The 57,671-nt window shown below is 41.1% G+C and carries 49 protein-coding genes (1 of these 49 only partly in view); 17 read left to right on the plus strand and 32 right to left on the minus strand.

The window, feature by feature from the left end:
• Nucleotides 1-449: 449 nt before the first annotated feature.
• Nucleotides 450-1,373, plus strand: a complete 924-nt coding sequence (locus BMY70_RS22880; protein ID WP_229209739.1) for a Nif3-like dinuclear metal center hexameric protein — start codon at nucleotides 450-452, stop codon at nucleotides 1,371-1,373.
• Between the two features lie 54 nt (nucleotides 1,374-1,427).
• Here BMY70_RS22880 and BMY70_RS22885 read toward each other — a convergent pair whose 3' ends face one another.
• Together BMY70_RS22885 and BMY70_RS22890 are read right to left on the minus strand one after the other, a co-directional pair.
• The gene (locus BMY70_RS22885; RefSeq protein WP_090338631.1) at nucleotides 1,428-1,772 is read right to left on the minus strand and encodes a hypothetical protein; all 345 of its coding nucleotides are present in this window, start codon (nucleotides 1,770-1,772) and stop codon (nucleotides 1,428-1,430) included.
• Between the two features lie 82 nt (nucleotides 1,773-1,854).
• A complete protein-coding gene (locus tag BMY70_RS22890) occupies nucleotides 1,855-2,052 on the minus strand; it encodes a KTSC domain-containing protein (RefSeq protein WP_090338855.1) in 198 nt (65 codons plus the stop codon).
• A 459-nt stretch (nucleotides 2,053-2,511) separates the two neighbouring features.
• On the opposite strand from BMY70_RS22890, the gene BMY70_RS22895 reads away from it, so the two are divergent.
• From BMY70_RS22895 to BMY70_RS22920, 6 genes are all read left to right on the plus strand, one after another.
• Nucleotides 2,512-2,922, plus strand: a complete 411-nt coding sequence (locus BMY70_RS22895; RefSeq protein WP_090338633.1) for a response regulator — start codon at nucleotides 2,512-2,514, stop codon at nucleotides 2,920-2,922.
• A 181-nt stretch (nucleotides 2,923-3,103) separates the two neighbouring features.
• Complete coding sequence (locus BMY70_RS22900) at nucleotides 3,104-6,343, plus strand: PAS domain-containing sensor histidine kinase (protein ID WP_090338635.1); 3,240 nt, start codon at nucleotides 3,104-3,106, stop codon at nucleotides 6,341-6,343.
• Nucleotides 6,344-6,427: 84 nt separating this feature from the next.
• The gene (locus tag BMY70_RS22905) at nucleotides 6,428-6,970 is read left to right on the plus strand and encodes an SRPBCC family protein (RefSeq protein ID WP_090338637.1); all 543 of its coding nucleotides are present in this window, start codon (nucleotides 6,428-6,430) and stop codon (nucleotides 6,968-6,970) included.
• A 69-nt stretch (nucleotides 6,971-7,039) separates the two neighbouring features.
• Entirely contained in the window at nucleotides 7,040-8,011 is a 972-nt protein-coding gene (locus BMY70_RS22910; protein ID WP_090338639.1) for a 3-keto-disaccharide hydrolase, read from the plus strand.
• A 135-nt stretch (nucleotides 8,012-8,146) separates the two neighbouring features.
• A complete protein-coding gene (locus BMY70_RS22915; protein ID WP_090338641.1) occupies nucleotides 8,147-8,437 on the plus strand; it encodes a Dabb family protein in 291 nt (96 codons plus the stop codon).
• A gap of 2 nt (nucleotides 8,438-8,439) precedes the next feature.
• On the plus strand, nucleotides 8,440-8,667 hold the full coding sequence (locus BMY70_RS22920; protein WP_090338643.1) for a DUF2905 domain-containing protein: 228 nt from the start codon (nucleotides 8,440-8,442) through the stop codon (nucleotides 8,665-8,667).
• 114 nt (nucleotides 8,668-8,781) lie between these two features.
• Here BMY70_RS22920 and BMY70_RS22925 read toward each other — a convergent pair whose 3' ends face one another.
• The 3 genes from BMY70_RS22925 to BMY70_RS22935 form a co-directional block, all read right to left on the minus strand.
• Nucleotides 8,782-9,444: a hypothetical protein gene (locus BMY70_RS22925; RefSeq protein WP_090338645.1), complete on the minus strand. Its 663-nt coding sequence runs from the start codon at nucleotides 9,442-9,444 to the stop codon at nucleotides 8,782-8,784.
• 206 nt (nucleotides 9,445-9,650) lie between these two features.
• Nucleotides 9,651-10,574 (minus strand): helix-turn-helix domain-containing protein, encoded by a 924-nt coding sequence (locus BMY70_RS22930; protein WP_090338647.1) that lies wholly within the window; start codon nucleotides 10,572-10,574, stop codon nucleotides 9,651-9,653.
• Between the two features lie 67 nt (nucleotides 10,575-10,641).
• Complete coding sequence (locus BMY70_RS22935) at nucleotides 10,642-11,652, minus strand: aldo/keto reductase (RefSeq protein ID WP_090338649.1); 1,011 nt, start codon at nucleotides 11,650-11,652, stop codon at nucleotides 10,642-10,644.
• A 505-nt stretch (nucleotides 11,653-12,157) separates the two neighbouring features.
• Between BMY70_RS22935 and BMY70_RS22940 the strand changes: the two genes are divergently transcribed.
• Nucleotides 12,158-12,577 carry a hypothetical protein gene (locus BMY70_RS22940; protein WP_143072151.1) on the plus strand — a complete coding sequence of 140 codons (420 nt, stop codon included), beginning with the start codon at nucleotides 12,158-12,160 and terminating at the stop codon, nucleotides 12,575-12,577.
• A 102-nt stretch (nucleotides 12,578-12,679) separates the two neighbouring features.
• On the opposite strand, the gene BMY70_RS22945 is transcribed toward BMY70_RS22940, so the two are convergent.
• Nucleotides 12,680-13,456, minus strand: coding sequence for a retropepsin-like aspartic protease (locus BMY70_RS22945; protein ID WP_177197119.1), 777 nt, complete (start codon nucleotides 13,454-13,456; stop codon nucleotides 12,680-12,682).
• Nucleotides 13,457-13,854: 398 nt separating this feature from the next.
• On the opposite strand from BMY70_RS22945, the gene BMY70_RS22950 reads away from it, so the two are divergent.
• Complete coding sequence (locus BMY70_RS22950; protein WP_229209740.1) at nucleotides 13,855-15,300, plus strand: S41 family peptidase; 1,446 nt, start codon at nucleotides 13,855-13,857, stop codon at nucleotides 15,298-15,300.
• Between the two features lie 82 nt (nucleotides 15,301-15,382).
• Here the strand turns inward: BMY70_RS22950 and BMY70_RS22955 are convergent, their stop codons facing one another.
• Nucleotides 15,383-15,805, minus strand: coding sequence for a hypothetical protein (locus BMY70_RS22955; RefSeq protein ID WP_090338655.1), 423 nt, complete (start codon nucleotides 15,803-15,805; stop codon nucleotides 15,383-15,385).
• 104 nt (nucleotides 15,806-15,909) lie between these two features.
• Nucleotides 15,910-17,619 (minus strand): helix-hairpin-helix domain-containing protein, encoded by a 1,710-nt coding sequence (locus BMY70_RS22960; RefSeq protein WP_090338657.1) that lies wholly within the window; start codon nucleotides 17,617-17,619, stop codon nucleotides 15,910-15,912.
• Between the two features lie 415 nt (nucleotides 17,620-18,034).
• Between BMY70_RS22960 and BMY70_RS22965 the strand changes: the two genes are divergently transcribed.
• From BMY70_RS22965 to BMY70_RS22975, 3 genes are all read left to right on the plus strand, one after another.
• Nucleotides 18,035-19,306: a beta-1,2-mannosidase gene (locus BMY70_RS22965; RefSeq protein WP_090338659.1), complete on the plus strand. Its 1,272-nt coding sequence runs from the start codon at nucleotides 18,035-18,037 to the stop codon at nucleotides 19,304-19,306.
• 325 nt (nucleotides 19,307-19,631) lie between these two features.
• Nucleotides 19,632-19,829, plus strand: coding sequence for a CsbD family protein (locus BMY70_RS22970; RefSeq protein WP_090338661.1), 198 nt, complete (start codon nucleotides 19,632-19,634; stop codon nucleotides 19,827-19,829).
• A gap of 183 nt (nucleotides 19,830-20,012) precedes the next feature.
• Nucleotides 20,013-21,011 carry a 3-hydroxyacyl-CoA dehydrogenase family protein gene (locus BMY70_RS22975; RefSeq protein WP_090338663.1) on the plus strand — a complete coding sequence of 333 codons (999 nt, stop codon included), beginning with the start codon at nucleotides 20,013-20,015 and terminating at the stop codon, nucleotides 21,009-21,011.
• Nucleotides 21,012-21,037: 26 nt separating this feature from the next.
• Here the strand turns inward: BMY70_RS22975 and BMY70_RS22980 are convergent, their stop codons facing one another.
• Nucleotides 21,038-22,459 (minus strand): right-handed parallel beta-helix repeat-containing protein, encoded by a 1,422-nt coding sequence (locus BMY70_RS22980; RefSeq protein ID WP_090338665.1) that lies wholly within the window; start codon nucleotides 22,457-22,459, stop codon nucleotides 21,038-21,040.
• Between the two features lie 299 nt (nucleotides 22,460-22,758).
• On the opposite strand from BMY70_RS22980, the gene BMY70_RS22985 reads away from it, so the two are divergent.
• Both BMY70_RS22985 and BMY70_RS22990 read left to right on the plus strand, forming a co-directional pair.
• A complete protein-coding gene (locus tag BMY70_RS22985) occupies nucleotides 22,759-24,084 on the plus strand; it encodes a cytochrome ubiquinol oxidase subunit I (RefSeq protein WP_090338667.1) in 1,326 nt (441 codons plus the stop codon).
• Between the two features lie 54 nt (nucleotides 24,085-24,138).
• Nucleotides 24,139-25,158, plus strand: a complete 1,020-nt coding sequence (locus tag BMY70_RS22990) for a cytochrome d ubiquinol oxidase subunit II (RefSeq protein ID WP_090338669.1) — start codon at nucleotides 24,139-24,141, stop codon at nucleotides 25,156-25,158.
• Nucleotides 25,159-25,250: 92 nt separating this feature from the next.
• Here BMY70_RS22990 and BMY70_RS22995 read toward each other — a convergent pair whose 3' ends face one another.
• From BMY70_RS22995 to BMY70_RS23010, 4 genes are all read right to left on the minus strand, one after another.
• Nucleotides 25,251-25,820 (minus strand): NADPH-dependent FMN reductase, encoded by a 570-nt coding sequence (locus BMY70_RS22995; RefSeq protein ID WP_090338671.1) that lies wholly within the window; start codon nucleotides 25,818-25,820, stop codon nucleotides 25,251-25,253.
• Between the two features lie 25 nt (nucleotides 25,821-25,845).
• On the minus strand, nucleotides 25,846-26,412 hold the full coding sequence (locus BMY70_RS23000) for a YceI family protein (RefSeq protein ID WP_090338673.1): 567 nt from the start codon (nucleotides 26,410-26,412) through the stop codon (nucleotides 25,846-25,848).
• A 649-nt stretch (nucleotides 26,413-27,061) separates the two neighbouring features.
• Complete coding sequence (locus BMY70_RS23005; RefSeq protein ID WP_090338675.1) at nucleotides 27,062-27,457, minus strand: OsmC family protein; 396 nt, start codon at nucleotides 27,455-27,457, stop codon at nucleotides 27,062-27,064.
• Nucleotides 27,457-28,350 (minus strand): pirin family protein, encoded by an 894-nt coding sequence (locus BMY70_RS23010; RefSeq protein ID WP_090338677.1) that lies wholly within the window; start codon nucleotides 28,348-28,350, stop codon nucleotides 27,457-27,459. Before BMY70_RS23010 ends, BMY70_RS23005 begins: the two co-directional genes overlap by 1 nt.
• A gap of 157 nt (nucleotides 28,351-28,507) precedes the next feature.
• Here BMY70_RS23010 and BMY70_RS23015 point away from each other — a divergent pair, with 157 nt between their 5' ends.
• The gene (locus tag BMY70_RS23015; protein WP_090338679.1) at nucleotides 28,508-29,383 is read left to right on the plus strand and encodes a helix-turn-helix domain-containing protein; all 876 of its coding nucleotides are present in this window, start codon (nucleotides 28,508-28,510) and stop codon (nucleotides 29,381-29,383) included.
• Nucleotides 29,384-29,392: 9 nt separating this feature from the next.
• Here the strand turns inward: BMY70_RS23015 and BMY70_RS23020 are convergent, their stop codons facing one another.
• The 3 genes from BMY70_RS23020 to BMY70_RS23030 are packed head-to-tail and all read right to left on the minus strand — an operon-like array spanning nucleotide 29,393 to nucleotide 33,399.
• Nucleotides 29,393-30,985 carry an MFS transporter gene (locus BMY70_RS23020; protein ID WP_090338681.1) on the minus strand — a complete coding sequence of 531 codons (1,593 nt, stop codon included), beginning with the start codon at nucleotides 30,983-30,985 and terminating at the stop codon, nucleotides 29,393-29,395.
• On the minus strand, nucleotides 30,978-32,054 hold the full coding sequence (locus BMY70_RS23025; RefSeq protein ID WP_090338683.1) for an HlyD family secretion protein: 1,077 nt from the start codon (nucleotides 32,052-32,054) through the stop codon (nucleotides 30,978-30,980). The genes BMY70_RS23020 and BMY70_RS23025 overlap by 8 nt, the downstream gene beginning before the upstream one ends.
• Before the next feature lie 4 nt (nucleotides 32,055-32,058).
• Nucleotides 32,059-33,399 (minus strand): TolC family protein, encoded by a 1,341-nt coding sequence (locus BMY70_RS23030; RefSeq protein ID WP_143072152.1) that lies wholly within the window; start codon nucleotides 33,397-33,399, stop codon nucleotides 32,059-32,061.
• An 87-nt stretch (nucleotides 33,400-33,486) separates the two neighbouring features.
• Here BMY70_RS23030 and BMY70_RS23035 point away from each other — a divergent pair, with 87 nt between their 5' ends.
• The gene (locus BMY70_RS23035; protein WP_090338687.1) at nucleotides 33,487-34,269 is read left to right on the plus strand and encodes an AraC family transcriptional regulator; all 783 of its coding nucleotides are present in this window, start codon (nucleotides 33,487-33,489) and stop codon (nucleotides 34,267-34,269) included.
• 75 nt (nucleotides 34,270-34,344) lie between these two features.
• Here BMY70_RS23035 and BMY70_RS23040 read toward each other — a convergent pair whose 3' ends face one another.
• The 8 genes from BMY70_RS23040 to BMY70_RS23075 all read right to left on the minus strand — a co-directional run bounded on the left by BMY70_RS23040 (nucleotide 34,345) and on the right by BMY70_RS23075 (nucleotide 47,353).
• Nucleotides 34,345-34,743 (minus strand): DUF983 domain-containing protein, encoded by a 399-nt coding sequence (locus BMY70_RS23040; RefSeq protein WP_090338689.1) that lies wholly within the window; start codon nucleotides 34,741-34,743, stop codon nucleotides 34,345-34,347.
• 357 nt (nucleotides 34,744-35,100) lie between these two features.
• Complete coding sequence (locus BMY70_RS23045; RefSeq protein WP_090338691.1) at nucleotides 35,101-36,750, minus strand: serine hydrolase domain-containing protein; 1,650 nt, start codon at nucleotides 36,748-36,750, stop codon at nucleotides 35,101-35,103.
• Between the two features lie 308 nt (nucleotides 36,751-37,058).
• Complete coding sequence (locus BMY70_RS23050; protein WP_090338693.1) at nucleotides 37,059-37,526, minus strand: hypothetical protein; 468 nt, start codon at nucleotides 37,524-37,526, stop codon at nucleotides 37,059-37,061.
• Between the two features lie 10 nt (nucleotides 37,527-37,536).
• Entirely contained in the window at nucleotides 37,537-41,328 is a 3,792-nt protein-coding gene (locus BMY70_RS23055; RefSeq protein ID WP_090338859.1) for a metallophosphoesterase, read from the minus strand.
• A 29-nt stretch (nucleotides 41,329-41,357) separates the two neighbouring features.
• Nucleotides 41,358-42,218, minus strand: coding sequence for an SdiA-regulated domain-containing protein (locus BMY70_RS23060; RefSeq protein WP_090338695.1), 861 nt, complete (start codon nucleotides 42,216-42,218; stop codon nucleotides 41,358-41,360).
• Between the two features lie 66 nt (nucleotides 42,219-42,284).
• The gene (locus BMY70_RS23065) at nucleotides 42,285-43,517 is read right to left on the minus strand and encodes a Pycsar system effector family protein (RefSeq protein WP_090338697.1); all 1,233 of its coding nucleotides are present in this window, start codon (nucleotides 43,515-43,517) and stop codon (nucleotides 42,285-42,287) included.
• Between the two features lie 35 nt (nucleotides 43,518-43,552).
• Nucleotides 43,553-45,919: a GAF domain-containing protein gene (locus BMY70_RS23070; RefSeq protein WP_229209741.1), complete on the minus strand. Its 2,367-nt coding sequence runs from the start codon at nucleotides 45,917-45,919 to the stop codon at nucleotides 43,553-43,555.
• A 147-nt stretch (nucleotides 45,920-46,066) separates the two neighbouring features.
• Nucleotides 46,067-47,353: an NAD(P)/FAD-dependent oxidoreductase gene (locus BMY70_RS23075; RefSeq protein ID WP_090338699.1), complete on the minus strand. Its 1,287-nt coding sequence runs from the start codon at nucleotides 47,351-47,353 to the stop codon at nucleotides 46,067-46,069.
• A gap of 76 nt (nucleotides 47,354-47,429) precedes the next feature.
• Between BMY70_RS23075 and BMY70_RS31015 the strand changes: the two genes are divergently transcribed.
• Entirely contained in the window at nucleotides 47,430-47,600 is a 171-nt protein-coding gene (locus BMY70_RS31015; RefSeq protein ID WP_177197120.1) for a hypothetical protein, read from the plus strand.
• Between the two features lie 68 nt (nucleotides 47,601-47,668).
• On the opposite strand, the gene BMY70_RS31140 is transcribed toward BMY70_RS31015, so the two are convergent.
• The 8 genes from BMY70_RS31140 to BMY70_RS23100 all read right to left on the minus strand — a co-directional run.
• The gene (locus tag BMY70_RS31140) at nucleotides 47,669-48,610 is read right to left on the minus strand and encodes a DUF7674 family protein (RefSeq protein WP_218148671.1); all 942 of its coding nucleotides are present in this window, start codon (nucleotides 48,608-48,610) and stop codon (nucleotides 47,669-47,671) included.
• Between the two features lie 210 nt (nucleotides 48,611-48,820).
• Nucleotides 48,821-48,982, minus strand: coding sequence for a hypothetical protein (locus tag BMY70_RS31585; protein WP_310590654.1), 162 nt, complete (start codon nucleotides 48,980-48,982; stop codon nucleotides 48,821-48,823).
• Nucleotides 48,966-49,790 (minus strand): ABC transporter permease, encoded by an 825-nt coding sequence (locus BMY70_RS31590; RefSeq protein WP_310590655.1) that lies wholly within the window; start codon nucleotides 49,788-49,790, stop codon nucleotides 48,966-48,968. The genes BMY70_RS31585 and BMY70_RS31590 overlap by 17 nt, the downstream gene beginning before the upstream one ends.
• 50 nt (nucleotides 49,791-49,840) lie before the next feature.
• Nucleotides 49,841-50,164: an ABC transporter permease gene (locus BMY70_RS31595; RefSeq protein WP_310590656.1), complete on the minus strand. Its 324-nt coding sequence runs from the start codon at nucleotides 50,162-50,164 to the stop codon at nucleotides 49,841-49,843.
• A 318-nt stretch (nucleotides 50,165-50,482) separates the two neighbouring features.
• Complete coding sequence (locus BMY70_RS31600; RefSeq protein WP_310590657.1) at nucleotides 50,483-50,797, minus strand: hypothetical protein; 315 nt, start codon at nucleotides 50,795-50,797, stop codon at nucleotides 50,483-50,485.
• A 155-nt stretch (nucleotides 50,798-50,952) separates the two neighbouring features.
• Nucleotides 50,953-53,388 (minus strand): ABC transporter permease, encoded by a 2,436-nt coding sequence (locus BMY70_RS23090; protein WP_090338701.1) that lies wholly within the window; start codon nucleotides 53,386-53,388, stop codon nucleotides 50,953-50,955.
• 15 nt (nucleotides 53,389-53,403) lie between these two features.
• Nucleotides 53,404-55,770: an ABC transporter permease gene (locus BMY70_RS23095; protein ID WP_090338702.1), complete on the minus strand. Its 2,367-nt coding sequence runs from the start codon at nucleotides 55,768-55,770 to the stop codon at nucleotides 53,404-53,406.
• A gap of 64 nt (nucleotides 55,771-55,834) precedes the next feature.
• Nucleotides 55,835-57,671 carry the 3' portion of an ABC transporter permease gene (locus BMY70_RS23100; RefSeq protein WP_090338704.1) on the minus strand. 515 nt of this gene lie beyond the right edge of the window, so the window shows 1,837 of its 2,352 coding nt (coding positions 516-2,352); its start codon lies off the right edge, out of view — the gene reads right to left on this strand; the stop codon is at nucleotides 55,835-55,837.

Here is a 57,671-nt window from a genome sequence, read left to right on the forward strand (position 1 = left end):
TTTCCTACATAGTCATAGGTCTTAAAGCGATGATGCTTTGTTAAAATATCCGTCCATACTGGTTTAACACACAGCTTTGCTTTTTTTCCTGAAAAGGAGTACCAACTCTGCATCCGGTAATTCCACATACTTGTGCATAATTACCATTATGGTAAAATCTTCTTAGCAGGGTTGCTATTTTCAACTAAGGTAACTGGTCAGACATCTTCAATCAAAGCGCTAAAAAACTGAACAGTTACATAACTTTGGATACTTCATACAGCCAAATATTTCCTACTTAAAACCCTATTTTACAAGCAGATACTCTCATCAATGTAAAATAAGCTACTGTTACTTCGAATTTAAGCTCTCGTTTTCCTGATTTTGGATAAAAACGGCGGTATAGACAAAAAAATTTAGGTAAATAGCACATGAATTTACGACTTTAGAATAAACTCAAAACTATTGCGATGAACAAATCCTCTTTCCCGGAAAGCCCGGATATCAACCGTAGAAAATTTATTGGCAACAGTATCAGGTCTGCCGGGGCGCTGACAATGCTGGGTTTATCTTCATACACTTCTGCCGAGCGAGCCTCTGTGAATAGATCCTATACTGTTCAGGATATCATGAATCTGATTCTAAACGAAGGGAATTTGTCTCCTTTGAAAGAAACCGTTGATACACTGAAATTTGGAAATCCGGATCAGGTAGTTACAGGCATTATCACAACGATGTTTCCCACCGTTCCAATAATCGAAGAGGCAGCAAGACTTAAAGCAAATTTTATTATAGCTCACGAGCCTTCATTTTATAATCATAACGACCATGCAGATTGGGTAAAAAATAACTCGGTTTTAAAAGAAAAACATGCCTTGCTTGCAAAGCACAAGATCGCAATCTGGCGGTTTCATGATTACTGTCATTCATTGAAACCTGATGCCATAAGTTACGGAGTCGCGAAAAAAGCAAACTGGCTGTCCTATTACAAAACAGGTCAGGTGACACTTACCATCCCGACGATTTCCTTCTCCGATTTAACAAGCCATTTGCAAAAAAAATTGAAAATTTCCCATCTTCGTACCATTGGGAACCCGGATCAGTCCTGTCAAAAAATCGCTTTACTGCCTGGCGCTTGGGGGGGCCAGAGACAAGTCGGCACCGCAGAAACTGAGAGACCTGATGTACTGATCGTTGGTGAATCTCCGGAGTGGGAAACGGTCGAATATATTCGGGATGCCAGAGCATTCGGAAGAAAAATATCACTGATCGTGCTCGGCCATGCAGTAAGTGAAGAGCCGGGAATGGAGTGGTTCACAGAATGGTTTCAGCCTAAACTTCCTGAAATAAAAATTACGCATATCGCGTCAAAAGATCCTTTCACCTGGGTTTAAATAAAAAAATCCTGCTCGTTTCCGGGCAGGATTTAATTTTTTTCAGGGCCAGACCTATAAATCGTCTGCTTTTTCTCCAACTTTTTTACCCGCCTTTTTCACACCTTTTTTAGTGGCGTCATATCCTTTCTTAACTCCTTTCTTACTTGCATCGTAGCCATCTTCTGCCACGTCACCTACTTTCTCAGCACCCTTTTTCACTCCTTTTTTTGTAGCGTCATATCCGTCTTCGGCTACATCGCCCACCTTGTTTGCTCCTTTTTTAACACCTTTACCAACAGCCTTTGCATCTTTCTTTACTTCTGAGCCCGCTTTCTGAGCCAGATTTTTAGTTGTGTCCTGTGCATAAGTCCACGTTGAAAGGGCAGCGAATGCTATAACTAAGATTATCTTTTTCATAACTAAATTGATTAATATAAAACATCAGAATCGATGTACATTGTTTTATAAAGAATCATACCAGACCTAAAACCTTTCCCGCCTACTCTATTCTTTCAAACTCAAAATTGTCTTTAATATTTTCGTTCAAAAATGCTCCCTTTGAAAACGCAGCCTCCATTTCCAGGTAAATCACTTCCGGGACTTTTTTATAGTCGTAAACCGCGCCGGAAACAAATGTTACTCGTAATGTCCTTGACTCAGGAATATACACATAATTGGAAACCACAGTGGACGGCATAACTGACACTTTTAAGATACCGAAAGCACTATTTAAAAAAATAATCATGCCTAAAAAAGCTCTAGATTTGATTAGAGGTTGATACTTCAAAAGCAAACCCCTACTTTACTGATCATCACGCAGGTCGAAAAAATGATCTTAACACAGGCGTCAAGTCAGTATTGAGTTCCTGTATGATGAGCAGGCAGCATGAAACAAATCATTAAGGAAAATTCAATGACTATCAAAATTTAATTTTGATAGTCCCAAGGCAAAAAAGCGAAATTATTCTACAAATGAAAAATTCCTATATTCCTCAAAAACAATAAATTCCGTCTTGTGACATATTTCCTATGACAAAAGTCAGCCTTCTTTAAAATTTCTTCAACTAAATTTTTCTTACCTTTAAAAAAACCGACCCACCGCTTGCCAAATCTCTGGAAAAAACTTATGCTCCAAAGATGTAAATGACGAATTAGAATGAAGCAAAAAATTATTTATGTGGCTGATGATGATGAAGACGATCGTCTTTTTCTATCTGATGCTATTCGCAAAGTAAGCCCGGAAATAAAAATTGTTGAAGCTGCCGATGGAGACGATTTGCTGGAACTGATTAAGAAGGAAAACACAAAAGATGCAAACATTCTGATCTTACTTGATATGAATATGCCACGGGTTACCGGACTGGAAGCATTACAGGTGATTCGGACGAATGAAAAGATAAAACATATTCCTGCAGTCATGATATCTACCTCTTCGGATAAAAAGCTGATGCAGGATGCATATGCGACAGGCATTAATGCATTTATCAAAAAACCCAATAACTATGGCGGTTATCTAAAAATCGCAGAAGCTTTACAGACCTGTTTCCTGGACTTCGAACGAGCATAGTATTCTCTTTTGTATGCCTTTTGATATCTTCACAACCAAGGCGAAGCACCTGCTGATCTTGCTGCAAATTTCTTTGTATCCCATTTGTCGCCAATGCGCTACAAAAATTACTATTTTTGAGCATTACTTACTTTTCTGAACATCGGAAAGAGCGCAAACCTCGAAAAAAGTATTTTAATTCATGAACGGCAATATCAGGCCATTTAGTGCAAATGACGCAAATGAAGCGTCTCGTTTACAACTGGCTCTCGAAGCGGCCGGGATCGGAACCTGGCAGTATGACATTTCAACGGAAACGATTTTGTGGTGTGACCGGTGCAAAGCGTTGTACCATTTCCCGAAAGATTCAGAAAACATAGTATCGTTTGAAAAAGTACTGGATCTTGTATATACAGAGGATCGTCAACGTTTTTCGGAATCATTTCATGCCCCATTTACAATTGAGGGCGATAATGCCTATGAGATCGAGTTTCGGGTTACCGGCACCATCGAGGGACAGACACGCTGGTTATTAGCAAAGGGACAAATTTATTTCGACGAGACAGGAATTGCTGAAAAAATAATTGGTACTGTTCAGAACATCACCCGTGAGATACTGGATCGTAAACGCCCGAGTAATACAAAAGAAGCAAACCCGACTATTTCTGACACTTTTTACCAGCCCTTCGTCGATCAGGCACCTCTGGCTATCGGATTGCTCCGTGGAAAAGATTTGGTTGTCGAAGTCGGAAATGACCGAATCTTTGAAGTCTGGGGAAAAGACCGGTCAATCATCGGAAAACCGCTCATTGAAGCACTACCTGAAATAAATGATCAGGAATTTCCTCAACTTCTTGCTCATGTCTTCAATACCGGTCAAAGTTACTATGGGAACGGTGCGCGGGCTAAACTTGTACGAAATGGAAAATTGGAAGAACTCTATTTCGATTTTGTATATTCTCCCCTACGTGATAAGGCTGGCAAAATTGATGGAATCCTGGTCCTTGCAACCGAGGTTACAGCTCAATTTGTAGCCATGCTTGCCTTAGAAGTCAGTGAAGAACGGTTTCGCTCTTTGGTTGAGGAAGCACCAGTGGCAACCTGTCTTTTTGTTGGCAAGAATCATACCGTAGAGGTTGCTAACAACAAAATGATTGGCTACTGGGGGAAAAATAAATCGATTTTCGGCAAACCTGTATTGCAGGCAATTCCTGAATTGGAAGGTCAGCCGTTTATTGATTTGCTGGATCGTGTGTATAACACCGGAATTACTTATGAAGCCAAAAGCGCTCCTGCTGACCTTGTTGTTGACGGAAAATTAGGTACCTATTATTTCGACTATACCTACAAGCCTTTACGCAATTCAAACGGTGAGGTTTACGGTATTATGAATATGGCTCATGATGTGACAAGCGAAGTGCATGCAAGGCGCTCTCTGGAGACCAGCGAGGCAAAACTGCGTTCCGTTTTTGCAAATGCCTCCGCTGCTATGGCACTTTTTGTAGGACGTGACCTAGTCATAGAAATGGCAAATCAAGCTTTCATTGATAGTATTGGCAAGGGAACAGACATTATAAACAGAACCTTGGGCGAAGTCATTCCCGAGTTGCGTGATCAGGAATCAATTCGGATCCTTGGTGAAGTTTTTGATACGGGTAAATCCCGCCAAAGATTCGAATCGCAGGTTAATTTGCTACGCAACGGGGTGATGACAAACAATTATTATAACATAACTTACACTCCTCTTTTTGACAGCGAGGGAAAAGTTTACGCCATTCTGGATATCGGTATTGATGTTACCGAAGCGGTTTTAGCAAGACAAAAGCTTGAAGAAAGTGAACTTTTTGCGAGAAATATTATCGAAAACTCGCCGGTTGCCAAACTGGTGTTTATCGGAGAGGATATGGAAATACGCACGGTAAATGAAAATATGTTGGCTATGCTTGGTAAGGATGAGTCAATCACTGGCAAAAAATTCATGCAAGCCGTTCCCGAACTTTTAGGTACTCCGCTTATGGAAAGGCTTCGTGAGGTGCTTCACACCGGCATTACATTCAATCAACCGGAGGAAAAATTAGATCTGCTGCATCACGGCATACCTCATTCCGGGTATTACAACTATAATTACAAGGCGCTCCGAAATACTGCAGGAGAAAATTATGGTGTTTTGGTGACTGCTATTGAGGTAACCGCCCAGGTACTCGCCAGACAGAAAATTGAGGAGGCGGAACAGGTTTTGAGGGATGCGGTCGAATTGGCAGAACTTGCGACTTGGAATATAAATCCGGAAACGGGTGATATAGGTTATGGAGAAAGGATGAAGGACTGGATCGGGGTAATGGGCGATGCCCGTAACTTTGATGTTGGCACGGGCTACATTCCTGAAAAAGACCGTGACCGGATACGATTAGCATTACAGCAGGCCCTGGATCCCGCAGGAACAGGCATTTATGATGAAGAGCACTTGGTTGAAAATGTGGTTTCCGGACAGAGACGTTTTATTCGTTCCAAGGCTAAAACATTTTTTGATAAGGATAAAAAACCATACAAACTGATCGGCATTGCTCAGGATATCACTGAACAGCACAAGGTTCAACAGACGCTCGAACAACTCGTTCAGCAGCGAACGGAGGAGCTTGAAACGATGAATGAAGAACTCGCGGCAATTAACGAGGAATACATGGCTACAAATGAAGATTTAGCTCAGTCGAATAATTTGCTGATCCAATCGAACCAAAGTCTGCAGCAGTTCGCCTATGTAGCGTCTCACGATTTACAGGAACCACTCAGAAAAATTCAGTCTTTCGGAAATTTGCTGATCAATCGCTATTCAAACGGACTAGGCGAAGGAGTAAATCTGATCGAGCGTATGCAAACCGCAGCAGCTCGTATGTCAGGATTGATCGAGGATCTTCTGGCCTTTTCAAGAATATCAAATCAAAGGGATGTTACAGAATCTCTTTCATTGTCGGACATTGTAAAAAATGTATTGTCGGACCTTGAACTAACCATTCAGGAGACCGAAGCTTCGATAACGATTGACAAATTACCGGTAATCATGGGTGATGATTCGCAGCTTGGACAACTGTTCCAAAACCTATTAACCAACGCTTTAAAGTTTCGGCAAAAAGGTCAGCCGCCGGTCATATCGGTTACTTACAAAATAGTAAGCTTCAATGAACTTCCGATGACAGTAAAACCTTCTCAAATCACACAAATGTATCATCAGATTGATGTCACAGATAACGGGATCGGTTTTGAACAAAAATACGCAGAACGAATTTTCCAATTATTTCAGCGGCTGCACGGTCGTAGTGAATTTGCAGGTACTGGTATAGGACTATCGATTTGTGAACGTGTTGCGGCCAATCATGGTGGAGCAATCTCTGCTTTGAGTGAACCAGGAGCCGGATCAACTTTCAGTATTTATTTTCCCGTTTAGCTAAGGCACACTATTTTACAGCTGTATAAGATAAAAACTTGATTTCGGATCAATTTTTATCTTATACAGCTAAATTTTTATGTTATGACTGAACAACAAAATGCCAATATCATTGAGTTGAGTGAAGAATTTTCAGCACCTGTTGAAACCTTATACCAGGCGTGGACGGAAACTGACCACCTAAAAAAATGGTGGAGTCCGATGGGCGAGTCACTCGAAAAGGTTACCAACGAATTGAATGACGGGGGCGTGGTTTCCTACGATTTCCAGAGCGGAGATTTTAAGGTAACGGGGAATTATGAGGAAGTAAAACCGAACGAAAAATTGGTTTACTCCTGGAATTGGGAATACAAAAATGATCTTCCTCAGGAGTTGTATAAATTGACGATCAGATTTGAAGGAACTGAAAACGGGAGTATTCTTCATGTCAAACAAGAAGAACTTCAAAATGATGACGTCGTTAAATCGCATAAAGATGCCTGGCGGACGGCGCTTGACAGTTTAAAATCTCATCTTGAAAATTCTGGCGAAGTTGCGGGCCATAATCTTAAAAGCGATGCTGGTATGAGTGATCGTTCTGGCGGATACAACGAAGCCCCCGAACAAGCCAAAGTTGGCGGTGGTTGATTTGATACGGAAGTAAACCGTTTATTTAATTTTTATAAGTAAATTGACGCCTTTCAATATAAAAATTATATGAACAGATTATTCCAAACCAACCTACGCCAACTGTCTCGGAGACTTTTATTACCGGCATTATCCCTATTGTTAGCTGTTTGCCATGTCAATAATGCAAACGCAAAACCCCTTGCATCTCCTTTGGAAGGCAGATGGGACATCACTGTCGATTTAGCGGGCAAACCATCACCGTCCTGGCTGGAAGTGAGACATTCAGGTAACCACACGCTGATTGGCCAGTTCGTTTCCTTTTCGGGAAGCGCGCGCCCCATATCGGAAGTACACTTCAAAGACGGCAAATTCAATTTCTCCATTCCCCCGCAATGGGAAAGAGGAGACAAAGATCTTTCTCTTGAAGGAACTTTACAGGGAGAAAAAATCAGTGGCTCGTTGACAACGCCAGAAGGTAAAACTTATAGCTGGACTGGTGTGCGCGCCCCATCTCTTAGAAGAACAGCACCTCCTGTCTGGGGAAAAGCTGTAAAACTAACCGACGGAAACACGATCAAAGGATGGCATGCCGTTGGTGCAAACCAGTGGGTGTCTGAAAATGGTGTACTGAAAAGTGATAAATCAGGCGCTAATTTGATCACAGACGAAAAGTACAACGATTTCAAACTTCATGTTGAATTCCGTATTCCTAAGGGAAGTAACAGCGGAGTATACCTGCGCGGACGTTACGAGATGCAGGTTACGGATGGAAAAGGATTGGAACCCGCCGTTGATCAGCTTGGGGCAGTTTACGGATTTATCAGTCCCAGCGAAATGATGGCGAAGGAACCAGGTGAGTGGCAGTCGTTTGACATTACACTGATTGGCAGAATGTTAACGCTGGTTGTCAATGGTAAAACTGTTATCACGAATCAGGAAATTCCTGGTATCACTGGTGGTGCACTCGACAGTAATGAGGGCGAACCTGGCCCGCTTTACATTCAGGGAGACCACGGTCCGGTTGAGTATAGAAACATCATTATCACCCCGGCAAAATAATTATTTTGTCAAATAACAAGCGGTTATCTCAAATTGGGATAACCGCTTTTTTATGCTCAAATTTGCTTTTCCAGTCAGTGATGACTTAATTTCCTGACCATATTTTCACGATCCTATTAAACTATCAAGAACCCTATGATCCAGCATTCTGTAATTTTCAAACTTAAACATCCCCAAGGTTCTTCACAAGAAACCGCGTTTCTGAACGCGGCAAAATCTCTGGTATCGATACCGGGTGTTCAAAATTTTCAATGTCTGAGACAAGTCAGCCCAAAAAATAAATTTGATTTTGGATTAACCATGGAATTTTCGGATCAGCAAACTTATGACAGATATTCCAGTCATGCAGATCATGAGGCATTTATCCAGAATTTTTGGCTAAAAGACGTTGAGGATTTTTTAGAAATCGATTATAAGCACTTATAAAAATGTCTCAGAGTACGGGAAAATACATTATCGCAGCGGGTTTCATTCTTGTCATTCTGGGAGCCGCTGTTTATCTGTTGGGAAATAAGCTTCAATGGCTTGGTAAATTGCCGGGCGACATCCGTCTTGAACGTCAAAATTTCAAGTTCTTCTTTCCCATCACAACCATGATTATTGTCAGCGTAGTACTTAATCTGATCATTGTCATTATCCGAAAACTTATTGGCTGAAAGCGAAAACCGGAGGAATCCTGCAAATCAAGACGATAACTATTTGATCGAATTTAGTTATGACCTACCAGTTTTATTACCACACCTTTTCTTCTGCTTTTGACAAGTAAGACCTTAAATGGCTTGCTTGAAAATTTTCGTAGCCACAAAGAATTTTTTTGCCTTTTTTCTTAACCCGAAAGGTTTCACATTCATGCGTCTGTTCAAAGCTCTTCTGTTGATTTTTTCAAGACCGCAATCGAAGAAATAAGTGCTTTTATAGATAGAATCAGGCTCAAAAAAGTGGCTTACTGAGCTGTAAATATTACCATCGAGATCGTTATATTCAAATCCGGTAAACTCAGCTTTATTTGCCGTGACAAAGACAAACTCTTCTCCCTGCATGACAGAACAGGTGTTCTGAATTTCACTCCATCTATTTTTATAAAAAAAACGGTAACCTCCATTGATTGCCGGAGCAGTTCCGATATTCTTAATTTTAAACAGATCCGGTGCGTCCACATCAACCGTCACAAACGGTCTGTTAATCAGAATATTCGAAAAGTCCCCTTCGTCAGCACCGGGTATATTTATTTTATAGAAGATGTAGAAGAATGCACCAAGTATTAAAAACCCGCACGTCCAGAAATATTGAAAATCCTGAAACCAGGCCATGAAATAAGCAAAACTATAATTGGCCGGATCACCAAAACCCATAATGGGATAGGAGATGAAAAATATTATTACAATCGAAGAAAGAACGGCAAAAAAAATTGCTTCTGGTGAGGATACTTTCATGGAAGTTATTGACCGAGGGATTTGACATAATAAAGATATATCCAATGACCGGATACCTGCAAATTATAATCGAAATAATTATTAAACGCAGTCAAATTATTTCAAGGTCAAAAATTATCAATAACTGAATAAAGCTCTATCTGTATTTAAATGTTTTGATTCTTGCAGCAATACAATTCGCTTTAAATTTTTATTGTACTAAGGTTTTAATTGTGTGTTAACTCTTTTCTGAAGGCTGCTGGCGTCAGGCCGGTTTTGCTTTTGAACAAGCGGTTAAAATATTGCGGGTATTCGAAGCCTAGTTTAAATGCAGTTTCATTAACGGAAAGATTTGTAGTCAGCAAGATTTCCTTAGCCTTTTCAATGAGCAGATTGTGGATATGCTGCTGTGCGCTCATACCCGTCAAAGACCGGAGCATGTCGCTCAAATAATGGGAAGAAACGTTCAGCTGTCCTGCAATTTCATTCACTGACGGAATTTGACTGACCAATTCCTGCTGGAAAATATTTTTGGTCAGTTCCTCGAATCTGACAATAAGATCTTCCTCAGAGCTGTTTCGGGTAATGAACTGTCGATTGTAGTATCGGTTTGAATAATTGAGTAAGACTTCAAGATGCGATATAATGACATCCTGGCTAAAAGCATCGATTGGCTGACGATATTCATTTCTGATATCCGTCATGATCCGCTCAATGATTTGTTCTTCCTTTTCTGAAAGATGAAGCGCTTCATTTACATTGTAAGAGAAAAATCCATAGGAACCTATCCTTTTTGAAAGTTCATATTTCCGTATAAAATCGGGATGAATCAAAATCATCCAGCCAGAAATCTTGGAAAAATCCGCTTCTCGGTTTAACGTAAAAACTTGTTTGGGCAAAGAAAATCCCATGATCCCGTCGCTAAAATCAAAATATTTCTGACCATAAAACAGCGCATTACTAACATCTCTTTTTAAGAAAATATTGTAAAAATTCATGATCAGTTTATCGTACGGAAGATCCGGCATATCCGGATTGCATTTCACTTCAATCACACTAATCAGTGGGTGCTCTGGCTTGGGTATACCAACCAACGCATGGTAGTCAGCCAGAGAATTTATGATGATCGGACCGGAATCTGTTTTTTTCATCTGAGAATATTAGCAACAGGAAAGCGAATATCAAGATAACGCTTTCCTGTTGCTTGTTTAAAGATATCTATAAATTTACACCAGACATCGACGTTTGATCATAACGATCTCCCACAATCTTACCGGCCGGAACGATCGACTCCAGGTGCCTGAGTTCTTCTTCGGAGAAAACGATAGACGCCGCAGCAACATTGTCCTCTAAATATTTTACCCGCTTTGTTCCTGGTATCGGCACAGTGCCTTTTGCAAGAGTCCAGGCTATTGCCAATTGAGATGGCGTTATATGCTTCGACTCAGCTAATATTTTTATCTCGTTTACAAGATCCAGGTTCTTGTAAAAATTTTCACCCTGAAAGCGGGGAATGTTTCTCCTAAAATCTTTTGCGTCAAAATCATCAGGACTTTTAATATCACCAGTCAAAAATCCGCGTCCTAACGGTGAATAAGAAACAAAACCCACTCCCAATTCACTGATGGTTTCAAACAATCCGTTAGTTTCAACGCTTCTCTCAAAAAGCGAATATTCGGTTTGTACTGCTGTGATCGGATGGATCAAATTTGCTTTCCTAAGAGTGCTGGCTGAAACTTCGGACAAACCGATATATTTAACTTTACCGGACTGAACAAGCTCGGCCATCGCTCCTACCGTGTCTTCGATAGGAGTTTCAGGATCGACACGGTGCAGATAATACAGGTCAATATAGTCCGTTTTAAGATTTTTCAAAGAACGTTCAACAGCCTTTTTCACATAATCCGGCCGACCATTGATACGCCAGGTGAGCTCTTCATTGTCACCTACCTCATATCCAAACTTCGTTGCAATCAGATACTTGTCCCTGTTTGCCGAAATAGCTTTACTAACCAGACGTTCATTTAATAAAGGCCCATACAAATCTGCCGTATCAAGAAAATTTATACCCAGCTCCAACGCGCGATGAATGGTTGCTATTGATTCCTGCTCATCCGCTGTTCCATAGATATCTTGTCCTGCAAGGGTGGTCATCCCCATGCAACCAAGACCTTCAACCGGAACTTCCAATCCCTGATTACCTAATTTTACCTTTTTAATACTGCTCATAAAATTGACTTGTTTAATGAAGTTTTTAATAAGACAAAGTTGAGGCTTTCTGATTTTAAGAAATTATACAAAATGAATAGATTGGTATACAAAGCGGAGATTCAATTTTCGAATGTGACAAACGTAAATCTGACGCGAAAACCTAGTCTAATTTTCAACATTCCTGATAGTTCGTTACAACTTTTATAACAATTGTGGTAATTTTGCGGCCAATTCATTTCAAAAATGAATTAGGTAGAAATGTTGCTTATAGGAACTCCGGGGCTCCGGAGTTCCTATTTCTTTTTAAGACTTTTCCTTACTCATCATGATTGATTTCCTCTTCGACGGTCAGTCTTTGGCCAGGCTGAGTAGAACTTTTCATCACCGCTGAATAAACCTTGCCAACCGCGAAATCATTACAGGAAGACTTATGATGGTTTTCCACTATCGAACACCATGAACAAGCAGGATATATACTAATTTTACACTATCCTTCGCGTTTTCTCCACTTAAAGCAGTCTCTATGAAGAAATTATCCAGGTCTTTGACTACCATGCTGATGGTATTGGTTGCACTTTCTTTGTCATGCACTGATCATGATATTCCTGAAAAAATAGCATTAAAAACATTGCCGATTTTTTCAAACCCAAACCAATTGAAATGCTCGATCGTCTTCGCTCTGGATGTCGTCAGAACCGGTGAGTTACCGGTAAAAGAATATGGTGCGGTTTATAGTGCAAATTTTGATGGCCACAGTCCTTTGACGCCAACTCCTACGATTGAGACGAACTTAAAAGTTGTCTTTGACCTACCCGCAAGTACCGGTTACAAAGAAGAAATAGGGCCGCAATTATGCACGAATAATATATATTATAGGGCATATGCCATACTCATCGACGATTCGGTCATTTACGGAGATATCCTGCATTTTCGGGTAGATTAAACGGGCAAATAATATAATGAATGCTATTGCAATAGAAAAAGGCTGTGTTAGCGCAGTCTTTTTCTATGAATCAACAATCTTAACATCCTAGCTAACTTTACTTTACTTCGCCACGATCATTTCTCTTCCCCCAATGTTAATTGTAATTGTCTTTCCAAACCAGTTCAAAGACGAAGTTCCATCATAAATCAGACCTTCGATAAAGGAAACTTTGGGCTCCGAAACGTGAATTTGAGGAAAGTCTCTGGCTGAAATTTCCGAAATTCTGGTACTATAAATGGATGTTTCTATCTCTTTATTAAATTCACTTTTACGTGTTGTCCGTACAACTTTACTTGTATCCTGAACATCCACACCGAGCTCTTTTAAATAATTTGCATTGATGTGAAAGACATTTGTTCCAGCTCCACTATCAATCAAAAACTGCAACGTCAGTTTTTGATTGACCTGAACAAAAGTAAAAATATCAAGGGTAATGTCTCTCGAACTTTCAATTTGCAAAGGCAGGATATATCCCTTTGCTTTTTTGGCGTTAAAACTTCCCGCTGTTTCTATAATTACTTTTTTCTGTTCATAGTCAATTGTAAAAGGTTGATTTTGAAATGTCATTAAAGATATCAGGCCATCGATCGGGCCAAAGTCAACGTCAAATATCATTAATTTTGGATTGGGATCTTTAAAATCTCCAATCATGATTTGATCTGTAGTGTATAAATCTGCCGTGATTTTTTCTCCTGTCGCTCTGAACGCTGTATACTCACGGTTAAGTCTATGTACGTTTGACAATTTTGATGAAAACTTCTTAGTCAAAAGCGTTATCCCTGCGCCCGTATCCAGAATAAAATTTCCCTCTATTCCATTCACTTTTGCTTTAATCATTATATGACCGCTTGGAGCCATTTCAAAAGGCACAACAGTCTGAGCAGATAGCGATGCGACAGTGACAAGAAAATTTGCTATCAAAAAAAGGGTAAACCGTATAATCAACATTTTAATTTTTATTAATGATTTATGAATAATGAAATGGTAAATATGCTCTGATTGGCGGCATTTCCATCCGAAGATAACACAACCGCGCGATTTGTAACCAATCAGTTATAATAATATTACAGTGGGCCCAGATTTCGGCATCAGCGATCTTACCTTTTAAAAATTAAATTTTAGCATATCGCCACACTTAATTTTATTCCCACGTAATATCAATTGTGCGCATCCAAATTTTACAAGCAATTTTTCATCTATGCATAGAAGCTTACTCAATTTTAATCTGACTAAATATGTTAAATTTTAAAAGGTTCAGCCAAATTGGGTTTATTGTCGCAGCCATTTCAATGGTAGGTTGCAAGGATAAAGATGTCGATCCTATAACAGAAACTACCGACAGTACAGATTACCAGGCAGTGAACAGCTGGATATATGAGGTAATGAATGACGCATATTTTTGGTACAAGAATATGCCCGTGGAGAGTAGTCTGAACAATAAACTTAATCCCAATGAGTATTTCGAAAAACTAATTTATCAGCGAACAACAACCGACCGGTTTTCGATGATAACCGATGATATAGACGCGCTGACCAACGAGTTTAACGGCGTTAGTAAAATTTTCGGCATTAATTATTCACTTTCGTATACAGACGACAGCAAGTCAAATATTGCGGCTTTTTTGAGTTATGTCGTTAAAGGCAGTCCGGCCGAAGCGGCTGGTTTAAAGCGTGGAGACATTATTATGAAAGTGGGCGGCACTCAACTGACGGCAAGCAATTATTCTACCCTTTTTGGTAGCAGCGAAACGGCAACCTTTACCTTAGGTACACTTAGTGGTACTACTTTGACAGCAGATAATTCTAAGACGATAACAGTAACCAAGGCAGAAATAAGCGAAGATCCGGTTCCGTTTTCAACTGTAATCTTTAAAACCGCTTACGGTAAAACGATCGGTTACCTTGTTTACACACAATTTGTACCAGGAACGACCGGGAATGCAGAGAAATATGACAACGAGCTGCGTCAGGTATTCGCCGATTTTAAAAGTAAAGGTGTGAATGAACTGGTTCTTGATCTTCGGTTTAATCCAGGTGGATACATCAGCTCTGCCGAAACCCTTGCGTCACTTATTGGTAAAAATGTGTCCAGTTCAAAAGTTTTTTATAAAGAGCAATGGAACGACAAATATATCGCCTACTGGCAAAGTAAGTACGGGACCACAGCGCTGAATTATAATTTCCAGGATGAGGGAAATAATATTGGCTCAAATCTGAACCGTGTTTTTGTCTTGACGTCAAATGGAACTGCGTCGGCCAGTGAGCTTGTCATCAATGGTCTTCGACCTTATATGGAAGTCGTTACGATTGGTGAACATACCTATGGCAAAAATCTTTTTGGCTCTTTGATCAGTGATGACGAAAACCGTTGGAAATGGGGAATGTATGTAATGCTGGGTCAGACGGCAAATGTAAATAATCAGTCAGACTACGGCACAGTCAACGGAATGGCCCCGACCTATGAGGTGGAAGATTCGGTTATTCCCTACAAAGCTTTTGGTGACGAAAATGAAACACTACTTAGAAAAGCGCTGGATGTGATTGGAATTCCGGCACCGACAGGAACCAGGATGGCTGCGACAAAATCCGTTAAATCGTTTATAAGCGAACCGTTTAAAGACAATTTTATTCCCGAAAAACGGATGATCAAGGATGCTCCATCCTTAAAATTAATAAAGTAAACTCTCCCGTTTGTGTAGGATCAGGGTAGTCATCGCTGTGTTTAACAATTTGTGAACATTGCGATGACCATCCTGAATAATTTTATTTTCTTATAAAAATATCGCCATGCCCGCGGAATTCACAGGATTTATTGATAATCTTATAATATACCCGTATGGTGTCCTGTACTTCAAATTTGGAAAAATCAAATCTGGCTGATTTGGCATACAACGAGTCTGCTGCCATCAGCACTTTAAAATTCCGATCGACTACGCGGATAGCAATTCTGGCGGAATCTGGCTTATCAATATACACTTCTACCTGACTGGATGCCGGATTTGGATAGGCCATTATACGGTAAGATTCTGGCAGCGGACAATCTTCTGAAAGGCTTGTTCCAAAAAGAGAAAGTTCATTTTCAATCCATTTGTCGTTAAAATTCCAGTCGTCCGGATCAGCGTTACCGATAGGAGCCCCAACAAGATCCCTTGCTGTTATACCGTTGAACTTAATAAGTTTATCCACGCTATTTTTAACCTGTGGATCTGAATTGCTACAATTGCAAAAGAGTATGCTCAATATAATCCATACACAAGCTTTCATAAATTAGAACGTTAAACTTTCATCACTTACCCTTTTCTCATTTTTAAATATTCCTCGATTTCGACCAGGGTGAACGCATTGAAAGTCATATCTCTCGTCAGGCCGCCTTTTCTGGCAACAGCTACACCGTAGTGCATATCATAATATCCTTCTTTTTTATGCGCATCAGGATTAATACTAAGCAAAACACCTTTTTCCATGCAATAAGAAATCCATCGCCAGTCAAGGTCCAGACGCCAGGGCGACGCATTTATTTCAATGACAACCCTGTGAGCAGCGCAAGCATCGATAATTACCTTATGGTCAATTGGATAACCTTCTCTTGATAATAATAATCTACCCGTCGGGTGACCGAGAATAGTTGTATATGGATTTTGAATTGCTTTTAGAAGCCTTGCTGTCGCTTTTTCCAAAGTCATTGTAAGATTGCTATGCACGGATGCTACAACATAGTCAAAGCTTGATAAAATCTCATCCGGATAATCCAGAGAACCATCTCCCAGTATATCCGACTCAATACCTTTTAATATTTTGAACGGTTTTTCTGGTCCGGCCATCGCAAAACGTTCGTTCAGTCTTGCAATTTCTTCGTGCTGACGGAAAACATCTTCTGCTTTCAGACCACTCGCATAAGAAGCGGTCTGCGAATGATCGGCAATGCCCAGATATTCAAACCCAAGTTCCTGACAAAAAAGCGCCATCTGTTCAAGGGTATGCTGCCCGTCCGAATACGTACTATGATTATGCAAAATCCCTTTGAGATCATCCCATGTGATCAATTGATCGGGCGTGTGAGTCTCTGACCATACAAATTCACCAAAACCCTCACGCATTTCCGGAACGATGTAAGGCAACCCTGCTTTTTGGTAAATGATTTCCTCAGATTCAACGGCTTCGTATTTTGCTTGTCGCCAAAGCGATGTTCCAGCCGCTGTCTGAATGCCTAAATGTTCAGGCGAAGCTGTTTCCAGAAACAATTCATTGACAAAGTTATCAGGTGAAACAGCAAGGATCTCAATGCGGACAGCTATATCTTTTACCTTTCCCCGCCAGATAAACGGCGATGAATTAATATTATCTTTTTCCAGAAACTCAATGCCTGAAATCGATTCTTGCAAACCGGCAGGCGATACGGTCGCTACAAGAACGCGGATGGTTTCTACCGTTTCAGCTTTTCTTCTTACCTCTCCGGCAACAGAAACCTGTTCATATATCTTTTTTAATTCTTGCTCAATAAGGTCAGCAACTGCAAGTGCCTTATCCATTCGTAACTTTCCTGCCTGATCTTTCAAAAAAGCCAGAGATTCCAATATTTTCTGCTCGGTACTTCCTCCGAAACCTTTCACCTTTGCAATTTTACCGCTTTGGCAGGCCAGCTCCAATTCATGTAAATTATCAATGCCAAGTTCTCTCCATAAAACAGCAATTTTCTTAGCTCCAATCCCCTTTATACTGAACATTTCCAAAACACCCAAAGGCGTGTCTTCCAGCAATTCTTCCAGCTCCCTGAAGGTCCCGCGCTGAACGATTTCGATAATCTTGCCAGCAGTACTTTTGCCAACTCCTTGCAGTTTTGTAAGCTCTTCAAGCGACATAAGTGCCAGTTCGCCGTCTTTATATTTATCCAGGTAAAATCCGGCTACACCGTAACTTTTCACCTTGAACGGATCAGCTCCGTGGAGTTCCAGAAGTTTGGCGGTAAGTTCGAGGAGTTCTACAATTTCGGCGTTGCTCATGTTCGGCGTTGTTAAATTATAATCTGCGAATTACGAAGTATGTGCCAGCATTTGCAAATCTTTAACCAAAATCAATCCCCTTTCCGGGCCTTCGGTCTCAATTTTCTTTGGTTAAAAGTAGTTGTCTTAAAATTTTGACTTACAATGATAAACGCATATTTAAAGAATATAGCAACTTACAACTGGCAAATAGCTTGGCAAGAAAAAGCCAAGCTGTCATAATAAACACTTTTCAAAATTAAAATATTTCAAAATAAAATATTTATAACAATAAAAACACGGGTTCGATAGTCAATATTTATAGGATTGGAGTACTAAAACCATATTTCCGTGTCGCATTTGAAAAGGCTATTTTCCAGGCTATTGGCAAGTAAAAAAAACTAATTGCATAAACTTTAAATCCTTATAACCGCACATGAATGTAGATCAGCTTAAAAAGTATCGCGAAGAAGCCTATAATCACTTAACCCTGGAACTGCTCCCATTTTGGGAAAGTCGCTGTGTTGATAAAGAAAATGGAGGTTATATTACCCATTTCGATAACAATGGAAATGACTCCGGGGAAGACGAAAAATCTCTGATTGCCCAAACCCGAACAGTTTTTACATTTTCTTCCGCACATCGCGCAGGTTATGGCCAAGGCCGATATGCGGCCATCGCCAAACATGGTGTCGATTTTTTGATCAGTAAAATGTGGGATACTGAGAACGGAGGTTTCTACTGGCTGATGGACCGAAAAGGAAATATAAAGATAGATGAAAAAATAGTCTACGGCCTCAGTTTCGCTATTTATAGTTTAAGTGAATATACACTTGCGACGGGTGACCCTATCGGCCTGGAATATGCAGAAAAAACCTTCGAACTCTTACAGGTTTATGGTGCTGACACTTATTACGGAGGATATTTTGAAATGTTTACAAGGAACTGGGAGTTGAAAGGCGAAGGTTCTGCCGGTGGTGACCGAAAAACCCTGGATGCACATATGCACCTTATGGAGGCGTTTACAACCTTATACGAGGCAAGTGGTAAACAGGTGCACCGCCGAAAATTAAATGAGATTATTCAATTGCTGATCAATAAAATTATGCACCCGGTCTATGGAACCGGGATACCTCAATTCTGGGCTGACTGGACAGTCGCACCGCAAATAAAATTCGATATAATCTGGGGGTGGGACAGATTTTCAGAAGATGGCTCAAAGAGTTCAGCAGAAGATAATACGAGCTACGGTCACAATGTTGAGTTTGCCTGGCTGCTGATGCATGCCCTGGATATATGCGGTATTTCCTATGATGATTATAACAGCCAGCTCCTACAATCCTTCGATCATGCGATTGATCATGGAATTGACTGGGAATTTGGAGGAGTTTACGTGGAAGGCTCCCACGCCGGCGCGGTATACGATCGTGAAAAGGAATTCTGGCAGCAGGCCGAGGTGCTTATAGGAATGCTTGATGCCTATCGGATTTACGGTGATGTCAAATACTTAAAAGCTTACGATTCCACTCACCGTTTTGTTTTCGACAAAATGATCCATCATAAGGTCGGCGAATGGCTTCCGCTTCTGACACGTCAGGGTGAACCGATCTGGAAGCACATGAGCCATTCCTGGAAAGTGAATTACCATTCGGTGCGTTCGATGGTTCAAAGCATTATTCGGCTTGACAAACTGTTATCGAATGCCTAGCGATTTAACTGGGGATTATTTGCAGCAGGAAAACTGAAAAATTCACAATTTAGGGAAAATGATGGGCAGAAGATTGTGTTAAAATAAACATAAAAAAAGAAAGAAAGATGCTATAAACATAACTTATATCGGCATTCAGAACATATTGTTATGAATGTATCAGGCTTAAAACCAACATTTTCTAAGCCTATTAAATAGTCGTAAATCAAATTTAATAATCTCGGACCTCTTTGTCCCACCCCTTCTTTGGTATACTTTATTTACAATATTTGGAAAGGCTTAATACATAAGCAATAAATCATCAATAACTTAAACCATTATAGCTATGAGCGCTTTCACACAGCAAGTAAAAGGTAACTGGAATGAATTGAAAGGTAAATTCAAACAGCAGTATGCAGATCTTACAGACGACGATTTGCTTTATGAGGAAGGAAAAGAAGACGAGCTTCTGGGAAAACTTCAAACAAAATTAGGAAAAACACGCCAGGAAGTTGAAAGCGAAGTAGACAGCTGGTCAAAATAATATAGTGTAGGTAAGGTTTTAAAACACCCTGAAATTCAATTTTCAGGGTGTTTTTTTGTGCGCCGGAATGACGCAATACCAGGAAAATCTTAAAAATTCTATCCTTAGGGTCTCTACAAAACATTTCCTCTATAACTTTAAAGCATCACAAAGAATCGCCAAGAAACATTCCTAAGCCCCAATATGAATACCAAAGAAATCCCCGTAGCAATCGTTGGTCTCGGCCTGATGGGTTCGAGTATCGTTACCTGCATGCTGATAGCCGGCCACCCGGTGGTTGCGCTCGCCCCATTGAGCAGCGATCTGCTTTACGCCAAAAAGCGAATCACGGACGACCTTGAAAAATCCCGGATGAATGGCATTGTCGGCAACAGTCCTGAATTTTATCTGAGAAATCTGCTCATAACGGAAAACTACGAAGATCTTTATGCCTGCAAACTTGTTATCGAATGCACCCTGGAAGATATCGCCATCAAGCAGTCTGTTTACGGAAAAGTGGAATCCGTCATAGCTTCCGATGCAATTTTAACAAGTAATACATCCGCTATACCGATCAGTACATTACAAAAGCTGACGAAAAATCCCGAGCGATTCTTTGGTTTGCATTGGGCGATACCGGCCCACACGACGCGTTTTCTGGAAATCATCTGCGGCGATGACAGTGCGATTGCATATGGAGAATATCTCTATGAATTATCCTCTCATTGGGCTAAGGAGCCAATTTTGGTGCGGAAGGATATTGCCGGATTCATTACCAACCGGCTCATGTACGCAATGTATCGCGAGGCGATCAGTCTGGTTGAGGGTGGGTATGCCACCGTTGAAGATATTGACCGTTCATGCCGGAATAATGCTGGATATTTCATGACCATGGTAGGTATCTTTCGGTGGATGGATCTTACCGGCGTACCCGCCTACTATGCCGTGATGAAAGATTTATTACCAACGTTGAACAACAGTGAGGAAGTCCCGAAACTGATTTCTGATATCGTCCAGGCCGGAGGAAAAGGTATTGCAAATGGAAAAGGGTTCTACGATTATGCTGCGGGCGAGGCAAAATTATGGGAAGAAACCTACGCGCAGTTTAGCTATGAAATCAGGGAACTGGCACTAAAATATCCCGCTGATATTGTTAAACAAAAACTCAAAGAAAAACAGATGCAGCAGCAGCAGAATCAATAACTAATTTCTGGATTGTCAGCTCAAATCTATTTGTTGTTCCGGTTATAAAGCAAAGCTTTCAGAGCTGGATTTTGAACGCCTGATTTTGGATTATCAGGACCGTTTTGAAATTGATAGGATTGTTCACCGGGTGCTGCCCGGAGTTCCTGATAGTCCTTGAAGTGATTGTTTAACCTGATCTGAATATTCTTCAAATCACAATTTTCGGCCCTTATTGCCGGGCCAGGCATTTCAAAAAAAGTATTTTGTTCTATGTTATTTTTTTTAACAGCGTTCAGGAGGATCGCAACACCTTGTTTTTCAATAACTCCAATATTGGAAAACAGATTGTCTGCTATCAGACAATTATTGCAATCACCTAAAATCATGGCGCCGTTCGCACCGATATCGGAGATATAGCAACCAGCCAAGGATCCGTTTTCATTAAAGTTGTTTAAGACAACTGCGTTTCCGCCAAGATCTGAAAAACTACACGCTTCCACGGAACAATTCAGCGTATTTTCAAATAGCACTGCCCCACCCCGAAAAACCGAAAAATCACTGCTAGTCAGCGTATCTCTACTATCCATAAATGATCTTTCATTATGGACAAAATTCAAATTTTTTATCTTTACATTTTTTAATTGGTCAGAATCTTTTCCTTTGAGAATAAAACTACTTTTAAGGTTAGACACCTCAAACTTTGCCTTTGAAAGGTCTGTACCGGAAGAAGGATAGTAGTACAACACTCCTAATGTTTTATCCAGATACCATTCGCCCGGAGCATCAAGTTCTCCCAATATATTTTCTACAAAACGTTCCTTTTCAGCCATATGGACGGGCTTCCTAATTTGCCAGCCACCGTCGAGCTCGAGGTTATCCGTATCATCAACGCCGGTAATTCTGTAATGGAGACTACCCCTCTTCTTTTCATCCAGGGCGTGTACATATCCTCCAACCGGATTTCCCCATGTTAAAACACGGACGTAAAATGTTGCATCTTCTGCTGTCCCCCGAAACACTTTAGCACGCTTATCCAGGTTTGGATATCGCGCCAGAGTTTGTAGAATTCCATTGACAAAAAAACGCTCAAATGAGATTCCTTCCGGTACAGAAGTTCGGTAAATATTGCCCTTGAAATGACTCCAGTCCGTACTCAAAACACGTCCGGCGCTAATAACTACTTTTTGACGATTTGCAGCAGTAATTTCAAGTTCTGCGGGAGAATTTTCTGTATTCGTTATCTCGACAGGGGCGGACAAATAATATGTCCCCTGCTGCAAAAGGATACTAACTTTTGTTCTGCCATAAGACTGGCTCAATTCCACTGCTTTTGCGACTGACTTAACCGGGCTATCTGATTTTCCGGTATTTTTATCATCACCAGCAGGCGAAACGTGGATGTAATTTATCTGTGCGAAAACAGCGCTGCTAAAAACAAAAAAAATCGCGCTTAATAAAAATTTCATAAATATTGATTCTTTCCTGACATCAACCCGCAATCGCTTTGTTTATAGAAATGACTAGACGAAGCCTTCTATTTTAAAAGTGGCGTTCCTTTTTTCTTACTGCAATTCATTGATTTATTCTTGTATTTTCTCTTAAATAAAGTGGTTCTTATGGAAAGTCTTGAGTAGCTTTGAGGCGTTTGAAGAACTGCTCACCGACTTGAATTTTCCATCTATATAAATATGAACATTTGAAGTTTACCTGGCAGAAAACTTTCAAAAATATTTAGTACATTTTCTGACCTAATGATATCTAACCTATGGATGATTTCATCGCCGCAAGATCTCAAATGGCACTTTCTCTGGGGTTCCACATTATTTTTTCATGCATAGGGATGGTTATGCCTTTCTTTATGGCTGTTGCACATTACTATTATTTAAAAACCGACAATATTGTCTATAAAAATATAACAAAAGCATGGAGCAAAGGTGTTGCAATTTTCTTCGCCACCGGCGCTGTTTCAGGGACAGTATTGTCGTTTGAACTGGGGCTGTTATGGCCGAAATTTATGGAGCATGCCGGGCCGATTTTTGGGATGCCATTTTCTCTTGAAGGTACAGCTTTTTTTATCGAGGCTATTGCGCTTGGTTTTTTTCTCTACGGTTGGGACCGGTTTAATAAATGGTTCCACTGGATTACAGGCGTAGTCGTAGGTGTCAGCGGACTGGCATCCGGCATTTTGGTCGTTGCTGCAAATGCCTGGATGAACAGTCCCGCGGGTTTCGATTTTGTAAACGGTGAATATCTGAATGTTGACCCGATGAAAGCCATGTTTAATGATGCATGGTTTTCCCAGTCACTTCACATGTGTATCGCGGCTTTTGCGGCCACGGGTTTTGCGGTGGCTGGTGTTCATGCATTAATGATCGTAAGAAGACAAAATGTATATTTTCACACAAAATCGTTCACCATCGCAGCTATTTTCGGTTGTGCAGCTGCGTTAATCCAGCCTTTGAGCGGAGATATCTCCGCCAAGGATGTCGCCAAAAGACAGCCTGCAAAACTGGCTGCAATGGAAGCCCATTTTCATACTGAAAAAGCTGCCGGACTTGTTGTTGGCGGGATTCCCGATGAAAAAGCCAAAGACGTAAACTTCGGTGTAAAAATTCCAGGGCTGCTAAGTTTTATGGCGCACGGAGATTTTAATTCCGAAGTAACCGGCCTGGATAAATTTCCTGAAGAAAATCAGCCGCCGGTTGCCATCACACACTACGCATTTCAGATCATGGTCGGACTTGGTATGGCAATGATGGGTATCGCATTTTTATATTTTCTTGCTTTGTTTAAAAAGAAAAAATGGCTGCAAAGTGACTGGCTGCTCAAACTTTTTGTTGCCGCGACACCTTTAGGTTTCATCGCCGTTGAAGCGGGTTGGACTGTAACGGAAGTTGGCAGGCAGCCGTGGATCATTTATAACGTGATGAGGACAGCCGATGCTGTTACACCGATGCCTGGTATCAGCTATTCATTTTACATGTTCACCGCAATGTACGTTTCGCTCGGGATGATTGTCACCTTTATGTTGTATAGACAAATAAAGATGGTAGACAAACTCTACGATCTGCCGACGGGAGCTAAGCACTGATCGGGAAATTTAGGCGGGTCATTCCGTGATTAATTCACTCACACGAAAATTGAAATGTTATACGTCGTTATTATTTATCTCTGGACTGCAATCCTTCTCTATCTCCTTCTTGGAGGTGCAGATTTTGGTGCGGGAATTATTGAGCTGTTTACTTCAAATGCAAATAAGATCCAAACCAGAAAGACGCTTTATGAGGCGATCGGCCCAATCTGGGAAGCAAACCATATGTGGCTGATCATTGCTATTGTAATTTTGTTTGTGGGCTTTCCGACCATTTACAGCACGATGTCTGTATATCTGCATATTCCCCTGACAATTATGCTTCTGGGAATTATCGCGCGCGGCACCGCTTTTACATTCAGGCATTATGACGCGGTGCAGGACGATATGCAGGAAATTTACAATCCCATTTTCGCCTATTCAAGTTTTATCACACCATTTTTTCTGGGCATTATCGCCGGGAGTGCCGTATCGGGTCATATAGATCCGAAGGCTGAAAACTTTATGGACGCATACATTTTCAGCTGGCTCCACTGGTTTTCCGTTTCCGTTGGATTGTTCACAGTCTCAATCTGCGGGTTTCTTGCCGCTGTATTTTTGATTGGAGAAACAGACAATCAGCATGATAGAAAACGTTTTGAATTAAAAGCCAAAGCATTCAACATTGCAGCAGTAATCTGCGGTATCCTTGTATTCATTTCTGCATTAATTGACGGAATTCCTCTCATTGACTGGGTGTTTGGCAACGCCATAGGCATTATCGCCATTTCAGCAGCTACATTATCGCTGGTGCTCCTATGGTATCTTTTATACAAAGGCAAATCGAAAATCATCAGGGTTCTAGCTGGTTTTCAGGTTACGATGATCCTTTTGACAACAACCTATCGTCATTATCCGAATATCGTAATTTTGAAAAACGGGGGTTATCTTTCGCTAATCGAACACAGCGGTCACGAAAAAACAATGCAAGCTCTGGCTCTTGCGCTGCTGATTGGGAGTATTTTCATTCTTCCCGCGCTGTTTTATCTGATTTACAGTTTTCAAAAAAAGAAAGTGGACTATGCCACTGACTAATAATCTGATAAAGTAGAGAAAATAAACGGCCCGGCTTATACAAAAGCCAGGCCGTTTATTTTCTGAAACCCAGGTTTACAATGTAACAGTGTTTATTTGCTCTCCTTCACAATTTTCAACCCTTTTGTCCAGCGCACCAGCTCCCTGATCATATTTTCAGCTGTTTTATAGGCACTATCCGTAGGCACGAATTCGCCTTCCTCGTTGATATACTGAGTGAACAAAGGAAAATTCACAGCCTCATAAATCGGTACAATTTTAAATGTAGCGAGATCTGCCTTCAAGCTGTTTGCTGCCCTTGTCCCAGCTGATATTCCACCATAACTAACAATTCCAGCCGCCTTATATCCCCACTCATGAAAAAGGTATTCCAAAGCATTTCTTAACGGCGCGGGATAATTGAAGTCATACTCTGCGGTCACAAAGATGAAGGCGTCAGCCTCATCAATCGAAGCGCTCCATTTTTTTGTATGCTCGTGCTCATACTTTTGCATGGTCGGGTGATTTGCTTCATCCATCAAGGGTAACTTAATGTCGCCTAAATCCAGTAATTCGACGTTAAACTCTTCGTGTTTTTTGGCAATTTCCGCAATCCACGCTGCCACAAGCGGCCCTTTTCTACCCGGCCTGACAGTCGAGGTGATGATTTTCAGATTGTACATAATACTCGTTTGTAGTTTTGTATGTTTATTGACCAAATTCGCCATCGGCAGTAATTATAACTTCTTCGCTCAACATAGGCGCTTCAAATTTTGGGCCAATACCAAAATCTGAGCGTTTGATTGTGCCAGTTGCACGAAATCCCGCAACCGCTTTCTTGTTCATCGGATTTGTTACGGTTCCGCGATAGATGAAATCCAGAGACACCGGCTTTGTAACTCCATGCATCGTCAAATTACCGGTAAGCTGATACTTGCTTTCACTTACTTTTTTAAAACTCGTACTTTTAAAGGTTATCTCAGGATTTGCAGCTGCGTCAAAAAAATCGGCCGATTTTAAATGTTCGTTACGTTTCTCAACTCCTGTATTGATTGAAGCAGTTTTAGCAGTCAGGGTAAAAGTGGCATCACTGAAGTCAGGTTTCGTTGCATTGATCGTTGCGTCAAAATCTGTGAAGGCTCCGGAAACGGTCGAAATACCCAAATGCGTGATATCAAATTTAAGCTGTGAATGGGCTTTGTCCGACTTCCAGGTTTGTGCAAAAGTGGTTAACGATGCAACGGTCAGCAAGATAAAAAATGAAATCTTTTTCATTTTGATTTAAAGTTTAGTTTAAGATGAACTGGCGGTAAATTAAAAATAAAACGCGAAATACCAGGAAACAGATACCAATTTGATTTGCAGTGCCTGTTCATGACAATGCCGGCTCGTGAAGATTTGTTAACTTGTTTTTGAATAGAATTTTGATCCTGCTAATCCGGGACAGAACCAAAAATTGTAGTCTTGCAAAGAGTTATAGCAGCGATCGTAACGCTTATTTAGGCCCCCACTAACCATATTACCGCATAGAAACTATGAAAAAAATAGCAGTTAATAAATACAAATCAGTCAATTATAAGCTGCGAGAAGCCATCGTAAAACTATGCAGATTTTATTTACTACCTGATGGCGGGAATACCCGCGGCTAAGGCGCTGACTAATCTGAAGTATGCAACAAGCTAATAATCCTTTTTCTATTCTGTATGACTGACGCTGAAAAGCTGGGTAGCCGGATTATGTGTTTGAAACAAAAAATACGGCTCCGATAGTATATTTCAAAAACCAAATTACTATTTGTTAACTGCAAGCCGGTAATGTGAAAACAGCCGAGAAAAATATTACCGGAACCTTAAAATATAATACCAAAAAACGTGCTTGCCTTGCAACGCAAACACAAGGCCAATTCGCGGACGTATAATAATTATTAAAGAAGTAAAGTATCGATTGTAATCGTATGGGTCAGTGTATTATGAATGGGACATTTGTTAGCTATGGCGAGAAGTCTTGTCTTCTGCTCCTCTGTCAGTTCCCCGACCAGTTTAATACTGCGTTGCATTTTCGATACATTCAACTGAACATCCCTGGAAAAATCCACAGTCACGTTAACTTCGGTCAACTCGGTCCATCCTTTACGATTTGCATACATACGGAGCGTTCCGCAAGTACATGCTGCAAGCGCTGATGCCAGTAATTCTTCCGGGGAAAATCCCAGTCCCATCCCACCAGCAGAGACAGGCTCGTCTGATATGATTGAATTTGCCGCCGATTTAATTTCTGTTTTATAAAGTACCGAACCGATACTTGCCTGAACTTTCGCCATTATTTTCTCTTTAAATAGTTAGTTTCCGGTGGCAGCGGCACAAAATCGATTTCCCCTGGTACCTGCTTGAAATTCTGTGCAAGCCAGTTTTCTTTTGCTTTATCAATTAATTCCTGACTGCTGGCAACAAAATTCCAGTAAATGAAACGTTCTTCAGCGAAGGGCTCTCCACCGAATATGTAGACGGTTGTGTTTTCAGCCATATTAAATTCACAAAGCTGTGTTTCCTTAGCGACCAGAAGTTGTTTTGGCAGGTATGTATTTCCGTCAGTCTCGATACTTCCTTCTAAAATATAAAGACCAGCTTCGCCATAAAGATCACCTCCGATCCTGACACTCCCAGCCTTTTTGCTTTTTATTTCAAGATAATATAAAGGACTAAACACAGGCACTGGCGACTGACGCCCCATCAATGAACCGGCGATTAATTTGAAAGCAATAGAATCTATTTCCCAATGAGGAAGCTCATCTTCGGATGCGTGAAAAAACTCCGGCTCCATTTGTTCCAGTTCTTTCGGCAAGGCAACCCAGATCTGAAGGCCATGAAGCTCTTTCTCAGAATGGCGCAGATACTCTGGAGTGCGTTCCGAATGAACAATTCCCGCACCGGCAGTCATCCAGTTGACCTGCCCGGGCTTCACTTCAATTTCCGTCCCCAGACTATCCTTATGCATTACATTTCCCTCGAAAAGATAAGTAAGCGTCGAAAGACCGATGTGAGGATGTGGCGGAACATCCATATTCTGATGATCACTCATCTTTGCCGGCCCCATATGGTCGATAAATATAAATGGACCCACCATTCTTTTTCCCGTAAAAGGCAGGAGCCGTCCGACCAGAAAATTTCCAATATTTCTGGGCCGCTCTTCTATGATCAGATTAATATTTGACATTTTACGGGGCTGACTGTTGATTTGTATTAATCCTAAAAAGGTAAAGATTATTATTGATTTTACCGGAAAATGCAATAATAATTTAATCTTGTCGCAAAAGTATGCTCATTTACGGCTCCGGATTATTAGATTTGAAAAACACATTACAAGATCTGCAATGCAAACCAATATTCCCAGAGTTGATATCAGCACGCTTTCTGCTTACCGTGAAGACGATATTCTGATCAGCCGGTTTGCGCCTTATCTGGCAATTCATCCCAATCTGACCTTACCACACCGTCATAGTTTTTACCATTTGCTGTTTTTCTCAGAAGGTGGCGGCAAGCACACGATCGACTTCAATCACTTCGATGTCAAACCGTACCAAATCTATTTTATGGTTCCTGGACAGGTACACTCATGGAATTTCGACGGTCATGTAGATGGATATGTTGTCAACTTTTCGAGTAGTTTTTTTCAGTCATTTTTATTAAAATCTGAATACATCAGTTCGTTCTCATTTTTCAACGGAATCACTCCTGAAAGTGTGATAGACCTTACGGAATCTGTGCAGCAGCCCGTTTTATTACTTTTCGAGAAACTGATCAGCGAATCGCAGCAGCAAAATGTTTTTAAAGAAGACATGCTCAGGGTTTTGCTGATGCAGATTTTCATTACGATTCAACAAAGCATTTCTAACAAACAGCAGATCACGCCCTTCCAGGCAAACCCTATTCTGAATAATTTCCAGAAACTGATCGAAAAAAATTATCTCGAAATCCGTCTGCCAAGTGAATATGCCGAACTTCTCAATATTACACCAAACCACCTGAACGCACTTTGCAAAGAGCATCTGGGCGTTCAGGCGGGAGAAATAATCCGCGACCGTGTCGTGCTTGAGGCAAAACGTCTGTTAGTAAACCTTAATTTAAGCGTTTCTGAAATTGCTTATAAACTTAATTTCAACGACAACTCCTATTTTACCAAATTTTTCAAAAAAGAGGTAGGGATAAGCCCTGAGGTTTTTCGAAAAAAATCGATGACTGAGAAATAAGATATCTGATCAATAAGGAGCTGGTTGCCGCGACCTCACATTCATAATCGTTTTACTAAAATAAGGATATAGCGCAATCATCAGCATCACCGCGACTATTCCCCAGCATATAACAGAATAATAGTCCATTGCATACCGAAGAAACATCTGCTTTTCAACAGCTTTATTCAACAACCCTGTGGCGATTTTCGCAGCCTGATCATGTGGAATCCCATGACTTTCCATTTGCCTCTGATAAAGCTCAAAACGCTCATTAGGAACCGGGTTGAGCAGGGTGATCTGATTTCTGAAATCTTCCTGATGCTTACTTTTTGAGAATAGTTGAAAGGAAGTTATCACCGCCATACTTAGTGTGAATCCAATAAAGCGGAACAAAATGCCTGCCATCGACGCCGAACCCGCTATGGCAGCCGGCACGGCTGAAACTGTAAACATGATCAGCGGCGTCATGATCGTTCCGGCACCTAAACCCTGCACGATCAGCGGCAAGATAAAGGCAGATAAGTTGCCTTCGCTGGAAAAAAGAAAGTACATCCAGCCATGAAAAAGAAGGAAAAAGCCAAAACCGGTTAACCAGATCATCCGCATTGGTTTTTTCTGCAAGATCAGCCGGGATGATACCAGAACGCTTAAGATTACGCCGACCATGTTAGCCATCATCAGCTCTGAAACGTGGATTGGGTCCATGCCCAAAACGGCCTCAAAATAATTGGAAGTGACTGCCAGCGAGCCGCGGCAAATGTAAAAAGGAATCAGCAAAAACGCCCCGATCCGAAAGTTGGAATACTTGAAAATAGCAAGATCAATGAAAGGACGTTTCAGATGAAGCTGCCTGGTTATAAAAAGTGCAACGAGCAATAGCATTGCACCCACACATGCCCAGATATGCAGATTTTCCAGCCAGTAACTGCGTTGTCCGTAAATTAGTACATAACCAAAAAGACAAACAAAAGATGCATAAAAAATAAAGCTGCTCCAGTCTAGTTGATACAATGGAAATTTTCTACCTAAGCTTACGTTGTTCAGGATGCCCGTCAGCAAAACCGAGCCCGGAAGGATCATAAAAATCATCGCCTTGTAAAGCGCCGGATAATTGAAATATTCAATAATAAAGGAGGCTAAAACCATAATCAACGGAGAGGAGCAGACCAGTAAACCGTAAAAAACGGAGTATCCGATCTCTCTTGCACGCTCACTGGAAAATCTGCGAAAAATAAGGGTGATACAGATGCTGTTGATACCTCCGGTAAAAATCCCCTGTAAAAAACGGGTCGTAAAATAAACAAGCGGACTACGGGCATAATAGGAAATGTAACAGGTTACCATCAACAAAATGACATTGATGACAAAGTATTGTCTTGAGGGCACAAAGTTAAAAAAACGCTGTTCGAGTGAGTAAAAACTCGCTAAAGCAGCATAGTAAACGATCGTGGAATATTGAACATCGATCGGTTCAATTCCATAGTAACCAGCCGTTGCCGTTATGTTGTTTGTAAAAAGTCCGAAAAGTCCCAGCAAAGGGAGCATGACTAATCCAATCGAGCTCCGGATGAGCCATTCCGGTGCCCAGGGTTTAAATAAGGGGATTGGTTGACTAGTCATTATTAAAACCTCCTTTTTTCACAACTACGATCGCATTCATTCCTGCCCGCAAATAATCGATCTTATCCCTGGCATCTGTCAGCAATATTCTTACAGGAACCCGCTGTGTAATTTTTACAAAATTTCCCGTCGAATTATCCGGTGGCAGCAGTGAAAATCGAGACCCAGTCGCCGGCGACAACGAGACGATCCTTCCGTTAAAATGTTCTCCCGGAAGCGCGTCTGCTTCGATATCAACCCGTTGCCCGGTATGCATATGCCGAATCTGAGTCTCCTTGAAATTCGCAATCACCCATTTACCCTCATGTTGGTCAACGATGTAGGCGAGCGTTTGACCGGCCTGGATCATCTGTCCGTTTTGAATAGTTTTTCGACCCATCTTCCCATCATAGGGCGCTGTAATCACCGTATAAGCCACATCAAGTTTATTCCTGTCGACAACAGCTTCACGTCTTTTTATCTCAGCCATAGCAACTTCACGCTGCACTTTAATATCATTTACCTTGGAAAGAGACGCCTGGTAAGTATCTAAAAATGATTGATAATCAGCCTTGGCAACTTCAAGTGCCGTTTTTACATTTTCAAATTGCTGCTGGGTAACCGCTTCTACCTCGAGTAACTTTTCATACCTGGCAAATTCCTGTTCCTGATGCCAAAGTTTTGCTTTGGACGCAGCGATTTGTCCTTCATTTACGGTTGCATTTTTTGAAGTAGTAGACACAGAACTTCTGAGCACGGCGATCTGCGCTTTCGCATGCAGTAAAGCTGCTTCTGCCTCCTGCTGCGCAAGCTGGTATTCCAGGTTGTCGATGATCAGCAATGTGTCTCCCTTTCTGACAGGCTGGTTTTCTTCATATTTTATTTCGCGGACATATCCTCCGACACGAGAAGTTACCGGGTTGATATATTCTTCAATTTGGGCATCTTCCGTAACTTCATATTTCCAGAGTTCCCACAAGGTTGCTGCTCCCCAGATACACAGGCCGATCAGGATCACACCTGCTATCCAGGCCGTAATTTTTGTTATAAGTTTATCTGAATTCTGAAATTGATTTGCTGAGGTATTCATTTTCTTAAAGTTCGCCAATGGTTTTCATAAGGTAATAATATTCAAGTCTGGCACGTATCTGTGCCGTGGTCATGTCAAAACGCGATTGCAGCAACTGCGTATCTGCGTCAAGCAAATCCGTCAAAAGGGCGAGTTGATTGAAGTAGGTGTTGTAAACAATTCGGTATGTTTCTTTCGCCTGCCTGATATTTTGCTCGGACACTTCGATCCTTTGTAGCGATTCTTTGTAGCGGACATACGCTTCATTTACCTGAACTTTCAAGGCGTCTTCCTCATCTTTATGGGCCAGATGTTGTTTTTCAATACTTATTTCCGCCGCTTTAACTTTATGATTATTCTGATAAAGTGAAGACAAAGTGTAGGAAACCTTAATACCCGCCTGTCCTAATCCATAAAGTGACGCCTCATAGGGGTAAAACAGAATTTGTGGGTATGTATAACCGTATTCAGTATATGCTACGACTTTCGGCAGCGCATTGGATTTTATTTCCTTTAATTCCAGCGTTTTGAGTTCCATTTCTTTTTCGGAAATACGTATTCCAAATGCGTGCGACAAAGCCTCGGTTAAATAATCGTCGTAAATTTTAGAAGAATTGTCTGCTGTAAGAATATCCTCTTCTGGCTTGATTTCCGTTTCTTCCGGCAGACCAATCAATACAGCCAGTTTTTGATTATTTATCTGAATCGTATTTTCAATCTCCGTTAAAAGCATTTGTTGTCTGGATAAATGAAGCTCTGCCCGAAGCACGTCACTTCTTAAAATTACCCCGTTCTTGAACAGCTCGCGCATCTGATCCAGGCGTTTTTTCTGCTCCTCAATATTGACCAAAATCAGATCTTTAAATAATTTGTTGCGTTCGAGTTCCAGATAAAATGCAGTAGCTTTGAATTTGATATCCGAGGCAGTCAGATCTTTTTCGATCGTCGAGATATCACGTTCTACTTCCCCCTCTTTAATTCTTGTTTTGATTTTTTCTCCATTGTAAAGAACCATGGAAGCCTCCGCGTTCAATTGGAAATAATTATGGATGATATTTCCATAAAGCGGCTTGTTGAAAATTCCGTTTTCATATAATGGCATGTCCGACACACGTGCATATTTTGTCGAGCTCTTTATTTCCGGCAAGCGTTCCGCCCTGGCGTTTTTTAATTTCTCTTCATTCTTCCGGATTTCCAATTGGCGGATCTGCACACTTTTGTTATAAGTCTCCGCCTGTTGCCATACTTGTCGAAGAGATAATTTTATTGTGTCTTTGAGGACGCAATTTGCCTTTCCCACTACCGGCTGCAAACCCAAGATACTTGATAGCAAGAAAATAGAAAGATATTTTTGATGGTAATACATATACTTGTTTGATGACCTGACAAAGGTAAGAGGCTGAAAAAATAAGCCGTTTATATATATTGCCAAAAATTTGTCAATTCCGGCCACATGGATGTTTCCGAACAACTATTCAATATTGATCGTAATCCTGCTTCAAATTATGTGTTACATGATAGAATGGAAAACAGGTTTCCTTTTCATCATCACCAAAAGGGACAGTTAACCTATGTTGAAGGGGGAATTGCGTATCTGAATACAAAAGACAAAGCTTATTTTATACCAGCCCGCCACTTTATCTGGATACCGCCAGGGCTTGAACATTTTGTACATCAGAAAAAAAATTCTTCGATTGTAAGAAATCTTTACTTTGCAGTTCCTGAAAAAATCTCAGACGAGTTTTACGAGCGGATGGGGATTTATCCGGTGAATAATCTGCTGCTTGAAATGCTGCAGTATACAGAACCGTGGAATGGGGAGATTATGCCTGACACGTTTGAAAATGAGTTTTTAACCACGCTCAGGAAATTATTACCGAGAATCAGTAAACATCCTTTGCCGATCGTTTTGCCCACCACCGACCATGAGCGGATGCAGCCTGTTATCGAATACATTCAGCAAAATCTGGACGCCCCGCTTCACCTTGAATCTGTGGCGAAAAATTTCGGGTTAAGCGCCAGGTCGCTTTCAAGATTGTTTCAGACGACGCTTGAAACCTCTTTTCTTCAATACCTAAAACTATCCCGAATGATCAAAGCAATGGAGCAGCTTTTACAAACCAATAAAACGATCAGTGAAATCGCTTACGAAACAGGATATAACAGCATTTCGACATTCAGCAACACGTTTTATGGATTGATCAATGTTCGCCCCTCTGAATTCCAGAAATTCTAAGCCATAAAAAAACCGCAGATTGTTTTCAATCGTTCAGGAACGATGGAAAACAATCTGCGGGAGAAAAATGCATGCTTAATGTTTGGGAGCAACCTCGTGTTTATGCGTAACATCCATATCCTGTGGGGCGATAAAGATCGCCAGCCAGGATCGTCTGGCCAACCGATAAAAATACGGAGTAAGCAAAATCAGAACCGGGATGATACTGTAAAGAAAATAGTCAAGATATTCGCCGAAGAAATTGACAAAAATGAAAAAGTATATTAACATAAAAACGACGTAAAAAGCGTAGCTCATATAGAGAGCTCCCTGATAAAAACCGGGCTCGGGAACCAGATTTTCACCACAATGGGGACACTTTTTGTTCATTTTATCGAACTTCAGGTTGTATGCACTTTTGGTAATGAAAAAATCCCCTTCGGCGCAGCGCGGACATTTATTGAAAAGTACGCTGTAAATTCTGGTATGTTTCATGGTATATCTTCATTTGAGCCATTGATGGCTGTTTAGCTTACGGTAGTCAAGTAATAAATCGCAGCATTATCGTCTTAATTGGGACCGCCTTGATCTTTTACTCTTGGCACAAATTTCGCATTTCACTCTCGCAATTAAAATGACAGATAATGCCTTTTATGGTATTTATCAACGATGAATTCACTTCTCCTATTCAATATAAGCATTATATCCGTCGAAATGATATTAAAAGCCTTCTAATTTCAATTTGATAAGATTCGCAAACCCAGACGACATCGTAAAACATTACCTTGCGCGCGACTGACAAGGAGTTGTAAAGGCATGCGCTCAGTCCACATGATGCGCACAACTTTTATTTTATCTATTTCTTTTAACCAAATTACTGTTACGGATTATTTTCAAAAGTTCAGTATGATAACTGAATGTCTTTTTCAGATTATTCTCATCCCAGACAACATTTTCAAGCGCAATAATGCTGGTTTTTGTTTCAGGAAAATAAAAGTTCATTGAGACAAATCCTGGGCAAAATCCTGTTTGTCCCAGCTGCAAGATTCCGTCGTTTTTATCGACAGTAATTCCATATCCATACTCGACAACACCAAAGATCGGATGATTACGCACTGCACCTTTTTGTTTGGCAGTCATTAATTTATAGGTAGCGGCGGATAAAAGTTTTCCTTCGTGCAAACACTTATTCCAGAGCGCCAGATCATGGGCAGTGGAAATACATGAACCGGCTGCCACATAATTTTCAAAAGTATCTGCCTCCGGCTCAATTTTGCCATTTTCATTTTTGGTATATCCCTGCATCAGATTTTGATAACCTTTTACACCAGGATGAAAAGTATTATACATTTTACACTTTTTAAATAATTCCTTAGACTGCAACGCAAAAGACTTACCGCTGGTTTTCTCTGTAATTTTTGCGATCAGATCGTAGCCAATCTGGGAGTATGAATACTTCGTGCCGGGTTGGAATGACAAAGGTTTATCAAGCGCAACAATGCCGTGCATATGTGTCAAAAGATGATGAACCGTAACCGTATCCGCCCAGCTTTCATTAAGATCAGGAAGATAGGTTCTAATGGGATCATTTAATTTTACACGTCCGCGCTCAAATTCTTTTAACAACAGAACAGCCGTAAACTGTTTGCTGATCGAGCCGATCACAAATTGATCATCGAATTTAAAAAGTGCCGGTTTTTTAAAATCCGGGCTACCAAATACCTTCGAAAATTTGCTTGTGCCATTTTCAGAAACAAACACGATTCCGTTGAAAGGTGTTTGGGTTTCCGCAGATAGCAGAGCATCCATTTCCGCGGGCGCGTTAACCTTCTTTGACAAAATGACCTTTCTATGCGCAGGAACGTCATAATTTCCTTTCGCCCAACGTGCTGACGGATCGATCCATTCTGGCATGGCTTTGAATAAAAATCCATGCTTCAGACCTGTATTTAATTCTATTTCTTTAAACCGTCCGACTACATTTCCGGATTTGGTCTTCATGTTCTGGCAGGAGTGCGGAACATCACTTTTCTCGTAAATCGAAAGTATGTTTCCGCTGAAATTAATGTCATTCTTTTTCACCACATCTTCTTCGTCGCAGGAGCCGATGAACACGTAATTTACATCAGGATTTTTTAATAAACTGGATGTATACTGAGCAATATAACCACCTTTTGATGTCCCGATCACAGTAATCTGCGAAGCCTTTGTACCGGCTAACAAGAGGCTGTCTATCTGCCCAACCACTTTCGCCGCATAGTCGTGCACGTCCGTATTTCTGGGACGGATCTCACTGATAACTGTCAAGCCACGCCGTTTGAATGCGCTTACGATCTGGAAATACTCAGCTTTTCCATACTCAGGATGGCTGTCGTTCAGGTAGTTCTCTTCAATGAATTTATTGTGAAGAAAGAATACGTAATGTTGTGCGTGCAGAATGTGGAAGCAAGTAATAAATAAAAGTGTGAGTACTGACTTTTTAAAATTGACGGGCAAATTCATTGGCTAAATTCTTAATAATTGGTGAGCGATAAAGTTACTATTCCATAATGAATAATACGGTAAGACAAGAAAATATAGATTTTCCTTATAAAAATATAATTTAGATAAATCAATAGGAATTATCGCATTTTACCTCAACACATGTCATTTCCAGTCCGGCAGATAATCAGTTTTTATGTTCGTTCAGAGGCTACTGCGTTCTGTCTGAAAACAGCTGCATAATATTTCCCAACAAACGAAACAATTGAGGCAGACATGAAAAGAAAAGCAGTTGGTGAGAAAAACAAACATTTACCAGTTCAAGAAAATCATCGGCGTGGCAATTCCTTTCCGGCAGGATTGATTGAATAGAAAAAAGTCCGAGCGATATTAAGGGCTAAAATAAGCTGTCCAAAACAAAAGATACCAGAACCTATAAGACAAAACAGAGACAGTCGATCCATATTTTGTCTCATTTTCTGATAGTCGCCAGGAAGCATATCGACGGCGGGCAAACTCGCAAGTATCAGTGCTCCCAGCAGTGTCACAAGAAAATGTGCCATGCCCAGTTTTGTATTCAGCGGGTGGTCAATCCTGAAAAATATTTGATACACCAGAGCGAAACAAAACATGGCAACGACAAGTCCCGTTGTCAGCATGCTTTTGCTCACTATGTAATAGGTCTCGAAAAAATTCACCTCAATCAGACTGTTCACCGAGATCAAACGAATTAATAAGAACAACATCCCGGCAGCTACAAACGGTAAAGAAATTCCGTAGGATTTATACAAATTCATATAACTAATTTTAAAACCAGAAACCAACCTGAAAAGCAATTCTTGGCTTTTCTTCCCTTTTCTCTTTCGGAATAAATGCTCCTACTGATAAGGTGAGAATATCTACCGGAGCAACCCAAATACCTCCGCCGTAGCTGTAATGCCAGTTTTCACCCGGGTCATGTTCCTGCCATACACGGCCATAATCGAAGCTTCCAAAAAGACCGTACGTTATCGGCAGTGTTGGGTTAACGCTACTTCCCAAGCGAGCACGGAGGTCGCTTGAATGCCATAAACTGCGTTTCCCGTAAAACCGCTGGGTGCGGTAACCACGCAGTCCCTGATTCCCCCCGATGGTAGGCATCTGGAAAAATTCGAATCCTTTGCCAAAATTTAGTCCTGTACCGATCTGTGAGGCAAAAACAATATTTTCCTTTCTGTCCAGACTAAAATAAAAGGCAAGTTGAGCCTTCAAACCCGCGAAGCTCTTGTTTTCTTTCAGATTTTTTGAATAATTGAAGCCAGAGCTGAAACGAATTCCTGAGTGAGGGGAGAAAATATTATCTACACTGCTAAAATTGAACAAAAGTTGTCCTCCACTGTAATATTTTGTTTTGAAAATATCGTCAGGAAGCTGGTTATTGTCGCTGGTAATAAAGCGTCCTGGCGTGGCTGCAACATCTGAAATTTCAAACAATGGCCCGATCGCCACGAATCCGCTATTTCCGGCAAAATGTTTTTTGATCGCAGCATATACATGAAATGCACTTTGACGTACACGATAAAAATCTGGGTTGTCCACGGGTCTTTCAGAATTGTTGCCGAGCCCTGCATAGTTGAACGCATAAGACGGACCGTGATAATAGGTATCCAGATAAAAGTCAAAACTTTTAAAAACATTCAGAAAATCGCCGGTATAGTTAACCCGAACAGCTTTTGTCGCAAAGGAATATTTGGCCCCGAATTGCTGTGACGATGCATAAGGTTCTTTCTTGAAACCATACCGGATCATATTAAAATTTGCACCAATTAAAAATCCGTCATCAGGATTGAATCCTAAAATCGGCAACGGAATTGTGATGTCGTAATCGCTCTCCGCGCTTCGGCGGTCGTAAATATTGTAACGGTATAACCCGGTACGTTTATCATTAGTCTCCGGTCCGGCAAATACGGTATTTTTGCCAAGGTCGTCATAAACAATCGTCTTCTTGCCGCCGTTATGAACAACAGAACTGTCTGTGAAAACATCCTTCCCGGTCCCGCCGATCAACCTGACCTTAATACCTTTTTTCACATCTCCGGTGACAATGAACTCGTCTTTATCCCCATTACCGTAAACGTTAATGGTTTTCGTTACCGAATGGTCAAAGGTTCTCTGATAATTTTGTTTTTTTAACTGCCCTTTTTTACCCAGTTCAGAAACTGTAACCCGGGTATGCTGATCATCAAGACGTTCGATTTCAAACCTCTCCTCTTCCTCAGTCCCGATCACGTTGACCGACGAACTTACAAAAACGTAATGTTTTCTGGCCAGTTCCAGTAGATTATCCCTTCTCGTTTTAATACTTTTGATCAGATAAGGAGCAGACATTACCTTTGCCTTTTCGGGCCAGTCCCCAAAAGAATCTTCAATAATTTCATCCGTCAGATTTTTCTGGATATACCTCACCTGCTCTTCCCATTGTTCCCAGTCCAGTTCGTTTAAAAATGTTCTGTCAAACAAACGTGCACTCCATGTTGTCCATTTCATATTCGGAACTTCGGGACCGTAGACCTGCAACTGACGCAGAAAAGGCATAGTAAGGCGTGCTGCTTTCGTAAACAGACCGTCGTATTTGGAAAAAGCCTGATCCCGGTCGCGCGGAATGGGGCGATAAAGATTGGAACCATCATCCTGTTTTATCGACGCCCAGGTCCATTGATCATCGTGACGATCCCAGTCTCCCACGATCAGATCCAGAAAACGGGTCTTCAAAGCCCATTTTTCATCAACCTTATATTTATTGCTTTCCAGAATATTTTCCAGTAAATCAGGCGTGCTGATTATCTTGTCTGCATTCCCGAAATTTGCTGCATCTTTCCATTTTTTCCCGTCGGGTCGTTCTTCAACCAAACTCAGACTACCGCCAAAGATCGGATTAAAAAGGCCTAATCCTGGCTGTGCAGGAACATAATAAATTTTCGGATTAGTGTGATATACCTGAATGGCGTCAGCAAGTTTCGGCATTGTCAATGGCGCGAAAGGATGTGTCGAAAGGAAGTTTTCCTGCGCCAGAAACTGTGCGGCCATCATTTTGTTAAATGGATAAGGTAGAAAACGGCTGACATCTTTGGTCATATCACGCAGAACATATTCCTTACCGTCCTCTGCTCGCACGCGAAGCGAGTTCGTCTGATTTCCCCCACCCTGTTTTTCCGGAACGACTCCTCCCTTGAATGTTGCAAAATCCAGGACCGGGAAAGGATATTTGACCATGTAAAGATCTCTGTGGTGGGCTCCAAACAGGAAATTATGGAAACCATTTACCGGTGTAATCTTATTTTTAAGAACAAATTGCTGCGAACTATCTGCATGTTGCTCATATTCTTTGTAAGCACCCTCGGGTTCGTCTTTCTGCGGCTCAAGTTTATCCTTAATTTTCTTCTGATAAACCATTTTCGCGCTCTTGCCGCCTTTATCAACCTCCCAGTACTGTACCCAGGTTTCTCCGCCTTCATAAAAGGAAAGTGTGCTAAAACCTAATACCGTAGACGCAAACTGAGATCCTTTTCCGATGCCTATCGGGCTGTTTTTAGAGCCACTTCCGCTGACAATAAATTCCTGGCCATCATTTTCGATGAATTGCAAGGCGTGTTCATGTCCGCTTGCGAATATAAAATTCCCGTTTTTTCTTGCTGCTGCCAGAATTCCGTCACGCATGTCCTTGTATAACTTGTTGTGTGTATCCTGGCGCGAGCCCACAGTACCACGAAACAATGCACTCAAACTTCCGATAACCGGAAGGGGAATGTATAAATTGGGATTCATCTCCGTCAACGGAAATATATGCTGTTTTATCGTAAATCTTCCGCCATGCGGACCGTAGGTATACGGAGGATGGTGCATGGCAATGACTACATTTTTATTTCTGTATTTTCGAATTACATTTTCGAAAACAAACTTAAAAGTAGCACGGTTTCTGATCTCGCAGCCATCATTGATTTTCGTTTCTTTGTCCCAGTCAGAAAGCCACCACTGCGAATCCACAGCGATAATAACCACATTATCATTCAGTTCTATAACTTCCGGACCTGAACAGCCATCCTGTGGCAGGAAATAATTCTCGTACTCATCTTTATCCATTTTTCCTTTTCGGGAATTAAGATACTGATCAATAAAATTTTCCTGGCGCTTCAAGCCTTTCCTTCCCCAGCCTCGCCAATCGTGGTTTCCTGGCAGAAAAAATGCCCTTCCCTTAAAATCATCCAGTGTTTCAAGTTGAGAAGTTATCTTGTATTCAGCCACTTTTCTTTTGGCCGTATCGTCGGCCGGGGGCATGCCGTACTCATAAATATTATCCCCTAAAAATAACGCTGAGCTATTTTTTGATTCCTTAGCAAGCTTATCTTTCAGAAACAAAAGTACCGGCGCCTTCTGCTCCGGCGAATCATTGCCAGCATCACCGATCAGATACATCGTATGTTTCAGCACCAGATCCTTTCCGGGAACTGCCTGCTCCCAGTGTTTTGCTTCACTGGAATATTGTAATTTTTTATAACTCGAACACGAAGAAACCAGAACCAGCGCAACGACAATCGAGATGGAGCAAAAATTGAATTTCATACTTAAAACAGCGGAATACCGCATTAGAACTATATGCCCAGTTTCTTAAATTTCAGGATATTACCTTCCGCAAAATCGTCTCCTTCGTTAGAAATATAAAGGTTTCCTGCCGCGTCAAAGGCAATACCTTCCGGTTGGGTAAATTTGTTTCCGTTTAAAGGGACAGCCTGCTGAACCTTCCAGTTACTGTCTGTCACCACCAGCAACTTATTGACTGCTGAAATGATGTACCAGTCTTTGGTTAACGGATTTTGTGCAAGCCCTGACGGCCGGAAACCTCTTTCTACTTTTCCACTCAAAGCTTTGATATCTTTCACATTAATTTGAAAAGAGGTATGCACCGCGCTGCTGTCTCCCAGGTGGAATTCATAGCCGGTAACGCTTTTTTTCGAATCGTCTTCAGGGCAGTTTTTACAAAGCACATAAATATTATCTGTCGCCTCGTCTGCATACATACTTTCATATTCACCTTTTGGAAGTATTTTTTTCCATTCCTGCACACTATCAGCTTCCGGAAAGATGGCTTCACGCATCGGAAAAGAATACATCGTCCCATTACTTTTTAAGATCACTACCCTATCATTGGCAATGGCCAGATCTTCGTAGTCTCCCTTTTTCCCGAATTTACTGTTCACCTGCTTTTTCACACCCAAACCTAATCGAAAAAGGCGTCCCTCCTCGTCCTGTATGGCATAAATGGTGTCGTTATTTCCTTTATTAAAGGCAATGCCTGAAATCTCAAAAAGGCTTTCAGGCATAAAAAACTTCTCGGGACTTTCAAGATTATAATCTTTCAAAGTCTGTTCATTTTCGTGCGAATTGGTACAACCCGTACCGAGCGTAATCAGCATAAGTGCCGATCCAATTATCTTACTAACAGTATAATTCATATGAATCAGGATTCTGTTACTGCTGTTAAAAAGTATAAAAAATATGTCTATATTTTTGTTTTAAATTTATTTACCAAAAAACATGGAAGCAATAACAAAAGAGAAAACGGAGGCTACTATACCGAACATAAATACATTGTACCCCACCCGAAGCAGTCTGTATTTTCTACCCAAAACAACCCCTTGCGAATAAACATCCTTAGTCAAACTTCCATACAGAAAATCACGATCGTTCATCATCGCCTGCATACCGGAGGCGTAATCATTATAGCTCATCCGGTAAAAATTCCCAAAGAAAAGCAGGTTCACTTTTTTATCCGTAATATCTTCCTCAGTAAACGTTCCATGCGGGATTGTCGGGCGTGTTGCAAGGATGGAAAACACCATCGTTATCACACAAATTGTTAACAATAAAATGGTAGGGAAGATTAAATAAGCATTATCTTCCAATTTCCTAAGCAAAATACTAAGCAGAACCGAGATAATGATCGATGTGGTAGTAATCATGATATGCGCCTTATTGTCTGCCATATCACTGAGCCGCTGATGGTTATTGGAGCTGATACGAAACATCGTTTCAATCCCTTTTTCCGGTCTGTCTGTTTTCGGCTTTTTTATCTCCTGAATTTCCGGTTGAGGTTCCATTTTTGATTTATCTATATATCTCAGAAGATTGATCTGAGGCTCTTCTTCTTTCACAGCTTCAAGATCCTTTTCTTTCAGTTTTTGCAGATTCTTGGCCTTCTTTTCGTTGAGTAAATTCTGGCAATAGTCTGTTTGATACATATGTTCTTCCAGTAGCCTGATTGTATTTTTCCGCCATTCCGCTTTATCTACTTTCTGACCGGTCCTTTGCTCGACCTCCTTACGCATCATTTTATTGCGATCCGAAAACTTATCCGTTCCAAAATGATAAAGATCCGCATCGCATACAATCTGTTCAAGAAAATTCTTAGGCTTCTGGGGAATAACTGTGGCTAAAATACATCCCCGAACCGCCTCGATCACATCTTCCTTTACTTCTTTCTCAATCAGATAAGCCTTTGCCATTTCCGCTCCCCTGAATTCATGGCCAGCGGCGTCCCCTGTCCAATAGCCCATATCATGAAACCAACCAGCAGTTACAACAATAAAGGTATCCTTCTCATGTAATTCATAGTGCCCGGCAATTTTTGCGGCATGAGAAGCCACTTCCTCGGTATGTGTTAAATTATGGTAAATTAACGCCTCTCCCTGATGTGTCTTGAAAAAATGAAGAACATGATGCTGCACATGTTCCAGGAGTTTGGTATAATTCATAAGATTGGTTATATAATGGCAAAACAGACAGTTATTTATTTCCAGTCACCTTCCAGATTGACGCCAATGCGTAAGGCTTTCAACCCTGTGATTCCCTGCAATTCTTCTAGATCCAAAAATTCAAGATCGTTTTTCAGCATATTTTTCTCTTGCAGATATTTTATGTAATTAACATATTCTTCTGCCGATTTGCTATTAAAGTATACCAATGCTATCTTTCCGGGCTGGGTAAGGCGTTCTCCGGTCTCTTTCACATGCACTTTGTCGATGCGCTTTTTGATCACATGATACCGGATGTTGTAAGAGCCCTCCACGTCAAACCGCCGCTCATCATCCCGGAAGCTGATGTCGATACTTCCCGAATTAATAAAAATCAGCTGGGTTGTTTCCAGCGGCTTTTCAATCTGCGGAATCAGTTCGTGCGTAATTCTGGCAATTCCTGCCATCGAAGTTAGCTGCCAAAGCCTGATATTATTCAGATAAAGCAGGTTAAACGTTTTATCTGGAGCAATTGCCTGACCGATATAGATATCATATTCAACGCCATCCGTCCTGAACTTCTCAAAATAACATGGATAAGTTTCCTGGATTTCATTTTTGAAAAGTTCAAGATACAGATTAACAGCGGAGTTCAACTTCTGCATCGAGTTTTCCAGTGCATTTCGATGTAAAAAAGCGATCCCACTTTCCTTGTCAACCAGTTCATAATAAGCTTTAATGCTCTCACCCAGACGCCCTTTGCTTTCTTTGAAATGATGCAGGAACGGATACACTTCGTATTCGAGAAAATCCATTACCTTACTTTCATCGTGATCGCTGGTCTGATCCGAGATTTTATCCATCCATTTCTTACACTTGAAAATTACCTCATCCGCAAGTCCCAGGCCGACATCTTCCTTGATATGCGCAAGCACTTTAATCAGCGCTTCGAATTGCACTTCAAGATCCGCATGCAAAGCAGCATTTCTCTCAATTGTACTATTTCGGATGTCTACTGCACCATAGAGTGGATAAACGTCTTTAAACTGGATGATCTCAATTGGGGTTTTAGGAAGCTGCGTGGCGTTGTCGCGCAGGTAATGCCAGGCAACATCTTTGAATTTCCACTGGACCGCCGGCTGCAAAGACGTAAATTTCTCGCGAATAATATCTTCAATTTGAGCATCAAATTTATTGATCCCGTTCTGCATCATCTGCCCAATAAGCGGAAGCGCCGGTTCAAGCCGCGACAGAACTTTTTCATCCATCAGATCTTTAACTTTGGAATAAACTTCCAGTACGCCAGTCAACCGTGCGTTATTATAAACAGGAAGCAAGGCATACGACTGGACCTCATTTTTTTCCAGAATTGACATGAATGCGTTCCTTTTTTCTATGTCGGAGATTTTTTTGTAAAAATGGACTTTAGGATCCTTGAAATATCCGTCAGCCATCCATAAAAATTCATCCTGATCTATTCCTTCGGCCACCAACGTCTGAACTAAAACGCTGTGTGTGCAGAATTCGTCGTTAAATACAAGCCTGTCGTTCACGCGAAGCTCTGGCAACAATCCGAATTTTATGTCCTGGCTTCCAACAAGCAGATTTAACGAGTGAATAATCTTCTCGTAATAAGACTGAAAAGTATCGGAAACCGGATTCAGAATAATATTTTTAATATTTTCCACCGCCTGGTCTGCTGTAACGTCCGTCAGCGTTATGACTGTAAACCCTTCGAATCTGAACATTGAAAAAGGGATCAGATTCATAAGAAGAGTCCAGTCAAACTCCTCTTCCGCGTGCAGTTGAACCGTATCAAAATCCAATTTGGGAAGTGGAACTTTTGCTGTGACTTCTACATAATCGGTACATACGTTAAGCTTGTAATATTTAGGCAGACACGTCTTTTCGTCCTTAATCGAAATAACCAGATCATTGCTGTGAAATGAGGGAATGTTATAAAACTTTTCAAGCAAAAATGAATAAATCATCTGCGCTTTCTGTTTCTTTTCGAAGCTTATATCGATATCCCGCAGCAGATCACATTTCACATTACCAGACTTGTCGTCCGTCAATAAGTCATGAAATGCAGAAGTTTCGTAAAAAACAGTCTGAGAAAGTGGAATGCTAAGCGCCCATAAGGTCTCGTTCTCATCAGCAATAACCGGCACCAGCATGTTATAAACGAGGCTCAGCTGCTCTTGAAAATCTCCTATTTCATCTAAATTGATATCTTCTAAAAATCGAGGATCAGCGGTGAAACGTTCATGAACAAATTCAAAAAACTTCCTCTTGACTGTTTTCTCGTTTCTGATCCGGTCTTCTATATAACCTATAAATTTCCGAAAGGATAATGACACATCGACGTTCTCCAAACCCGGAATAACATTTTGCGATATATCAAGAATGGTCTCCTTCATCATCTGACAATTTCAGTGTAACAACTTGTTTAAATGTCGTTCGCTTCAAAGGATTTGTAACAATAATAAGAATTACTATAACCTTAAAAAGCCAATCATCAGACAATTATAATTGCCTGATGATTGTACATAAACTAACAATAAACAAAGCTATTGAATTCCTTTTTCAGGCTCACTTTTATTTTGTCTGGACGGCTTAATTATCATACGAAGGGATTGATCCTTGGTAAAATATGCGATCATCCAGTTATAAAATGTCCTGATTCTGTTACGGTAGGTAATCAGTGAGAGCAAGTGGATGAAAAGCCAGATCAGCCATGCGAAGAAGCCCTTAAAGTGAACTGCCGGTTTTGGCAAATCGACCACAGCCTTGTTTCTTCCAATAATCGCCATTGAACCTTTATCGAAATATTCAAAAGCCTGTGGTGCTTTACCGTCTGCAATTTTCAACAAATTTTTCGCAAGCAGTTTCCCCTGCTGGATTGCAACCTGCGCAACCTGCGGATGTCCTCCGGTAAAGTTAGGATCCGTTTGCTGAATACAGGTATCGCCAATCGCGTAAACTCCGTCCACGCCTTGTACCTTATTATGTTCATCCACAATCATTCTTCTTCCACGGCCGTAACTTTCAGTTGGTATCCCTTCAAAAACCTTGGCGGTAACTCCTGCCGCCCAAATCAGATTCTTGGTTTCGATTTCCTGGCCGTTGTCAAAAATAACCTTATCATCCAGATAATCCTTTACGTGACAATTCAGCATGATCTTCACGCCAAGCTGTTTCAGATCGTCGTACGTATTCTGCTGAGATTTTTCACTCATCGGAGCCAGCAGCGCATGGCCCCCGTCAACTAAATATATTTCACTTCCCTTTCCTGCCAGTTCAGGATATTCTTTTCTAAGAATACCATTTCTCATCTCTGCAAACATCCCCGAAACTTCCACGCCGGTTGGTCCGCCGCCGGCGATTACAATTGTAAGCAACCGTTTAGTCTCTTCCGGATCTGTACAGATCGAAGCCTGCTCCATTTGCTGCAACAATTTATTGCGCATCTCGATCGCGTCATCCAGCGTTTTCATTGGGATGGCTTTTGCTTTTACATTTTCCATTCCAAAATAATTGGTTTCGGCACCCGTCGCAAAAACCAGATAATCGTAGTCCATTTCCCCATTGGAAAGAATGATCTTCTTTTCCGCCGGAACAACCTTAAGCAATTCACCCAGACGGAAATGAAGATTTTTTTTACCTGAAAATAATTTACGAAACGGATAGCTGATGCTCGAAGGTTCCAGAAAAGCAGTGGCAACCTGATAAATCAGCGGCGGGAAAAAATTATAGTTATTTTTATCAACAAGTGTTACTTCAAACTGATCCTTATTGGCAAGGTCAAGCGCAAGATTAATACCTGCAAATCCACCGCCTATAATTACTACTTTCATTATCTAAATTATTTTAATTAAATAATAATCCGAATCATCCAATTACCTGACTATAGTCAGTCCAATTATCAGGCCAATGGAAATTTTATACGGATGTTATGCCATAATGCTATTTTTCCGACATAAAGTCGGAATAGCCGTGGCTACGGACGAAGATAATAAAAGAAAGGAGGAATTCGGAAATTTTGGCAGAAGCAAATCATGGGATATTACAACAATCCCAAAATTCGAAAAGCTTATCAAATAATAGAAAAGCGTGGAAATAGTAGCCTCAGCACTATTTCCAGCAACAAATGAGAAATTTCACCAAATTCTTTAAAATTGTTTTTGTATAAACGGAGTATAAAGCATTGCGGTACAAAAACAGTTGTGAAAATCCTTCGCCTGAAGAGCCTTATAATTCACACAGCTTCTGCAGCCCTCCCAGAATTTTTTTTCCGTAGTGATCTCGCCATAGGTTACTGCTTCGAAACCCAACCGGGTATTCATTTTCATCACCGCCAGCCCAGTGGTGATACTGAAAATTTTCGCCTTTGGGTAACGCTGGCGAGAAAGAGCAAATATTTTTTCCTTGATCGCTTTTGCAACGCCAAGATTCCGGTATGCCGGAGAAACGATCAGACCTGAATTTGATACAAATTCACGATTTTGCCAGGTTTCAATATACGAAAACCCAACCCACTCGCCTGCATTAGTCAGAGCGATTATCGCCTTACCTTCTTTCATTTTTTTAATAATGGAAGCTGGTTTTCGCTTTGATATTCCGCAGCCTCTGAGCAGCGCGGACGCTTCCATTTCCCTTGTGATCTTACCGGCATACTGTGCATCTTCGCAGGTAGCCACACGTATGCTAATATTGTCGAGAGTAATATTTTCCAAAACATTATCAGTTCCCAAGCAGGCCCTGACCTGTTCAATCTCATTTAAATAAATCTCGTAGAAATCATCGGGGATAAAGAATTTTAATCTTTTCTTTTCATCTTCACCCCGTTGAAAAAAAGCCGAAAATGACGAAATAAAACTTCGCTTAATCGCATTCTTAATAATCCAGTCGCCCTGATTGTAAAGACGGTCTGCCAGATCAAAGCATTTTCGCGATAAATTCAAATTGTAATCTAACACTGCCTCTTTTGAAAAATCCAGCAAACGCTGAACGGATTTATAGATATCTGTGGAAAGAGAATTTCTTTTGTACAACCTGTTTAACTCGGGAAATTCGGATTCTATTAGTTTCGTGCCTTCTAGCTGCGATATCATGGTTTTGATGTATTATGAATATGTCTGTTGAAAGTTTTTATTAAAATCCAACACCAGCAAGTCAACACGAAATAACACGCACTGAAAATGAATCAATTAAGCTAAACTGATTGAAGAAAAGAAAAAAACACCGTTTCATATTGATAGGTTTGTATCAATATGAAACGGTACGTCATCTAACAAAAGTCAATAAATATTTCCATCCCGAAATCATTCACTGCGCAGGCTTATAACCGTATTCAGCAAAGCGGCCTTAACCGCCTGAATGCTGACTGTGAACAAAGTGATCATTAAAGCGCCAAAAGTTACTGCCGCAAAAATCCACCAGGAAATATCGACCCGGTACTGATAATTTTCAAGCCATCCGTTCATAAACCAGCGGGCAACGGGCGTCGCAATCAGGCAGGAAATAATGACCAGGGTTACGAAATCTGTGGAGAGCATTTGCCAGAGATCTGCCACCGAAGCGCCATGACGGATTGACCGGAGAAAATGGGTTTTCTTTGATCATATCTTTTACAATGCCAATAATCCTGAACTCCTTGCCGTTCACTCTTACGAACGATTCCAAAGGTTTTTGAATTCCGGTAAGTTTAAGAGCTGATTCGTTCAGAATGATTGCAGAAGTGTCCGTCGAGAAAGCTCTGGAAAAATCCCGCCCCCGCGACAATTTCCAGCCAATGGTGCGTCCGTAATCGTGGGTAACACTGTTTGACATAATCAAAGGGTGGGAATCAGGATTTTTGCCGGGCCAGGAAAAATTTGTTGTCCCACCATCCTGGGCAGTTACCGAACCGGAAGATTCAGCCATATACACCACAGCTCCTGAGTTTCTGAGATCATTTCGGAGCGCGGCGTAGCGCCTGAACAGCTCAGGCGAATCTATCCTGACCTCAATCAACCCGCCTTTATTGTATCCGACCGGACGATTTTTAGCAAATTGGATTTGACGAAAAACAACGACTGTCCCTATGATCAAACTCACAGAAACTGTAAACTGTACAATGACCAGAACTTTTCTGGGCACCGCTGCAAATCGTCCTGCACGAAGATTCCCTTTCAATACTTTCAAGGGCTGAAACGAGGAAAGGTAAAGGGCAGGATAACTACCAGCGACAATACCTGTGAACAAGCTGAATGTGATTCCGGCGAGCCAAAACCACGGATTAAACCAAGGCATTGTCATCTTTTTTTCGGCGACCTCGTTGAACAAGGGCAGTGAAACCTCTACTAAAAAAATGAAAGGAAAAACGCCATGGCCACAACCAAAAACGATTCACTGAAAAACTGACTTACGAGCTGTATACGCATCGCCCCGATCGCTTTACGCACCCCCACCTCTTTTGCCCTTTTTTCCGACCGGGCCGTACTTAAATTCATAAAATTGATACAAGCCAAAAACAGTACGAAGCAGCCAGTGATACCAAAAAGCCAGACAAACTGAATTGATCCGCCCACGTTGACGCCATTTTCAAATTCTGAATACAAATGCCATCGAGCCATCGGATGCAGGAAAAATTCCGGTTTATAAGCCGGAGGATTATCCCTTTTCATCCTTAGGTCTTTAATCTTGGCAGAGGCTTGCTAAAACCGGATCCGTCTTTAAGTAATACATATAATTGAAACGAATTTTCATCCCACTGCGCCTGAGAGGTCCTGGCACAAGAATCCATGCTCAAAAGTAAGTCCCATGGAGTTAGGAATGTAATCTCATTAAGAAACGTATTTTCAGGAAAATCTTCGTATACCCCCGTTACTCTGAGGCTTACCCGATTGTCAATTACAATCAGCTTATTCAGCGCAGATTCGCTTCCAAAAATACTTTTGCAAGTGATTCACAGAGAAAATAGAATTGACGTCATTTAAGCCACTTCAATTTCCGGCCAGCATTTTTAAAGACATGATGTCAATGAAAGATGGCTCTACAGCACTTCCTGATTTCGAGAATTTCTTTTCTCCGGACGATAGATTCAATAGCTGATTTTTCGATAGACTGACTGATTCAAAATCCGGATATTTCGTCCGTAACTCCTCAGCCAGGGGAACAGGCACGACGCCATAACTAACTTTTTTGACATCGAACTTTACAAATTGCCAGACCTGCGCGATCCGCTTGTAATTTTTGTGATATTTATTGAACGACAGCTCATCATAAATCCATAAACCTATCAAGATTGCAACCGCCATCCCGACGGACAATCCAACGATATTGATCGCAGAATAAATCCTTTTTTTTCACAGGTTTCTCAATGCGATCTTGAAGTAGTTTTCTAACATGGCTTTTAAAGTTTAAGATTTTCAACTTAAACACACTTACGCCAATCAAATACTAAGGATAGGAATTAATCACTTGCAAGACTTTTTACCGGATTTTTCATAGCCGCTTTTATGCTTTGAAAACTCACTGTCAAAAGGGCTATAAAAACAGTTGAGACGCCAGCCAGAAGGAAAATCCAGCCATTTACCTCTACCTTGTAAGCAAAATTATGCAACCACAAATTTATAGCACCCCAGGCTACGGGCGAGGCAATCACGATAGAAATCAGTACCGGTTTTAAAAAGTCTTTGGAAAGCAATGCGGTGATACTGCCGACAGATGCGCCGAGTACTTTTCGAATCCCGATTTCCTTCGTCCGCTGCTCTGCGGAAAAGGCGCTTAGTCCAAAAAGTCCAAGGCAGGCGATAACTATGGCGACCGAAGCGAAAGCCGTAAATATGCTTTCAACGCGCTGCTCGGACCGATACATAGCATCAAAATCTTCACTCAGAAATGAATACTCAAACGGACGACCTGGAGCTACTTTTTCCCAGTTTTCACGCAGAGAAAAAATTTCAGAACCCAGCGCGCTGGATGTTATACGAAAAGATACGGATTCAAGAAAAGCCTGTTTAACCTGTTGACCAAGTGCGTTTCCGCTGACAAAAAGTCCAAGAGGTTCAATTTGATTTCGCAGCGACTCATAATGGAAATCTTTAATGACGCCAATGATTGTCGCCTTTTCTTCCCCCGTTTTATGAATGGTTTTGCCTATCGGATTTTTATAACCAAGCTTTTTAGCAGCGCTTTCATTAATAATCACCGCTTGCTGATCAGCGATATTGCCTTCCTGAAAATCCCTTCCCTGGACAAGCACCAGACCCATTGTTTTAACATAATCAGCATCGACCATCCACTCCTGCATGTTCACCGCGGATTGCTCATCTGTCTTTTCTTTGGGATACCACATATCATTCCAACGCTGCGAAGTGACAGGAAGAAATCCACTTACCGTACCCGATTTCACTCCGGCACTTTTCACAGCTTCATTTTTAAAGGTAATAACATCAGACTCATTGGATTGTCCGGTTTTCACGATCAAAACATGTTCTTTGTCAAATCCAAGCCTTTTCGACCTGATAAACCTTAGCTGCTGACTGATCAGGAGTGTTGCGGTAATTAATAAAATTGAGATAGAAAACTGGCAAACAACAAGATAACTTCGAACGCTCTCCCGTTTATTAAATAATTTCAAGCCCCCTTTGAGCGCCGATATAGGTTGAAAGGATGACAGATAAAATGCAGGATAAATCCCAGCCAAAAGACCGGTTGCCAAGGTTCCAGCTAATATGAAAAAGATGGATTCTGGATTAGCGACTGCAAGAAATGAAAGTTTCTTTGCCGCAAGAGCATTAAAATAAGGTAATAAGATGTACAGAAATAATACGCCCGTCATCAGCGATAACCACGTAGTTAACATGGATTCTGAAAGAAACTGTAAAACCAGAACCGACCGATCCGAGCCCATCACCTTCCGAACTCCTACTTCACGTGCACGCTTGACCGACCTGGCGGTAGTCAGGTTGATAAAATTGAAAACCGCGATCAGCAGAATAAACATACCGATAGCAAGGAAAATATAAAAATACTCTATGCTTCCATTGGCTGCCAGCTCGCCCTGCCTGTCGGATTTCAAGTGAATATCCAGCAATGGCATAAGTGAATACCGAAAGTCATTGCCTGATTTTCTGGATTCTGCGAGAGATCTTTGAAAATATCGCCTGAGTGCCGGATCCATGTAGAGCTGGACAATTTTTTCAAATTTCGCAGTGATTATTTTGGGGTCTGACCCCGATTTCAAAACGACGTAGGTGTTAAAAATGTGGTTAGTCCATTTATTAGTCTTCGCGTCGTTTGTTTCGTATAAAGGCAAGAAAAAGTCTGCCTGAAAGTGAGATTGATCCGGTACGTCTTTCATGACTCCGGATACCCTGCGCACATCCTTTGTGTCAAAAATCAGAATTTTATTAAGCACATCCGTCGTGCCAAAATACTTTCTGGCCATCTTTTCTGATATGACTACGGACAAAGGATCGCTTAGTGCCTTTTGCGGACTTCCGGTGATCATCGGTAAAGTGAATACTTCAAAGACGCTTGAGTCGGCATAAATTATATTTTGCTCCCGAAACACTGCGTGGCCGCTTTTTACAAGCTTACTGCCATACTTACCTAAACGTGTTGACTCTTCAACTTCCGGTATATCCCGTTTCAAAGTTTCTGCCATCGGCGTCGGCGAAGCAGCACCTTGCATACTCTTACCTGAATAACTGAGATCACTGTTTATCCGATAAATTCTGTCCGCTTTCAGATTATAGCGATCAAAACTATATTCGTCTTTTATGTAGAGCATACATAAAAGACTGATCGCAAAACCCAGCGCCAGCCCGAAAATATTGATACAAGAATACCCTTTATTTCGCGTTAGATTCCGGAAAGCTATTTTAATATAATTCTTTATCATGGCACATGGATTTGACTATTCAGACTTCAAACTCTTAACCGGATCCATCAATGCCGCTTTGACACTTTGAAAAGAAACGGTAAACATTGCAACCAGAAATGCTAAAAAACCGGAAACAGCAAAAATCCACCACTGCACTTCAACCCGATAAGCGAAATTCTGCAGCCATTTGCTCATTACATACCACGCAATCGGCACTGCAATTACGATTCCGATCAGCACCAGTTTCATGAAATCTTTTGCCAGAAGTTGTACGATCCCCGCTACACTTGAGCCAAGAACTTTTCTCACGCCAATTTCCCGAATTCTTGTTTGAGCGGTATAGGCAGCAAGTCCAAACAAACCCAGACAGGAAATGAAAATCGCGATGCCGGCAAAAATGTTGAAGAGTAAGCCTGTTTGCTGCTCGTTTTTATATAGCTCATTAAAGGCATCATCCAGAAAGGCATAATGAAAAGTAAACCCAGAATTATATTTTTTCCAAAGATGCTCAGCGGACGCAATCACTTTATCCGCATTTATCCCGTTTGTCCTGATAAAAATCCGGTTCATTTCATTAGGCTGATAATAAAAAATCACAGGCTCGATGGTCTGTTTCATCGAGGCAAAATGGAAATCCTTTACCACACCTATAATGGTCCCGTTTTTATTCCATAGCTTGAATTTTTTACCAACCGGATTCTTTATTCTCGCTGCTTTGACTGCTGTTTCATTTAAAACAAAATGAACGGAATCAGATACCGAACCTGTAAAACCCGCCCCATCCAGTATCTGCATTTTGAAAAAAGTAACAAAATCTTTGTCAACAGTCAAAGTCCTCAACATCAGTGTTTCACCCTTTTCTTTCCCATCCCATGAATTATCTCCCGTTTGCCCGCCGAGATTAACAATGTTTGAATTAGCACGGGTCATTCCGGTAACACCGGGTTGGTTCAGCAATTCTGCCTTAATTGCTTCATAATGTTTTCCCATGTCCTGCATGTAAAAAGACATGACGTGGGTTTTATCATAACCTAGTTCTTTTGATCGAATATATTCCAGCTGACTGCCAATAATGAAAGTGCCGGCAACCAAAATTACAGAAACTGAAAATTGTATGATAACCAGCGCCTTACGAAAAATCGCCTCGTTCATCTTACCAGAAATTTTCCCTTTTAAAGCCCTTAAGGGTTCAAAAGACGAAAGCAACAGGGCCGGGTAGATACTTGAAGCAATCAAAGTCCCCAGAATTGTAATGCATACAATTTTCCAGATTGAATAATTTGTAAAGTCCAGCAGCAGCGACTTGCCGGAAATTTCGTTAAAAACAGGCAGTATCTCATACATCAGAATTAATGCAAAAGTAGTTGCCAGCAAAAAAATCAAAGCCGTTTCTATCAGAAATTGCAGAAATAACTGTGACTTTGCAGCGCCGACAATTTTGCGCATACTTACTTCTTTCGAGCGCAGCATCGCTCTCGCTGTCGAGAGATTCACATAATTAATGCAGGCGATTGTCAGGATTAAAAGGGCGATAATCGCAAACATCATTACCGTTTCAATGCCTCCGTCAGTGCCATCAGAATGATAAAGGTGGGTATCGGATAGCGGCTGCAAAAGGTATGTCAGATCAGTATCATCCGGTTTATTGCGAAGATGAATTTTTCTTAATTTGACTGCGAGATCCGCAGGCGACTTGCCGGGTTGTAATTGCAGATACGTCAGGTAGTTGAACTGGGTAAAATCGTTATCTGAATTTTTCCCCTCACGGTTTCCTTCATACATCCGGTCAAAGAAAAGCGCGATTGGAAAGAACATATCTCCCTGAAAACCTGAATTTTTCGGAATGTCACTTATTACGCCGGTTACTGTAAAATTGACGTTATTATTAGCCAGAATCACTTTTCCAATCGGCTCATTGTTGCCAAAATACCGCTTGGCAGTTGTCTCTGTTAAAACAACTGATTGATTATCAGGGAACGGTTTGGACTGATTACCCTTTATCAGATTAAAATCAAAAACAGAAAACAGCGATGGATCCGCAAAAACAGAGCTCTCTTCATTAAACAATTTTTCCTGGTATTTGAATAAAGTAAATAATCCGTTGTAAGTGATTCGCACAGCATCTTTCACTTCAGGTGTTTCCCGCTTAGCAAATTCAGCAATCGGGGCAACCGTTGTAGTCCATATCTGCTGGCTGGATCCGGTCCCTACCCTATTTTCAAGTTTGTAGATTACATCCGATTTTTTGTGGAACCGATCGTAACTTAGTTCGTCCTGGACCCATAACAAAATCAAAATCCCGACACTCAAACCGACCGTTAATCCGGTACAATTAATAAGTGAATAGAATCTGTTTTTCAATAAATTTCGCCAGGCAATTTTAAAATAACTTAGGATCATAGTTAGTTTAATATTATTAAAAACTCCTATTTATCAAAATTTTACAGCAGTAAAACTTGTGACTTTACTCACTTTTCAAGCTTTTCACCGGGTTCATTAATGCTGCTTTGATACTCTGGTGACTAATGGTTATACCGGCGATAATCATTGTTGTGATGATGGAAAGAAGGAAAATCTCCGGGCCAATATTTATGTGGTATGCAAATTCCTGTAACCATTTGTCCATGGCAAACCAGGCAACCGGCGCGGCGACAATAAAGGCGATCAGTATCAGCCAGATGAATTGATTGACAAAGAGCACAACCAATCCCGGAACGGAAGCTCCCATAACTTTACGAATCCCAATTTCCTTGGTACGCTGCACGGCCATCAACGAAACAAGTCCGTATAAACCCAGGCAACCGATCAGGATTGCAATCGTTGAAAACATCCGGAAGGCGTTATACATTTTGTATTCCTGGGTATAAAGACTCGCAATGCGCTCATCCATGAATTCGTAGGAAAAAAGAGATTTAGGATTCAGCGCTGACCAATCTTTTTCGATGGAAGCCAGCGTTTCACGCATTTTTTCAGGACGAAGTTTTACACTTGCCTGCCAGAATGAATTGGGATTGTACATAATCACACAGGCTCTGATTTTTTTGTGTTTGGATTCACTTTGGAAGTCCTGAACAACACCTCTGATTCTGATCGGTTGGTCGCCGATAAAAAAACGCTGGCCGATTGCTTTTTCAGGACTACTAATTCCTAAACGTTTGATCAGTGTTTCATTGACAATCAGATTTGCCACCGTGTCTTTTGTAATCACCTTGGTAACCGGCTCACCGGCGAGCAGTTTTATATGATACATCGACAAGTAATTTTCATCAACCTGCTTAATTTCCGTCACATCATTTTCCGTCATGCCCAATTCCGGGGAAGAGAACGGCGCAAAACTGTTATTATAAGCAGGGCCGCCCGAGGCAAAACTGGTGTGCTGCACACCTGGATTATCCAGTAATTTCTGACGAAGCACATCTGGTTTTTCACCGGTCGAAAATGTTACGATGGCATCTTTGTCAAATCCAATATCTTTATTCAAAAAGAAATCCATCTGGCTCCCAACGATCAAAGTTCCCACAAGCAGAATCTGGGTTATTGAAAATTGTACAACTACCAGGCCTTTACGTAAAAAAGATTTACCATTTGAATTATCAGAAATACCGGATTTTAGTGCTTTCAAAGGCTGGAATCCTGATTGAATAAATGCAGGATACAATCCGGCCAAAAGAATAGTAATGATTACAATAACAAGAAGGGCACCGACCATTTCTTGTTTGAAAAGACTGGCAGTCTCAATTCTGATATCCAGTAAAGTCTCTGTGTAGGGCAAAAATAGCATAACGGCAAGCAGCGAAATAATAACCGAAACCAATACAAGCAGCGTTGTCTCGCCCATGACCTGCATGATCAATTGTTTTCTGAAAGCACCCAGCGTTTTCCGTATCCCTACTTCTTTTCCGCGTTTTAAAGATTGAGCGGTGGCGAGATTTACAAAATTGATACAAGCCGTCAGTATAATAAAAAGTGCCACACCTGCTAGTCCGTATATTGTTTCCTTAGATCTTGGCATTGAAATCTGGTTTAGATAGCGTCTGTCAAAATGAATTTCCTTTAATGGCTGTAAAAGCAAAAGTCCCTTTTCCCAGGCAATATCAGCCGCCCAGTTCTTTTGGACAAAAGCAGGAAGTCTTGCCTCTATGGCTTTTGCCGGTTCATTTTTTGGCAGAGCGATATACACCATTCCACCCTGAATTGACCAGAAGTTTGAGGTATTTACATTTTTTCTGATGGTTTCCCAGGATACCAAAAAGGAAAAAACAAGGTGTGTATTGGAAGGCAGATCTTTTATTATGCCCGTG

It is taken from the genome of Dyadobacter koreensis (assembly GCF_900108855.1).
Classification (GTDB): domain Bacteria; phylum Bacteroidota; class Bacteroidia; order Cytophagales; family Spirosomataceae; genus Dyadobacter; species Dyadobacter koreensis.

What these genes read in the sequence shown, in the direction of transcription:
- BMY70_RS22970 (WP_090338661.1), top strand. Translation starts at nt 19,632, where the DNA reads ATGAGCGCTTTCACACAGCAAGTAAAAGGTAACTGGAATGAATTGAAA.
- BMY70_RS22905 (WP_090338637.1), top strand. Translation starts at nt 6,428, where the DNA reads ATGACTGAACAACAAAATGCCAATATCATTGAGTTGAGTGAAGAATTT.
- BMY70_RS31600 (WP_310590657.1), bottom strand. Translation starts at nt 50,797, where the DNA reads ATGGCGGTTGCAATCTTGATAGGTTTATGGATTTATGATGAGCTGTCG.
- BMY70_RS23040 (WP_090338689.1), bottom strand. Translation starts at nt 34,743, where the DNA reads ATGAAACATACCAGAATTTACAGCGTACTTTTCAATAAATGTCCGCGC.
- BMY70_RS22995 (WP_090338671.1), bottom strand. Translation starts at nt 25,820, where the DNA reads ATGTACAATCTGAAAATCATCACCTCGACTGTCAGGCCGGGTAGAAAA.
- BMY70_RS23010 (WP_090338677.1), bottom strand. Translation starts at nt 28,350, where the DNA reads ATGTCAAATATTAATCTGATCATAGAAGAGCGGCCCAGAAATATTGGA.
- BMY70_RS22960 (WP_090338657.1), bottom strand. Translation starts at nt 17,619, where the DNA reads ATGAGCAACGCCGAAATTGTAGAACTCCTCGAACTTACCGCCAAACTT.
- BMY70_RS31140 (WP_218148671.1), bottom strand. Translation starts at nt 48,610, where the DNA reads ATGATATCGCAGCTAGAAGGCACGAAACTAATAGAATCCGAATTTCCC.
- BMY70_RS22980 (WP_090338665.1), bottom strand. Translation starts at nt 22,459, where the DNA reads ATGAAATTTTTATTAAGCGCGATTTTTTTTGTTTTTAGCAGCGCTGTT.
- BMY70_RS22880 (WP_229209739.1), top strand. Translation starts at nt 450, where the DNA reads ATGAACAAATCCTCTTTCCCGGAAAGCCCGGATATCAACCGTAGAAAA.
- BMY70_RS23005 (WP_090338675.1), bottom strand. Translation starts at nt 27,457, where the DNA reads ATGGCGAAAGTTCAGGCAAGTATCGGTTCGGTACTTTATAAAACAGAA.
- BMY70_RS23050 (WP_090338693.1), bottom strand. Translation starts at nt 37,526, where the DNA reads ATGAATTTGTATAAATCCTACGGAATTTCTTTACCGTTTGTAGCTGCC.
- BMY70_RS23000 (WP_090338673.1), bottom strand. Translation starts at nt 26,412, where the DNA reads ATGAAAAAGATTTCATTTTTTATCTTGCTGACCGTTGCATCGTTAACC.
- BMY70_RS22950 (WP_229209740.1), top strand. Translation starts at nt 13,855, where the DNA reads ATGTTAAATTTTAAAAGGTTCAGCCAAATTGGGTTTATTGTCGCAGCC.
- BMY70_RS22930 (WP_090338647.1), bottom strand. Translation starts at nt 10,574, where the DNA reads ATGAAAAAAACAGATTCCGGTCCGATCATCATAAATTCTCTGGCTGAC.
- BMY70_RS22965 (WP_090338659.1), top strand. Translation starts at nt 18,035, where the DNA reads ATGAATGTAGATCAGCTTAAAAAGTATCGCGAAGAAGCCTATAATCAC.
- BMY70_RS23075 (WP_090338699.1), bottom strand. Translation starts at nt 47,353, where the DNA reads ATGAAAGTAGTAATTATAGGCGGTGGATTTGCAGGTATTAATCTTGCG.
- BMY70_RS23055 (WP_090338859.1), bottom strand. Translation starts at nt 41,328, where the DNA reads ATGAAATTCAATTTTTGCTCCATCTCGATTGTCGTTGCGCTGGTTCTG.
- BMY70_RS22920 (WP_090338643.1), top strand. Translation starts at nt 8,440, where the DNA reads ATGTCTCAGAGTACGGGAAAATACATTATCGCAGCGGGTTTCATTCTT.
- BMY70_RS23020 (WP_090338681.1), bottom strand. Translation starts at nt 30,985, where the DNA reads ATGACTAGTCAACCAATCCCCTTATTTAAACCCTGGGCACCGGAATGG.
- BMY70_RS31595 (WP_310590656.1), bottom strand. Translation starts at nt 50,164, where the DNA reads ATGAAAAGGGATAATCCTCCGGCTTATAAACCGGAATTTTTCCTGCAT.
- BMY70_RS22975 (WP_090338663.1), top strand. Translation starts at nt 20,013, where the DNA reads ATGAATACCAAAGAAATCCCCGTAGCAATCGTTGGTCTCGGCCTGATG.
- BMY70_RS22935 (WP_090338649.1), bottom strand. Translation starts at nt 11,652, where the DNA reads ATGAGCAGTATTAAAAAGGTAAAATTAGGTAATCAGGGATTGGAAGTT.
- BMY70_RS23095 (WP_090338702.1), bottom strand. Translation starts at nt 55,770, where the DNA reads ATGATCCTAAGTTATTTTAAAATTGCCTGGCGAAATTTATTGAAAAAC.
- BMY70_RS22940 (WP_143072151.1), top strand. Translation starts at nt 12,158, where the DNA reads ATGAAGAAATTATCCAGGTCTTTGACTACCATGCTGATGGTATTGGTT.
- BMY70_RS22915 (WP_090338641.1), top strand. Translation starts at nt 8,147, where the DNA reads ATGATCCAGCATTCTGTAATTTTCAAACTTAAACATCCCCAAGGTTCT.
- BMY70_RS22895 (WP_090338633.1), top strand. Translation starts at nt 2,512, where the DNA reads ATGAAGCAAAAAATTATTTATGTGGCTGATGATGATGAAGACGATCGT.
- BMY70_RS23090 (WP_090338701.1), bottom strand. Translation starts at nt 53,388, where the DNA reads ATGATAAAGAATTATATTAAAATAGCTTTCCGGAATCTAACGCGAAAT.
- BMY70_RS22900 (WP_090338635.1), top strand. Translation starts at nt 3,104, where the DNA reads ATGAACGGCAATATCAGGCCATTTAGTGCAAATGACGCAAATGAAGCG.
- BMY70_RS23015 (WP_090338679.1), top strand. Translation starts at nt 28,508, where the DNA reads ATGCAAACCAATATTCCCAGAGTTGATATCAGCACGCTTTCTGCTTAC.
- BMY70_RS22890 (WP_090338855.1), bottom strand. Translation starts at nt 2,052, where the DNA reads ATGCCGTCCACTGTGGTTTCCAATTATGTGTATATTCCTGAGTCAAGG.
- BMY70_RS23070 (WP_229209741.1), bottom strand. Translation starts at nt 45,919, where the DNA reads ATGATGAAGGAGACCATTCTTGATATATCGCAAAATGTTATTCCGGGT.
- BMY70_RS23030 (WP_143072152.1), bottom strand. Translation starts at nt 33,399, where the DNA reads ATGTATTACCATCAAAAATATCTTTCTATTTTCTTGCTATCAAGTATC.
- BMY70_RS23035 (WP_090338687.1), top strand. Translation starts at nt 33,487, where the DNA reads ATGGATGTTTCCGAACAACTATTCAATATTGATCGTAATCCTGCTTCA.
- BMY70_RS22945 (WP_177197119.1), bottom strand. Translation starts at nt 13,456, where the DNA reads ATGATTAAAGCAAAAGTGAATGGAATAGAGGGAAATTTTATTCTGGAT.
- BMY70_RS23060 (WP_090338695.1), bottom strand. Translation starts at nt 42,218, where the DNA reads ATGAATTATACTGTTAGTAAGATAATTGGATCGGCACTTATGCTGATT.
- BMY70_RS31015 (WP_177197120.1), top strand. Translation starts at nt 47,430, where the DNA reads ATGGAAATTTTATACGGATGTTATGCCATAATGCTATTTTTCCGACAT.
- BMY70_RS31585 (WP_310590654.1), bottom strand. Translation starts at nt 48,982, where the DNA reads ATGAACGGATGGCTTGAAAATTATCAGTACCGGGTCGATATTTCCTGG.
- BMY70_RS23065 (WP_090338697.1), bottom strand. Translation starts at nt 43,517, where the DNA reads ATGAATTATACCAAACTCCTGGAACATGTGCAGCATCATGTTCTTCAT.
- BMY70_RS22990 (WP_090338669.1), top strand. Translation starts at nt 24,139, where the DNA reads ATGTTATACGTCGTTATTATTTATCTCTGGACTGCAATCCTTCTCTAT.
- BMY70_RS22985 (WP_090338667.1), top strand. Translation starts at nt 22,759, where the DNA reads ATGGATGATTTCATCGCCGCAAGATCTCAAATGGCACTTTCTCTGGGG.
- BMY70_RS22925 (WP_090338645.1), bottom strand. Translation starts at nt 9,444, where the DNA reads ATGAAAGTATCCTCACCAGAAGCAATTTTTTTTGCCGTTCTTTCTTCG.
- BMY70_RS23025 (WP_090338683.1), bottom strand. Translation starts at nt 32,054, where the DNA reads ATGAATACCTCAGCAAATCAATTTCAGAATTCAGATAAACTTATAACA.
- BMY70_RS31590 (WP_310590655.1), bottom strand. Translation starts at nt 49,790, where the DNA reads ATGCCTTGGTTTAATCCGTGGTTTTGGCTCGCCGGAATCACATTCAGC.
- BMY70_RS22910 (WP_090338639.1), top strand. Translation starts at nt 7,040, where the DNA reads ATGAACAGATTATTCCAAACCAACCTACGCCAACTGTCTCGGAGACTT.
- BMY70_RS22885 (WP_090338631.1), bottom strand. Translation starts at nt 1,772, where the DNA reads ATGAAAAAGATAATCTTAGTTATAGCATTCGCTGCCCTTTCAACGTGG.
- BMY70_RS23045 (WP_090338691.1), bottom strand. Translation starts at nt 36,750, where the DNA reads ATGAATTTGCCCGTCAATTTTAAAAAGTCAGTACTCACACTTTTATTT.